At 63.6% G+C, this 52,805-nt stretch carries 47 protein-coding genes; 27 read left to right on the top strand and 20 right to left on the bottom strand.

Annotation, left to right across the window (positions count from 1 at the left end):
• Positions 1–81: 81 nt before the first annotated feature.
• From QMX96_RS17510 to QMX96_RS17525, 4 genes are all read right to left on the bottom strand, one after another.
• Positions 82–966, bottom strand: a complete 885-nt coding sequence (locus QMX96_RS17510) for an alpha/beta hydrolase (protein WP_043860083.1) — start codon at positions 964–966, stop codon at positions 82–84.
• A gap of 320 nt (positions 967–1,286) precedes the next feature.
• Entirely contained in the window at positions 1,287–1,979 is a 693-nt protein-coding gene (locus QMX96_RS17515; protein WP_058540928.1) for a 16S rRNA pseudouridine(516) synthase, read from the bottom strand.
• A gap of 32 nt (positions 1,980–2,011) precedes the next feature.
• Positions 2,012–2,233, bottom strand: coding sequence for a cysteine-rich CWC family protein (locus QMX96_RS17520; RefSeq protein ID WP_058540929.1), 222 nt, complete (start codon positions 2,231–2,233; stop codon positions 2,012–2,014).
• 25 nt (positions 2,234–2,258) lie between these two features.
• On the bottom strand, positions 2,259–3,728 hold the full coding sequence (locus QMX96_RS17525; RefSeq protein ID WP_282362108.1) for a sensor domain-containing diguanylate cyclase: 1,470 nt from the start codon (positions 3,726–3,728) through the stop codon (positions 2,259–2,261).
• A gap of 213 nt (positions 3,729–3,941) precedes the next feature.
• On the opposite strand from QMX96_RS17525, the gene QMX96_RS17530 reads away from it, so the two are divergent.
• Positions 3,942–4,355 carry a hypothetical protein gene (locus QMX96_RS17530; protein ID WP_054914782.1) on the top strand — a complete coding sequence of 138 codons (414 nt, stop codon included), beginning with the start codon at positions 3,942–3,944 and terminating at the stop codon, positions 4,353–4,355.
• A gap of 18 nt (positions 4,356–4,373) precedes the next feature.
• Here the strand turns inward: QMX96_RS17530 and QMX96_RS17535 are convergent, their stop codons facing one another.
• Positions 4,374–5,480, bottom strand: coding sequence for an enoyl-CoA hydratase/isomerase family protein (locus tag QMX96_RS17535; RefSeq protein ID WP_282362109.1), 1,107 nt, complete (start codon positions 5,478–5,480; stop codon positions 4,374–4,376).
• A gap of 129 nt (positions 5,481–5,609) precedes the next feature.
• On the opposite strand from QMX96_RS17535, the gene ung reads away from it, so the two are divergent.
• The 4 genes from ung to QMX96_RS17555 all read left to right on the top strand — a co-directional run bounded on the left by ung (position 5,610) and on the right by QMX96_RS17555 (position 12,433).
• Positions 5,610–6,308, top strand: a complete 699-nt coding sequence (gene ung, locus QMX96_RS17540) for a uracil-DNA glycosylase (RefSeq protein WP_282362110.1) — start codon at positions 5,610–5,612, stop codon at positions 6,306–6,308.
• A 122-nt stretch (positions 6,309–6,430) separates the two neighbouring features.
• Complete coding sequence (locus tag QMX96_RS17545) at positions 6,431–7,747, top strand: hypothetical protein (protein ID WP_282362111.1); 1,317 nt, start codon at positions 6,431–6,433, stop codon at positions 7,745–7,747.
• 168 nt (positions 7,748–7,915) lie between these two features.
• Positions 7,916–9,925 carry a hypothetical protein gene (locus tag QMX96_RS17550; protein ID WP_282362112.1) on the top strand — a complete coding sequence of 670 codons (2,010 nt, stop codon included), beginning with the start codon at positions 7,916–7,918 and terminating at the stop codon, positions 9,923–9,925.
• Positions 9,926–10,672: 747 nt separating this feature from the next.
• The gene (locus QMX96_RS17555; protein WP_282362114.1) at positions 10,673–12,433 is read left to right on the top strand and encodes an autotransporter outer membrane beta-barrel domain-containing protein; all 1,761 of its coding nucleotides are present in this window, start codon (positions 10,673–10,675) and stop codon (positions 12,431–12,433) included.
• A gap of 50 nt (positions 12,434–12,483) precedes the next feature.
• Here QMX96_RS17555 and QMX96_RS17560 read toward each other — a convergent pair whose 3' ends face one another.
• The 5 genes from QMX96_RS17560 to QMX96_RS17580 all read right to left on the bottom strand — a co-directional run bounded on the left by QMX96_RS17560 (position 12,484) and on the right by QMX96_RS17580 (position 17,927).
• The gene (locus tag QMX96_RS17560; RefSeq protein ID WP_282362115.1) at positions 12,484–13,527 is read right to left on the bottom strand and encodes an AbrB family transcriptional regulator; all 1,044 of its coding nucleotides are present in this window, start codon (positions 13,525–13,527) and stop codon (positions 12,484–12,486) included.
• A complete protein-coding gene (locus QMX96_RS17565; protein ID WP_043860092.1) occupies positions 13,520–15,034 on the bottom strand; it encodes a tripartite tricarboxylate transporter permease in 1,515 nt (504 codons plus the stop codon). The genes QMX96_RS17560 and QMX96_RS17565 overlap by 8 nt, the downstream gene beginning before the upstream one ends.
• A gap of 1 nt (position 15,035) precedes the next feature.
• Positions 15,036–15,494: a tripartite tricarboxylate transporter TctB family protein gene (locus QMX96_RS17570; RefSeq protein ID WP_043860093.1), complete on the bottom strand. Its 459-nt coding sequence runs from the start codon at positions 15,492–15,494 to the stop codon at positions 15,036–15,038.
• Between the two features lie 127 nt (positions 15,495–15,621).
• A complete protein-coding gene (locus QMX96_RS17575) occupies positions 15,622–16,602 on the bottom strand; it encodes a tripartite tricarboxylate transporter substrate binding protein (protein WP_043860094.1) in 981 nt (326 codons plus the stop codon).
• Positions 16,603–16,637: 35 nt separating this feature from the next.
• Positions 16,638–17,927: an OprD family porin gene (locus tag QMX96_RS17580; RefSeq protein ID WP_116052190.1), complete on the bottom strand. Its 1,290-nt coding sequence runs from the start codon at positions 17,925–17,927 to the stop codon at positions 16,638–16,640.
• A gap of 202 nt (positions 17,928–18,129) precedes the next feature.
• Between QMX96_RS17580 and QMX96_RS17585 the strand changes: the two genes are divergently transcribed.
• Positions 18,130–18,801, top strand: coding sequence for a response regulator (locus QMX96_RS17585; protein WP_043860096.1), 672 nt, complete (start codon positions 18,130–18,132; stop codon positions 18,799–18,801).
• Positions 18,794–20,176 carry a sensor histidine kinase gene (locus QMX96_RS17590; RefSeq protein WP_123752815.1) on the top strand — a complete coding sequence of 461 codons (1,383 nt, stop codon included), beginning with the start codon at positions 18,794–18,796 and terminating at the stop codon, positions 20,174–20,176. The genes QMX96_RS17585 and QMX96_RS17590 overlap by 8 nt, the downstream gene beginning before the upstream one ends.
• On the opposite strand, the gene QMX96_RS17595 is transcribed toward QMX96_RS17590, so the two are convergent.
• Positions 20,177–20,983, bottom strand: a complete 807-nt coding sequence (locus QMX96_RS17595) for an HDOD domain-containing protein (protein ID WP_054914777.1) — start codon at positions 20,981–20,983, stop codon at positions 20,177–20,179.
• A 58-nt stretch (positions 20,984–21,041) separates the two neighbouring features.
• A complete protein-coding gene (locus QMX96_RS17600) occupies positions 21,042–21,983 on the bottom strand; it encodes a folate-binding protein YgfZ (RefSeq protein WP_282362116.1) in 942 nt (313 codons plus the stop codon).
• A 134-nt stretch (positions 21,984–22,117) separates the two neighbouring features.
• On the opposite strand from QMX96_RS17600, the gene QMX96_RS17605 reads away from it, so the two are divergent.
• Together QMX96_RS17605 and QMX96_RS17610 are read left to right on the top strand one after the other, a co-directional pair.
• Complete coding sequence (locus tag QMX96_RS17605) at positions 22,118–22,375, top strand: succinate dehydrogenase assembly factor 2 (RefSeq protein WP_043862035.1); 258 nt, start codon at positions 22,118–22,120, stop codon at positions 22,373–22,375.
• Complete coding sequence (locus tag QMX96_RS17610) at positions 22,359–22,811, top strand: protein YgfX (protein WP_088515489.1); 453 nt, start codon at positions 22,359–22,361, stop codon at positions 22,809–22,811. Before QMX96_RS17605 ends, QMX96_RS17610 begins: the two co-directional genes overlap by 17 nt.
• Here QMX96_RS17610 and nadB read toward each other — a convergent pair.
• A complete protein-coding gene (gene nadB / locus QMX96_RS17615; protein ID WP_253086758.1) occupies positions 22,780–24,396 on the bottom strand; it encodes an L-aspartate oxidase in 1,617 nt (538 codons plus the stop codon). The two genes, QMX96_RS17610 and nadB, sit on opposite strands and share 32 nt — an antisense overlap.
• A 449-nt stretch (positions 24,397–24,845) precedes the next feature.
• Between nadB and rpoE the strand changes: the two genes are divergently transcribed.
• The 4 genes from rpoE to QMX96_RS17635 all read left to right on the top strand — a co-directional run bounded on the left by rpoE (position 24,846) and on the right by QMX96_RS17635 (position 28,710).
• Positions 24,846–25,427 carry an RNA polymerase sigma factor RpoE gene (rpoE, locus tag QMX96_RS17620; protein WP_010220971.1) on the top strand — a complete coding sequence of 194 codons (582 nt, stop codon included), beginning with the start codon at positions 24,846–24,848 and terminating at the stop codon, positions 25,425–25,427.
• Between the two features lie 31 nt (positions 25,428–25,458).
• Complete coding sequence (locus QMX96_RS17625) at positions 25,459–26,052, top strand: RseA family anti-sigma factor (RefSeq protein WP_043862032.1); 594 nt, start codon at positions 25,459–25,461, stop codon at positions 26,050–26,052.
• 12 nt (positions 26,053–26,064) lie between these two features.
• The gene (locus QMX96_RS17630; RefSeq protein ID WP_100633577.1) at positions 26,065–27,030 is read left to right on the top strand and encodes a MucB/RseB C-terminal domain-containing protein; all 966 of its coding nucleotides are present in this window, start codon (positions 26,065–26,067) and stop codon (positions 27,028–27,030) included.
• A 249-nt stretch (positions 27,031–27,279) separates the two neighbouring features.
• On the top strand, positions 27,280–28,710 hold the full coding sequence (locus tag QMX96_RS17635) for a DegQ family serine endoprotease (protein ID WP_043862030.1): 1,431 nt from the start codon (positions 27,280–27,282) through the stop codon (positions 28,708–28,710).
• A gap of 71 nt (positions 28,711–28,781) precedes the next feature.
• Here QMX96_RS17635 and QMX96_RS17640 read toward each other — a convergent pair whose 3' ends face one another.
• A complete protein-coding gene (locus QMX96_RS17640) occupies positions 28,782–30,065 on the bottom strand; it encodes a hypothetical protein (RefSeq protein WP_158255579.1) in 1,284 nt (427 codons plus the stop codon).
• A 178-nt stretch (positions 30,066–30,243) separates the two neighbouring features.
• Here QMX96_RS17640 and lepA point away from each other — a divergent pair, with 178 nt between their 5' ends.
• The 7 genes from lepA (at position 30,244) to pdxJ (ending at position 36,250) form a co-directional block, all read left to right on the top strand.
• Positions 30,244–32,043: a translation elongation factor 4 gene (lepA, locus tag QMX96_RS17645; RefSeq protein ID WP_043862028.1), complete on the top strand. Its 1,800-nt coding sequence runs from the start codon at positions 30,244–30,246 to the stop codon at positions 32,041–32,043.
• Positions 32,044–32,048: 5 nt separating this feature from the next.
• Positions 32,049–32,903, top strand: coding sequence for a signal peptidase I (gene lepB, locus QMX96_RS17650; RefSeq protein ID WP_043862027.1), 855 nt, complete (start codon positions 32,049–32,051; stop codon positions 32,901–32,903).
• Positions 32,904–32,999: 96 nt separating this feature from the next.
• Entirely contained in the window at positions 33,000–33,140 is a 141-nt protein-coding gene (locus QMX96_RS17655; RefSeq protein WP_156326207.1) for a hypothetical protein, read from the top strand.
• Complete coding sequence (gene rnc, locus QMX96_RS17660) at positions 33,137–33,826, top strand: ribonuclease III (protein WP_043862025.1); 690 nt, start codon at positions 33,137–33,139, stop codon at positions 33,824–33,826. The genes QMX96_RS17655 and rnc overlap by 4 nt, the downstream gene beginning before the upstream one ends.
• On the top strand, positions 33,819–34,721 hold the full coding sequence (gene era / locus QMX96_RS17665; protein ID WP_043862024.1) for a GTPase Era: 903 nt from the start codon (positions 33,819–33,821) through the stop codon (positions 34,719–34,721). The genes rnc and era overlap by 8 nt, the downstream gene beginning before the upstream one ends.
• 57 nt (positions 34,722–34,778) lie before the next feature.
• Positions 34,779–35,462 (top strand): DNA repair protein RecO, encoded by a 684-nt coding sequence (recO, locus tag QMX96_RS17670; protein ID WP_043862023.1) that lies wholly within the window; start codon positions 34,779–34,781, stop codon positions 35,460–35,462.
• 44 nt (positions 35,463–35,506) lie between these two features.
• The gene (pdxJ, locus tag QMX96_RS17675) at positions 35,507–36,250 is read left to right on the top strand and encodes a pyridoxine 5'-phosphate synthase (RefSeq protein ID WP_054914771.1); all 744 of its coding nucleotides are present in this window, start codon (positions 35,507–35,509) and stop codon (positions 36,248–36,250) included.
• An 82-nt stretch (positions 36,251–36,332) separates the two neighbouring features.
• Here pdxJ and QMX96_RS17680 read toward each other — a convergent pair whose 3' ends face one another.
• Positions 36,333–37,712 carry a heavy metal sensor histidine kinase gene (locus QMX96_RS17680; RefSeq protein WP_282362117.1) on the bottom strand — a complete coding sequence of 460 codons (1,380 nt, stop codon included), beginning with the start codon at positions 37,710–37,712 and terminating at the stop codon, positions 36,333–36,335.
• Complete coding sequence (locus QMX96_RS17685) at positions 37,709–38,383, bottom strand: heavy metal response regulator transcription factor (protein WP_043862020.1); 675 nt, start codon at positions 38,381–38,383, stop codon at positions 37,709–37,711. The genes QMX96_RS17680 and QMX96_RS17685 overlap by 4 nt, the downstream gene beginning before the upstream one ends.
• Before the next feature lie 191 nt (positions 38,384–38,574).
• Here QMX96_RS17685 and QMX96_RS17690 point away from each other — a divergent pair, with 191 nt between their 5' ends.
• The 4 genes from QMX96_RS17690 (at position 38,575) to QMX96_RS17705 (ending at position 44,510) form a co-directional block, all read left to right on the top strand.
• Positions 38,575–39,825, top strand: a complete 1,251-nt coding sequence (locus QMX96_RS17690) for a TolC family protein (protein WP_282362118.1) — start codon at positions 38,575–38,577, stop codon at positions 39,823–39,825.
• Between the two features lie 27 nt (positions 39,826–39,852).
• The gene (locus QMX96_RS17695) at positions 39,853–41,073 is read left to right on the top strand and encodes an efflux RND transporter periplasmic adaptor subunit (protein WP_282362119.1); all 1,221 of its coding nucleotides are present in this window, start codon (positions 39,853–39,855) and stop codon (positions 41,071–41,073) included.
• A gap of 19 nt (positions 41,074–41,092) precedes the next feature.
• On the top strand, positions 41,093–44,245 hold the full coding sequence (locus QMX96_RS17700) for a CusA/CzcA family heavy metal efflux RND transporter (RefSeq protein WP_196933040.1): 3,153 nt from the start codon (positions 41,093–41,095) through the stop codon (positions 44,243–44,245).
• A gap of 70 nt (positions 44,246–44,315) precedes the next feature.
• On the top strand, positions 44,316–44,510 hold the full coding sequence (locus tag QMX96_RS17705) for a co-regulatory protein PtrA N-terminal domain-containing protein (RefSeq protein ID WP_058540951.1): 195 nt from the start codon (positions 44,316–44,318) through the stop codon (positions 44,508–44,510).
• Positions 44,511–44,581: 71 nt separating this feature from the next.
• On the opposite strand, the gene cmoB is transcribed toward QMX96_RS17705, so the two are convergent.
• A complete protein-coding gene (gene cmoB / locus QMX96_RS17710; protein ID WP_229589968.1) occupies positions 44,582–45,538 on the bottom strand; it encodes a tRNA 5-methoxyuridine(34)/uridine 5-oxyacetic acid(34) synthase CmoB in 957 nt (318 codons plus the stop codon).
• Positions 45,535–46,278 (bottom strand): carboxy-S-adenosyl-L-methionine synthase CmoA, encoded by a 744-nt coding sequence (gene cmoA, locus QMX96_RS17715; RefSeq protein WP_282362120.1) that lies wholly within the window; start codon positions 46,276–46,278, stop codon positions 45,535–45,537. The genes cmoB and cmoA overlap by 4 nt, the downstream gene beginning before the upstream one ends.
• A 198-nt stretch (positions 46,279–46,476) precedes the next feature.
• Between cmoA and QMX96_RS17720 the strand changes: the two genes are divergently transcribed.
• The 3 genes from QMX96_RS17720 to QMX96_RS17730 all read left to right on the top strand — a co-directional run bounded on the left by QMX96_RS17720 (position 46,477) and on the right by QMX96_RS17730 (position 49,660).
• A complete protein-coding gene (locus tag QMX96_RS17720; RefSeq protein WP_054914767.1) occupies positions 46,477–47,652 on the top strand; it encodes an alpha-xenorhabdolysin family binary toxin subunit A in 1,176 nt (391 codons plus the stop codon).
• 10 nt (positions 47,653–47,662) lie between these two features.
• Positions 47,663–48,667, top strand: coding sequence for an alpha-xenorhabdolysin family binary toxin subunit B (locus QMX96_RS17725; protein WP_043862012.1), 1,005 nt, complete (start codon positions 47,663–47,665; stop codon positions 48,665–48,667).
• Positions 48,668–48,736: 69 nt separating this feature from the next.
• The gene (locus tag QMX96_RS17730) at positions 48,737–49,660 is read left to right on the top strand and encodes a hypothetical protein (RefSeq protein WP_282362121.1); all 924 of its coding nucleotides are present in this window, start codon (positions 48,737–48,739) and stop codon (positions 49,658–49,660) included.
• Positions 49,661–49,678: 18 nt separating this feature from the next.
• Here the strand turns inward: QMX96_RS17730 and QMX96_RS17735 are convergent, their stop codons facing one another.
• A complete protein-coding gene (locus tag QMX96_RS17735; protein WP_043862010.1) occupies positions 49,679–50,077 on the bottom strand; it encodes a protease inhibitor I42 family protein in 399 nt (132 codons plus the stop codon).
• 135 nt (positions 50,078–50,212) lie between these two features.
• Positions 50,213–52,633, bottom strand: a complete 2,421-nt coding sequence (lon, locus tag QMX96_RS17740; RefSeq protein WP_043862009.1) for an endopeptidase La — start codon at positions 52,631–52,633, stop codon at positions 50,213–50,215.
• Positions 52,634–52,805: the final 172 nt, after the last annotated feature.

The following is a 52,805-nucleotide window of genomic DNA, read 5'->3' on the forward strand; positions in this document are numbered from 1 at the left end:
TTCAACCCATTTTTCCATGGGGCGGCGCGCGCGCGGTCGCGCCGGGCTGCCGCAGCCCGGCGCTACACTGGCCGCGACCACTCAGATGGCCTGCGCATGCTGGCCGTGCACGAAGTGATACGGGGAGCGCGTTTCACGCGGTTGCGGGCCTAGAAACTCCAGCAGCACCTCGCGGGTGTCGCGGCAGGCCGCCTTGTGTTCCATGTCCAGGAAATGGCCGGCGCTGCGAATCGGCCTGAAGTGGCTGTGGCGCACGTGCCGGGAAAATTGCCGGGCGTCGTGGGCAGTGGTGTATTCGTCCCATTCACCGTTCATGAACAGCACCGGAATGTCGATGGCCTGTGCGGCCCGCAGGGCCCGCCCAAGGTCGTGATCCAGCACCTGATGGATGTGGAAGTGCATCTGCGCATACTCATGCTCGGCCAGGCTGCTGACGTGGCGATGATTGAAACGCTTGAACAGCGAGGGCAGGTGCTTGCCGATGGTGTCGTTGACCAGTTTGCCCATCTGCTGGCGGTCGCAGGTGCGCAGGTAGTGCGAGCCGCGCTCCAGGTAGTCGCGCATCGGTTCGTTGATCACCGGCGAGAACGAGCTGACCACGGCCTTGCGAATGCGCCGCGGCTTGCTGGCCAGTGCCAGCAGGGTGCAGGCACCGCCCCATGAAAACGACATCAGGTGGTCGGCGGCGAAGTGGTCGATCAGCTCAAGCAGGATCCGGCCTTCGGTTTCCTTGGTCAGCAGGTGGTCGTTGCGGTTGTGTGCCCGGGACTTGCCCGAGTAGGGCTGGTCGTACAGCACGACGTTGAACTGCGGATGCAGGTTGCGCACCGTCTGGGCGAAAGACGCTGTGGTGGCGAGCGAGCCGTTGATCAGGATGATCGTCTTCTCTGCGGCGTCCGCGCGATAGAACTCCGTGTAAACCCGGTACTGACCCTGTATATCCAGCACAGCAATTTCTGGCCTCATGTCATCGACTCCTGGCGCAAAAAGGGTATCCGTGCAAGCAAGCTTGCCCGGTCTTCATGACAGGTAGGCATACGCCTTGAAATGAAACGAGGGGCCCTGTGTCGATCCGTTGCCGGCTGGTCGACGGGTATTGTTGTTAGGTGGGCAATCTGCCGGACGCCAGCGCTTCGGGGCGCCGGTCACCTGCAGAAAGGTGCCTTGGACTGCGTTCGTGACCGATTGGTCACATGCAGACTGACGGTTGGATTCAAGCAGGCGCCCGGCCAACCCGCAAGTGCCGTTGGCGCAATCGATGATTTTTTTGCCGAGCGGTCGTGGCGTCAGATGGCCAGGATCTCATCCTGGCTCAGCGCACGGTATTGCCCCGGGGCCAGCTGCGGGTCCAGGTGCAGCGGGCCCATGCGCTCGCGGTGCAGGCGCGTGACCTTGTTGTCGAAGAAGCCGAACATGCGTTTGACCTGGTGATAGCGCCCCTCGACGATGCTCAGGCGCGCGCTGTGGCTGCCCAGCAGGGTGAGCTCGGCGGGGAGGGTGGTGAGGTTTTCGAAGGCGAAGTAGATGCCCTGGCCAAAGGTTGGCGCATAGGCGTCGGTGATCGGCTGCTCGGTCTCGACGTAGTAGGTTTTCGCCAGCCCGGTCTTGGGCTGGGTCAGGCGACGTGACCACTGGCCATCGTTGGTCAGCAGCAGCAACCCGGTGGTGTTGAAGTCCAGGCGCCCGGCGATGTGCAGGTCGTTCCGGTCGGGTTCGTCGAGCAGGTCGAGCACGGTGCGGTGCTGCGGGTCGACGGTGGCGCTGACGCAGCCCATCGGCTTGTGCAGCATCAGGTAGCGCGGTGCACGCCCGGCTTGCAGCTCCTGCTGGTCGACCTCGACGCGGCTGAACTCGCGTACCTCATGGTGCGGGTCGGTGATGGCCACGCCATCCACCCGCACCCGTCGTTGCACCAGCAGCAGGCGCACCTGCTGGCGGTTGAAACATGGCAGGTTGCTGAGAAAACGGTCGAGGCGCATGGCGGTTGGGCGTACAGAGGTGGGCGCGCAGTCTAACGGTTCGGCGCAGGCTTGGCTGCCTGCAATCGGGCATCGACCAGGGCGCATCGCGGGCACAGGCAGGCACTGTTGCGCAAATGCGCCGGCAGCGCTTCGAGCACGCGGGGATCGATCTGCACGCTGTAGCACCAGCAGGCCTGGGTGGCGCTGCGCGGGTCGGCGAGGCTGCACTGGTTGCTGGCGCCGCAGGCGGGGCACAGGCGGGTATCGTTCATGGTGGTGGCTACCGGGGGCGACGTTTTACAGTTCCGAGCAGACGCGATTGCGTCCACCCTGTTTGGCGCGGTACAGCGCATCATCGGCGCGGGCGATCAGGGTGTGCAAGGTATCGTCGGACCGATGGGCGCTCAAGCCGATGCTCACGGTCAGGTCGAGCACCTTGTCGGCATAGCCGAAGGCCAGTTGCTCGGTGCGCAGGCGAATCTTTTCGGCAACCGCCCGTGCGGCGTCGGCGTCGGTGTTCTTGAGCAGCACGAGAAACTCCTCGCCGCCCCAACGACAGATGATGTCGGTATGGCGCAGGCAGCTTTCCAGGATGCGCGCGAACTGACGCAGCACTTCGTCGCCGGCCAGATGGCCGTGGGTATCGTTGAGGACCTTGAAGTGGTCCAGGTCGAGCAGCAGTGCCACCAGCGGCATGGGCTCGCGCTCGGTGTCGAGCAGGGCCTGTGCCGCCAGCAGGTCGAAGGCGCGTCGGTTGGGCAGGCCGGTCAGGCTGTCGATTGTTGCCAGGGTCTGGATGTTGTCCTGATGGCGACGGATCATCGCATTGAGCAGCGACAGCACCACCAGGGTGATCATCGCGCAGATCACCAGGTTCATGTACAGCGACTGGCGTGCAGTGTCCAGGGCCGTGCCGTCGCGCTTGTCGACGAACAGGTACCAGTCGAGCTCGGGGATCAGGCGCACATTGAGAAAGTGGCTGTGCCCATCATGGTTGTATTCGCGGTTGCCCTCCACCGGCACGGGCATTTTCTGCTGCAGGTCGGCCAGCGCTGGCACCTCGCGCAGCGTGAGCCCGCTGTGTACGCCTTCGGGGCCGCCGGCAGACCCGGTGAGCACGATGCGACCGCTGGCATCGACGAAATACACCGTACGCTGATAGCGCAACTGGTAGTCGCTCAGGCGCCTGATCACCGCTTCGACCGTCAGCCCGACGCCAGCCGCGCCGATGAACCTGCCCTGGTAGTCGAACACCTTGTAGTTGATGAAGACGGTGGGCTTGTCCTGGTTGGCCATGTCCAGGTCGACGTTGATCTCGTAGGGCGTGTCCATCGCCTTGACGCGTGCGTACCAGCGGTCACGCTCGGTGCGCGGGTCGACATGCTTGAGTACGCCCTTGGCCTGGTAGTAGATGCCGCTGGCCTCGGAGACAAAAAACGCCGTGTAGGCATTCTGATGCGCCATCACTTCATTGAGGTAGCGGGTGATGGGCATCGGGTCCTGTTCGCCGGCCAGGGCCCAGTCACGCAGGAAGGTGTTCTGGGCCATCATCGAGGCGATCACCACCGGGCGCACCAGGTCCCGCTGGATTTCGGAGTAGACGGTATCGGAGGTCAGCGGCAGCTCGGTGTTGATGATGTTGTCGCGGATCTCGCTGCGCGAGGCAAAGTAGCTGAGCAGCGACGTGGCCAGAAAGCCGCAGCCAAGCAACAAAAGCAATGCCAGCATCAACGAGCGTTGCGAGAACAGGGCGTAACGAAGCGGCATGGCAGATCCGTGGCGGGTACCGATGCGTCTTATTCTAGAGGGGCGCGCAGAAAATAACTGGACGATTTTCAGGGGTATCGGCCTTGTCACAATTTATTTCGAAAAACGCACGGCACGTCGATTCGGTGGTCTTAGCCTATGTCGATGAACGCTTGCCGATCGACGCCGACCAGCGCCGCTGGGATGTGCAGTTCAGCGGTCCGGGAGGCCGCCATGTATCGCCGACTTTTGCTGATTGTTGTGCTGGGTGTGCTGACCACCGCCTGTGCTCCGTATTACGGTGGCCAGGGCTACTACCGCAGTGATGTGTACACCGTGGACCGCTATGAATACCGTGGTTACGACCGTGGTTATCCCTATAACAGGGGGTACTACGTGGTGCCGCAGCCTCGCTATTACGCCCCCGCGCCGCGTTACTATCGCCCGGCGCCCGTGCCTCAGTACCGACCGGTACCGGGTCATGGCTACTACAATGTGCGCCCCGCCCCAGGGCGTTACTACCAGAACCCGCGCTATGGTCAGGGGCAGCAGTGGCATCAGGGGCGGGACAATGACCATGGGCGCGATCATGGGCGTGACCGGGGCCGCAGCGACAACGGCTGGGGCGATCGCAACTCGCACCGGTGAACATCGCATTCGCTGGCTTCACACAAGGTCAGCCAGCGGATGCCGCCCCTCCCATGCCTTGCTGAAGTGCGCCTGCACCACTGCCTGGGGGACCTGAGCAACTTCCTGCCAATGCCAATGCGGCGTCTGGTCCTTGTCCACCAGGCGCGCGCGTACCCCTTCGCTGAACTCCGGATGCCGGCAGCAGTTCAGGCTCATCGCATATTCCATCTGCAGCACCTGCCCCAGCGACAGGTAGCGCGCCCGCGCGATCTGCTGCCACACCAGGTGCGCGGTCAGCGGGCAGCCTTCGGTGAGGATGCGTGCCGCCTTGGCCAGGACCTCGTCGTCGTGCATGCGCCACTGTGCGATCGCCCGCCAGGCACAGGCCGGGTCGCTGACGTCGAGCAGCGCGTCGATCTGCGCCCGGCGTGGCAGCCATCGGGCCGGCGGCAACTCGGCCAGCGCCTGCTGCTGCAACGCCTTGAGCAGGCTGTTGAGCTGCATCGCGGTCTGCTCCTGCCAGTTCAGTTGCAACAGCCCTTCAATCAGCTCGTCCTGCTGGTTTTCGCCCATGAAGCGGTCCGCCAGGCCCAGGTCCAGTGCATCGCGTGCATTGATCGGCGCGCCGGTCAGCCCAAGGAACAGGCCAAGACGCCCTGGCAGCCGGTTCAGGAACCAGCTGGCGCCCACGTCCGGGTACAGGCCGATACTGATTTCCGGCATCGCCAGGCGGCTGCTCGGGGTCACGATGCGTACCGTGCTGGCCTGCAGCAGGCCCATGCCGCCGCCCAGCACATGCCCGTGCCCCCAGCACAGCAGAGGCTTGGGGTAATGGTGCAGGTCATAGTCGAGCCGGTACTCGGCGGCGAAGAAACGCGCCGCCAGCGGCGGTACTTCACCAGGCTGTGCGCGGCACGCCTCCACAAGACTGCGCACATCGCCCCCCGCGCAGAACGCCCGGTCACCCAGCCCGCGCAGCAGCACGCAGACGATGCCGTCATCCTTGGCCCAGCTTTGCAGGTGGGTGCTCAACTGCTCGATCATCGGCAACGACAGGGCGTTGAGCGACTGGGGCGCATCCAGGCTGGCAACGCCGATGCGGGCGCCATCGACGCCGGTGAGTACTTCGAACGCTACGGCCATGGGCCACCTCACTGCGGTTATCCCGACAAGTATGGCTACTGTCAGCGATCATGCCGGTCGCCGGTCGGATCGATTGACAAGCGCTGGCAGCTTTCCTAGTGTCCGCCCCCATTGCCTACGGGAGTGCCCATGACCAACGATGACCGCATCAAACTCGAACCGAGCTGGAAAGACGCTCTGCGCGGCGAATTCGAACAGCCCTACATGCAGCAACTGCGTGAGTTCCTGCGTCAGGAGTATGCGGCCGGCAAGGAGATCTATCCCCCGGGGCCGCTGATCTTCAATGCGCTCAACTCCACACCGCTGGACCAGGTCAAAGTGGTGATTCTGGGGCAGGACCCCTACCACGGCCCGGGCCAGGCACACGGCCTGTGCTTCTCGGTGCAGCCTGGGGTGCCCGCGCCGCCGTCGCTGGTGAACATCTACAAGGAGTTGCAGCGCGACCTGAACATCCCGATCCCGAACCACGGCTACCTGCAGAGCTGGGCCGAACAGGGCGTGCTGCTGCTCAATACCACCATGACCGTGGAGCGCTCGATTGCCGCGTCGCATGCCAAAAAAGGCTGGGAGTCGTTCACCGACCGCATCATCCAGCTGGTCAGTGAGCGCCAGCCCGCCACCGTGTTCCTGTTGTGGGGCAAGCATGCCCAGAGCAAGTCTGCGCTGATCGACGGTACCAAGCATCTGGTGCTCAAGTCGGTGCATCCTTCACCGTTGTCGGCCTACCGTGGCTTCATCGGCTGCGGGCATTTCAGCCGGGCCAACAAGTTTCTGGAACAGCACGGGCTGGCGCCGGTGGAGTGGGCGCTACCGGCGCTGGGGGCGTGAAGACCTAGTATTTCTGTCAGTTTCGAGATGTGTTGCACTGAATTAGAGTCGGTCCGTGGCTTGGGTAAATGATGCCTCTCAGCATCGCCTGTCAATGGACCGACCAACTAGCAGAGGCAACGATGAACACGTCAACCATCCCATCCTCTGAGGTCCTCGTTGCGCAGACCGACGCTGGACATATCCTTGAAGTTTATGCTCCGAATGTTCGTGTGGCCTTGCCACTGCTAGAGGACGACGACGGGTATCACCTGATTCCGATCGCGAATCAGGACCGGCCGCTATCGGTGTTCATCGAGAAAGAATGGGAAGGCTATGCCGACAACTATGCAGACGGTCGGCACATGCTCTTCGAGTTGTTCCTGCAACCTCCCAACCTCGCCCCGCAGCTCGTCCTTTCGAGTGGTTACCTGCTCATGCCTAAGCCAGGCAACTGGACGCCTGTGCAGGGGAGCATCCCGCTCAGCTACCTGCAGTCAGGCCTGTACCGGATGTTCTACCTAGTGTGGCTGGATGACTCCGGTAATGCCGAGAAGTCCCATGAATTCAACATCCACGTTGACAAGACCCCGCCCAACTACGGAAGGCAAGGTAGGCAGATAGCATTGGTCGAACCCGATAAGGTGATTGATGCCGACTACCTTCAACGCCATGGGGATCAACTGAAGGGCTACGTGCAAGGCTGGCCTGACGTACGGCTGGGCGACATGATCGAGATTTACCTTGAGTCATCGCTGGCAGAGGTTGAGCCTTTTGTCCCCGTAACAAGCGTCACCGTCACGGCGGACAGCAAGCCTCTGCCGCAGATTGATTTTGCGGTGAAGGGGGATGAGGTTCGCAGTAAGGGCAATGGCGTGCGTTACCTGTTGTATCGACTGATCGATCGCTCGGGCAACCGGGGGCCGCTATCGCCATACCTGAGAGTAACTGTAGATGTGGAAACCGAACTGGCTAAGATTTTCAGCGCACCTCAAGCTCTGGATGAAACTCTTTTTGGCTGGATCATGTGTGATACGAAGCCGTGGCGAGGTATTCGTCTTAAAGTTTTCAGTTACTCGGAAAAACTGTTGGCGGGAGATCAGGTGGAACTTGATTGGACGTTGTTTCGCAGCACAACGGGAAGCGATGAGTCCAACCCCGTTCTGCCTTTGGTAAGCGAAAAGTTTGCTCGGCATACGCTATCACCGTTGGAAGCCAATCGAGGGTATGAAGTCAGTATGAATGACTTCAAAAACTGGTTGCTGATACCCCTGCTCAAGCAACTTGACAAGGAAGTGGAGGAAGGCGGGGGGGAACGCAAGGCTGCGGAATGTTCTGCAGAACTCAGTTACATCGTTTACCGCAAGGGTGCTCCTTTTGGTTCCTCTTTGAAACATGTGATAGCCATCAGCTTGCAGCGGCCCGGGGGTGTCATCTGCGACGGGGTGAATGCCACCTAGTGCGAAGAACCCTTTCACGGATGAATAAGGGGTGAGTCTTAGGCGTGAAGTGCTGCATTTTGGAGTTAGATAATAACGAGTCGTACCGGGGGAAGTTCCCTCGTCTTTCTGTGGGTGTAATGAGCTTTGTCATAAAGGTGAAAATCAATTTTTGATGAGGAAAGTATCATGACCGCAAATGAAAGTGACGCTGATCTGAAAAAATTTGAAAGCCGACTGTCTTCGGTGCAGTTAGCCGGCATCGATGAGAAGATACTTAAAATTGCTGCAGCCGCCGAGGACGAGTCGCTTGAACCCTTGACGATCGTCAATGCGAAAAATGATCCAGAACTCGATCAGGTTAATTTGGTGGCACCGCGGTTTCTCATCACTGTGGCGGGAAAGACATACCTTCGAGTGATTGTTCCTCAATGGCCTCTTGAAACGCCGGATGAAGAAGTTGTAGGTTCGGGGGTTCTGTTTTTGACCGAAGCCAGCACTAACCCAGAAGACGTGGTCTTTGTCTACGATGTGATGGAAGAAAAGGCTTCGTATGAAATCGATATTCCTATTGAAACAATCTGGAAAAGCAATGACCCGCATGGGACGTTTGTGCTGACCTATATCGTAGAAGGTGTGACAGGTAACCAGCAGAAATCCAAGGCTGTGGTCTATACGATTGATGCGATTAATCCGTTTAAGAACGTCGTGCCCGCGCCGCTGGTTCTACCTGCAGACTTGCCTGCTGGAGGCGTGATCACTGGCGATTACTTAAATCGTAACCCTTCGCTGAAACTTACGCTGCCTCCTTACACCGAAAATGATTATCGAAAATTTGACCAGTTCGCCATTGTGGTAAACGATGATCGCCAAACACTCGCCTGGATCGATTTGCCACAGGGCACTGGATTCGTTTATGAGGTTCCCTCTGCCACGGTGCGGAGTGTCCTCAGGGAAGGCGGGAACACCCTCCAGGTGATATTCCGGGACTATTCATGGAATATTTCGCAGCCTTCTGCAAAAGTCGATGTTCAGTTTCGTGAGGCGGGCGTTCCCACGGGGCTGCAAAAGCCCAGGTTGTCGAAGGTCACCAACAAGTTCCCCGATATCGTGAATTTGATCGATGCAAAGTTTGGTGTCGATGTGCGGGCCGACTACGAGAACGCTCGGGCGACTGACACCATTGAGGTGTACTTCGATGATGAGCGAGTCGGTGAATACACGACCCCAGCAACTGCATTCAAGGTCACCGCCGCTGCGTTCAACAAACAGGAGGGTTTTTACACAGCGGTGTTCAAGTATCGTGTACGGCGTGACGGGTTGTGGAGCACATTCTCACCGAGTACCGAAATTCAGGTTGACCTGCGTATCGTCGAGCCCAAGCCTGATTACCCGGACTACATCAGTGAGCAGTTACCGCTGTTGAGTCTGCAAGTGCCAGGCTCGCCACTTAATACGGTGGAGAAAAGTAACCCGCAAGCGGGCGTGATCACGGTTCCTCTACTGCCCTCGGCGGTCGCTGGTACCATTATCAACGTGCATGTCCGGTTTCTGACCCAGGATATTGACGAGTTGGAAAGCGGCAACCAACGCACGATTTCCCAAGCTGATATTAATGCAGGAAAAATCGAAATTCCTGTTTCGTGGGAAATGTTGCAAGAGCTTCTGCCGAGCGGGAAAATCGGCTCTTTCTACCGTTTGCGTGTACCGAATGGCGCTAGCTATATCGAGTCTCTTCATACCACCTTGTTTTCCAATCTTACTGATGTATCCCTTAGCCAGGGTCAGTTTGAGCCTCGCCGTGTTTATGTTAATCGCCTCGGTGTTAGGTATATTAACTGTGAGACCAGCCAGCCTTGGCTTGGCATAAATTTCTTAATTACACATCTTCCCGGCTTCAAACCAACCGACGTGTTGAGAGGTTTTTTTAGCGTTACTGGTTCGGATCCTGTCGATCCTAGTCAGACTGTGACGGTCGATTACGTTTCTGAGGTCAGAAACCCAACTGGCCAAAGCGCCCAGTTCAATGTGCCATATAACGAGTTCTTCTCAAAGGTCAAGCAGGGAACTATCACGGCCTACTGGCAACTGATCGGCCGCCTGCCTGGCGAGTCAGGCGTCACTGATCAGCCACCGTACACCATTCGATATGATCGTCAGCGCCCAGGTGGGGCCACGTGTGAAGGACCGCTGCGATAGAGTAGCAGCCCGTGTGAGCATGTCGGGTAAGGCAGGTATTGCTTACCCGGTACTTACATATGTGGCGGATACCGCTCAGTTCTGCGGATTTTTCCTACATTCACCTTATTGTCGAAGTTTTACAGTGGCGGCGTGTGGCTGGGCATGTAGCGCGGCTGCGTATCAGTCGATATTAAAAGGTAAAGATCTATGCCCTTCCACAGCCCTTACGCCATCACATTCAAGCGCGCTGCGCTTCCTTTCTTATGTACTCCGTTGGTTTTTATTGCATCGAATGTCGATGCGCTGACTCTTGACGGTACGCAAAAAACTGTAACGGCGGTGGATGCACCGGACACCTACAATTTGATTAACGGTGCACAACTGGATGCCGTGAGCGCCACCTTGCTTGGGCTCAGCGCAAACCGCTCGACCCTGAATGTAACGGGGGGCACGGTATCGTCGACCGGCGCCGTGGCCGTCCGATTGACCAGTGGCACCGGCAACTTTTCCAATACCACGATCAACAACACGGTGGGCGGGGGCTTACTGGCAGCACGGGTGACGAACCTCCAGCAGGGTTCGCAAGTAGTGGTCAGCGATAGTGATATAACCGGTAACACCTATGGCCTGCAAATGACGGGGTATAGCACGGTGCGCATCACCGATTCGCAAGTGGTTGGTACGGGTACTGATCGCAATGCAGTCAACAATTTCAGTGGCCAGCTTCAGGCCGTCGGCAGCCGATTCACGGGGGAGGCCAATGGCGTGCGCCTTGCCCGAGACACTTCGACCATGGGGCTGGTATCGAGTTTGTCGCTGGAGGGAAGTTCGGTTACCGGCAAGACCGGGGCGGGCGTACGGGTAGACGGCGGTAGCGTGGCGCAGATAGATGTGCTCAACAACTCCCAGCTCAATGGCGGCAACGGTAACGCCCTGGAGGTGGCCGCTGCCAGCCAGGCGACAATGAACGTTCGCAACTCGGCACTCTCGGGCGATGTGCTGGTGACCGACACCAGCAGTGCCACAGTATCTCTGGATCAGGCCAGCCTGACGGGTAACCTGATTGGGGATGACAGCGCTGCTGTGGTGCTGATTCTGGACCAGTCGACGATGACTGGCGACGTGCGCGTTGCTCCAGGTGGCTCGGGCGGCGTGACCCTCGGCAATAATTCACAACTCACCGGTCGCCTGGAACACGTTCAGCAGGTAAACATCAACAGCAACTCCAACTGGACCCTGAACGCCAACAACACCATTGGCGACCTGGCCATGACCGGGGGCCGCATCACCTTCGGCGACGAAAACTCGTTCTATGAACTGAATGTGCAGAGCCTGTCGGGCAATGGCGAGTTCTACATGGCGTCCAACTTCGCCAGCGGCGCCACCGATTTCCTGAACGTCACCGGCAACGCCAGCGGCACCCATGGGCTGATGGTCGGCACCAGCGGTACCGACCCCGCCAGCGTGGAGCGCCTGCAGCTGGTTCATACGGGCTCGGGCGATGCGCAGTTCAGCCTGCTCAACGATCGCCAGGAAGTAGACTTGGGTGCGTACTCCTACAAGCTGGTGAAGGACGGCCAGGATTGGTACCTGGACAGGGAAACCCGCACCATCAGCCCGATGACCCGCACGGTCATGGCCCTGTTCAACACCCCGATCACCATCGCCTACGGCGAAATGACCTCGCTGCGCAGCCGCATGGGCGAACTGCGTTACAACCAGGGCAAGAACGCCGGGGTGTGGATGCGTGCCTACGGCAACCAGCACAACATTGCCGACGCCTCGTCGGGCGTAGGGTACCAGCAGAACCAGCGCGGGCTGACCTTCGGGGCCGATGCGCAACTGGGCGAAAGCAACTGGACCCTGGGCCTGCTGGCTGGCCACAGCCGCTCGGACCTGAACCTGAGCTACGGCAGTTCGGGCAGCATCGACAGCTACTATGTGGGCGGCTACGCCACCTGGATGGACCCTGAGAGCGGCTATTACGTCGACAGCGTGCTCAAGTACAACCGCTACCAGAATGACGCCAAGGTCGGCCTGAGCGATGGCACCCGCACCAAGGGCGACTACGACACCCACGGCATGAGCGCCTCGGTCGAAGTCGGCAAGCACATCAAGCTCGACGATGGCTACTTCATCGAACCCTTCGCCCAGGTGGCCGCTGCGGCGGTGGCCGGCAAGGACTTCACCCTGGACAACGGCTTCGACGCCAATGGCGATGTCAGCCGCTCGCTGCTGGGCAAGGTCGGTACCACGCTCGGCAAGACCATCTCGCTGGGCGGCGACAGCATGATCCAGCCCTACGTGAAGGCCGCGTTTGCCCACGAGTTCGCCCAGCGCAACCAGGTGCAGGTGAACAACAACGTGTTCAACAACGACCTGTCCGGTTCGCGCGCCGAGCTGGGCGCAGGGGTTGCCTGGACCGTCGCCAAGGACTTCCAGGTGTACGGCGAGGCTGGCTACATGAACGGCAAGAACATCGAGATGCCGTACAGCTTCAGCCTCGGCGCAAGCTATCGCTTCTAAGCAGGCGAGTCATAGAAAAGAAAAGGAAGCCTCGGCTTCCTTTTCTCGTTTCAGGGGTTGGCGGATGTTCGTTCGCCCGCCCAGTGCCGGAACAACGGCTCGGCCAGAAACAGCACGAACAGCAGGCGCATCACCTGCAGCGCGGTCACCAGCGGTACCGACAGTTGCAGGGTTTCGGCGGTCAGGCTCATTTCGGCGATACCGCCGGGCATCATGCCCAGGGTCAGCGAGCGCAGGTCCAGCGCCGTCAACGCGCTCAAGGCCCAGGCCGCGAGGCCCGCCAGCAGCATGGTCAGCGCCGTGGCGACCAGGGTACGGCCCAGAAACGACGGCGCGCGACGAAAGAACGCGCGGTTGAAGTGACAGCCCAGGCCGCTGCCGATCAGCCACTGGCCGAGCTGGCTGGCGCCGTCGGGCAGGCTGGTGTGCAGGTTGGCGCCGATGCTGATGCTCGAGGCCACCAGCAGCGGGCCGAACAGCCACGGGTTGGGCTGGCGCAGGCGCTGCCAGAGCAGTGCGGCCAGCACCCCGAGCGGCGCGATCAACGCCAGCCAGTAACCATCTACCGTGCCGGCATGGCTCAACGGTACGCCGTCGCCGAGCAGGAACTTGAACGCTGCGGGCACGCACAGCACGACCGCCAGTACCCGCAGGCTCTGCCCGGCGGCGACGCGGCTGAGCACTGCGCCGTTGCGTGCACCCAGGTTGACCATCTCGCCCGAGCCGCCCGGCATGCTGGAAAAGAACGCCGTGGCCCGGTCTTCACCGGTGCGCAGCAACAGCCATACGCCGATCAGGCTGGATACGCTGGTGATCAGCGCGCCGAAGAAGATCAAGCCGAAATGGCTGGCCACCTGTTCGACCACCTGGGGGGTGAAGTGCAGGCCGATGCCGACGCCGATGATCCACTGGCCGCACTTGCGCCCGTTGGGTATTTCACCGATCTGCCAGGGCGTCAGGCAGCGCACCAGAATCACCGCCAGCAGCGAGCCGACCATCCATGGCAGCGGCCAGCCGACCAGGCTGGCGAGGTACCCGCCGGCCAGGCCGACCAGTGGAGTGGCCCACCAGGTGCGCAAGGTGGATTCAGACATCGGCCAGGGCACGACGCTGGGCGCTGCGGCGGCGCCAGATACGCAGCAGCGGCAGGGTCAGCATCAACGCGACCATCGCCCACACCCCCAGGCTGATCGGGCTGGCCCACAGAATCTCCAGTTCACCGTTGGAGATCGACAGCGCCCGGCGCAGGTTCTGCTCCATCAGCCCGCCGAGAATGAAGCCCAGCAGCAGCGGCGACAGCGGGAAGTCCAGCTTGCGCAGTATGTAGCCGAAGATGCCGATGCCGATCATCAGGAACAGGTCGAAGGTGGTGGCATGCACCGCATACACACCGATCGCGGTGATGATCGCGATCACCGGCACCAGCGCCCAGTTGGGCACCGACAGGATGCGGGTGAACAGGCGCACCATGGGGATGTTGAGGATCACCAGCATGATGTTGGCGATGAACAGCGAGGCGATCAGGCCCCAGACGATATCCGGCTGCTGTTCGAACAGCAGCGGGCCGGGGGTGATGTTGTACAGGCTCAAGGCACCGATCATCACCGCCGTGGTACCCGAGCCCGGTACGCCCAGGGTCAGCATCGGCACCAGGGCGCCGCAGCAGGAGGCGCCGATGGCGGTTTCCGGAGCGGCCAGGCCGCGCTTGTCACCCTTGCCGAAGGTGCCGCTGGCACCGGCCAGGCGTTTTTCGGTCATGTACGCCACGGCACTGGCCAGGGTCGCACCGGCCCCGGGCAGCACGCCCATGAAGAAGCCGAGCAGGCCGCAGCGGATGTTCACCACGAACACCGAAGCGGCTTCCTTGAGGTTGAACAGCATGCGTCCGGTGGCTTCCACGGCCTTGTGCCCGTGGTGGGTCTTTTCCAGCAGCAACAGGATCTCGCTGATGGAGAACAGGCCCAGCACCAGCACCACGAACTGGATGCCGTCGGTGAGGTGGATGCTGTCACCGGTGAAGCGGTACACACCGCTGTTGGCGTCGATGCCCACGGCCGAAAGGAACAGCCCGATCAGGGCGGCGATGAAGGTCTTGAGCGGCTTGTCGCCGGCCATGCCGCCCAGCGCCACGATGGCGAACACCATCAGCACGAAATACTCCGCCGGGCCGAAGGCGATCGCCCACTTGGCCAGCAGCGGGGCGAACAGCACCATGCCGCAGGTGGCGATGAATGCACCGATGAACGAGCTCCAGGCCGACAGCGACAGCGCCACCCCGGCCAGGCCCTGGCGAGCCATGGGGTAGCCGTCCAGGGTGGTCATCACGGTGGAGGCTTCACCGGGGATGTTGAGCAGGATCGAGCTGATGCGCCCGCCGTATTCGCAGCCCAGGTACACCGCGGCCAGCAGGATCAGCGCCGATTCCGGCGGCAGGCCCAGGGCGAACGCGATGGGGATCAGCAGCGCCACGCCGTTGATCGGGCCCAGGCCTGGCAGCAGGCCGACCACCGTACCGATCAGGGTGCCGCACAGTGCAGTCACCAGGTTGTAGGGGCTCAGGGCGACGCCGAAGCCCTGGCCGAGGTAGCTGAAAGTATCCATGTCAATTCTCCAGAACGTCGAGCAGGCCCAGGGGCAGGGGCACATCCATGGCGCGGTCGAACAGCAGGTACAGGGCGATGCTCATCAATCCGACGATGACCGCACTGGGCAGCCAGCGTCCGCCGTACAGGCGCGCCATGGGGATGCCGATCAGCGTGCTGCTGAGGATGAAGCCCAGGGATTCGAAGGTGGCGGCGAACACCAGCAGCAGGCCGGTGCACAGGCCGATCTTGATCAGGCTGGCGCGGTCCAGCTCTGGTTCATCGTCCTTGCGCACGATGGGCGTGGGACGGATCGCCAGGTAGAGCAGGGCGATGGCCATCAGGCCGAGCATCAGCAACGGATAGGCGCGCGGGCCGACCGGTTCGTAGGAGAAGGCGGCCTGGTAGGGCCAGGCCATGACGGCCAGTGCGGCGCAGGCGGCCAGTAGGGTCAGGGCGAAAAGGCGTTGCAGGATCATGGGGGAATCCTCGAAGGGCGAGCCTGCACCCGTAGGAGCCGGCCTTGCCGGCGAATGACGCGCCACCGACCTGGCGGGACCGCGGTGATTCGCCGGCAAGGCCGGCTCCTACAGGTGAAGCGATGGGTTACTGGATCAGTCCGAATTCCTGGGCCAGTGCCTTGTAGTCCGCTACCTGCTGCTTCACATACACGTCCAGCGCTTCACCGGTCATGGCGAACGGGAACAGCTCGCGCTGGTCACGCAACTTGTCGAACTCATCCGAGGCCAGCAGCGTGTCGAACGATGCCTTCCACCAGGCGTAGTCCTCGTCGCTCACCTTCGGCCCCAGGTAGAACCCGCGTACTACTGGCCAGACGATGTCGTAGCCCTGTTCCTTGGCGGTAGGGATGTCCTTCATCTCGGGCTCGTCCAGGCGTTCGGGGGAGAACACCGCCAGCAGGCGCATGTCGCCGCTCTGGATGTGCGGCATCGAGTCGGAGATGTCCGTGCTGCCCACCTGGATGTGCCCGCCCAGCAATGCGGTGGCAATCTCGCCGCCGCCTTCCAGTGCCACATAGCGCAGGTCGCGCGGGTTGATGCCGGCGGCCTTGGCAATCAGTGCGGTCTGCATCCAGTCCTGGCTGCCAACGGTACCGCCCGAGCCGATCACCACCTTGCCAGGGTCTTTTTTCAGTGCCGCCACCAGGTCATCGAGGGTCTTGTAGGGCGAGTCCTTTTTCACCGCGATGGCGCCGTAGCTGGTGCCTACCGCTGCCAGCCAGCGCACTGCGTTCTCGTCGAAGCGGCCGAACTTGCCCTGGGCCAGGTTCAGCAGCGAGCCGCTGGACCACGCCACCAGCGTGCCGGCGTCGGCCGGGCGCTGGGCCACCACCGCGTTGTAGGCCACCGCGCCGACTCCGCCGGGCATGTAGGTGACGCGCATCGGCTTGCTCAGGATCTTCTCGTTGAGCAGCGCGCTCTGCACCAGCTTGCAGGTCAGGTCAAAGCCGCCGCCGGGCGAGGCCGGGGCAATGCACTCGGGGCGTTTGGGTTCGGCGGCCAGCACGTTGCCGGCCAGCAGCAGGCAGCCGGTGGCCAGGGCGATCTTGCGCAGTGAAAAAGTCATCGTCAGTCTCCGTGAACATTGTTGTTATGGGCGGATTACCAAAGCGCCACGCTGTAGCTCACCAGCAGCCGCACTTCGTCGGCGTCGCGGGAGAAGTTGGAACGGAAGGTGGCGTTACGCAGGCGCACGGCGACGTTCTTCAGGGCGCCGCTCTGTACCACGTACTTGAATTCGGTATTGCGCTCCCACTCCTTGCCTTCGCCACCGCCGGCGCGGCTGACGTTGTCGCCACTGAGGTAGCGGCTCATGAAGCTCAGGCCGGGTACGCCGAGCTTGGCGAAGTCGTAGTCGTAGCGCACTTGCCAGGAGCGCTCGTCGGCCTGGGCGAAGTCGTTGATCTGCACGAAGTTGACCAGGTAGGGGTCGGCGCCATCGACGTAGGGGAAGGCGCTGTCGCCCGACAGGCGCTGGTAGCCGGTGCTCAGCTTGTGGCCGCCGAGGGCATAGCTGAACAGGCTGCCGAAGGCGGTGTTGTCGATCCTGCCGCCGCGGGCCTGGCCCTGGTCGCCGCTGAACGCCACACGCACATCGGCGCCGAAGGTGCCCGGGCCGAACGGCTGGGTCGCGAGCAGGCCGACGAAGTGCTGGCGGTACACGTCGTCGAGCTGGGCGAAGTGATAGCTGCCGGTGATGCGGTCGGTGAGCTTGTAGTCCACTCCGGCCATGTCGAAATGGTTGCCTTCGGCCGTGCCCAGGAAGCGACCGTTCTTGTTGTTGAGGGCGATGTCTTCCTTGTTGGTGTCGTTGCGGTCCTTGACCTTTTCAAGGCGGCCACCGGTGAAGGTCAGGTGCCTGATTTCCTGGGAGGTCAGCAGCCCGCCCTCGAAGGTCTGCGGCAGGATGCGCCCGTCGTTGGGGCGCAGGGTGGGCGTTTGCGGGATCAGCGTACCGACCTTCAGCTCGGTGGCCGACACCTTGACCTTGCCGGTCAGGCCGAGCTTGGAGTACTCGTCGGCGGCGCGCCCGTCGTCATGGGTCGGCAGCAGGCCGGTGCCGGTGCGGCCCTTGCCGGAGTCGAGCTTGACCCCGAGCATGCCCAGGGCGTCGACGCCGAAGCCGACGGTGCCTTCGGTGTAGCCCGATTCCAGGTTGAGCATGAAGCCCTGGGCCCATTCCTCGCGCTTGGATTGCGTGGTGCTGGGCTCATTGTGGAAATCGCGGTTGAAGTACATGGTGCGTGTTTCGAAGGTGGCGGTGCTGTCTTCGATGAACGCGGCCTGGCTCAGCGGGGCGACGCCGACAAAGGCGAGGGCACTGGCGATGGCAGAGGGACGAGGGTGCAGGCGACGGGCAGGCGCAGGCGCCTGAGGCTGGGTGGACAGCATCGTGGGGTGACTCCGTTATTGTTCTTATTCGGGTCGAACGCTTCGGTTCGATCTACGGCCTGTACAACGGGCCGTCAGGCGATGCTAGGGGCTCAACCTTTCGCTAACCTTTCAGTGGCCTTTCAATGTTTCGATGGCTTCACAGGCGCCCGCCGCGCTGTAAACTCCGCGCCATTGAACGCGACACGACCAGGAGAAATCGATGCGTGTACTGCTCGTCGAAGACCATCTGCAACTGGCTGAGAGCGTGGCCCAGGCCCTCAAGAGCACAGGCCTGACGGTGGATGTGCTGCACGATGGAGTTGCTGCCGACCTGGCCCTGGCCAGCGAGGAATATGCCGTGGCGGTGCTCGATGTGGGCCTGCCGCGCATGGACGGCTTCGAGGTGCTGGCGCGCCTGCGGGCCCGCGGCAAGACCGTGCCGGTGCTGATGCTGACCGCCCGCAGCGACGTCAAGGACCGGGTGCACGGCCTGAACCTGGGGGCTGACGACTACCTGGCCAAGCCGTTCGAACTGACCGAGCTGGAGGCGCGGGTCAAGGCCCTGCTGCGCCGCAGCGTGCTCGGTGGCGAGCGCCAGCAGACCTGCGGCCCGCTGGTCTACGACCTGGATACCCGGCGCTTCACCCTGGGGGGCGAGCTGTTGGCCCTGACCTCCCGCGAACAGGCCGTGCTCGAGGCGCTGATCGCCCGCCCTGGCAGGGTGATGAGCAAGGAGCAACTGGCGGCGCAGGTGTTCGGCCTGGACGAGGAGGCCAGCCCCGACGCCATCGAGATCTACGTGCACCGCCTGCGCAAGAAGCTCGACGGTCATGCCGTGGCGATCGTCACCTTCCGTGGGCTGGGCTATCTGCTCGAGCACCGTGATGCGTGACGCCGGCAGCCTGCGCGGGCGCCTGCTGTGGAACCTCGCCCTGCTGCTGGTGGTGCTGATGGTGGCCAGCGGGCTGAGTGCCTACTGGAACGGTCGCGAGGCCGCCGACACCGCCTATGACCGTACCCTGCTGGCCTCGGCGCGCACCATCGCCGCAGGGCTCTCGCAACGCGACGGCACCCTCAGCGCCGATGTGCCCTACGTGGCATTGGACACCTTTGCCTACGACAGCGCGGGGCGGATCTACTACCAGGTCAACGACATCCATCAACGCCTGATTTCCGGCTACGAAAACCTGCCCGCACCGCCGCCCGATACCCCGCGTACCGATGACTATCCGGCCCTGGCGCGCTTCTACGATGCGCGCTACCTGGGCCAGGACGTGCGGGTAGTCAGCCTGCTCAAGGCGGTGAGCGAGCCGAACATGAACGGCATGGCGGAGATCCGCGTGGCCGAAACCGAAGAGGCGCGCGTGAGCATGGCCCGCAGCCTGATGGCCGATACCCTGCTGCGCCTGGGCATGCTGGCGATGGGGGCGTTGCTGCTGGTGTGGTTTGCGGTCAGCGCCGCATTGCGCCCGCTGGAGCGCCTGCGCAGCGCCGTGGAAGAACGCCAGCCCGACGACCTGCGCGCCCTGCCGGTGGTTCAGGTTCAACGCGAGCTGGGGCCGCTGGTGCGTGCACTGAATCACTTCACCGAGCGCCTGCGGGGCCAGTTCGAGCGCCAGGCACAGTTCATCGCCGACGCCGCGCACGAGTTGCGCACCCCCCTGGCGGCACTCAAGGCGCGGGTGGAACTGGGCCTGCGCGCCAAGGACCCGCAGGAGTGGCGCACCACGCTCGAACTGGCGGCCCAGGGCACCGACAAGCTGACCCACCTGGCCAACCAGCTGCTGTCCCTGGCACGGGTGGAGAACGGTGCGCGCGCCATTGCCGAGGGCGGTGCACAGTTGCTCGACCTCAGCCAGCTGGCCCGCGAGCTGGGCATGGCCATGGCGCCGCTGGCGCATGCACGGGGTGTGGCATTGGCACTGGAAGCACAGGCGCCGGTGTGGATACGCGGCGAGCCGACGCTGCTCAACGAATTGCTGAGCAACCTGGTGGACAACGCCCTGGCGCACACCCCGACCAATGGCAACGTGATTCTGCGGGTGACGGCCCCTGCGGTGCTGGAGGTGGAGGACGACGGGCCGGGGATTCCCCCGCAGGAGCGCGAGCGGGTGTTCGAACGCTTCTATCGGCGCAGTGCGCAGGGCACCGGCCTGGGGCTGGCCATCGTCGGTGAGATCTGCCGCGCGCACCTGGCGCAGATCAGCCTGCACGATGGCGAGCGCGGCGGGCTCAAGGTTCGGGTCAGCTTCAACCCGGGCGACTGATCAGGCGCGAAACATGTGCTTGGCGCCGATCAACTCGCTGACCTGCAGGTGGCTGTTGGGTGGCAGCTTCAGGTGACGCATCGCCGGCAGGCGCGCCAGGGCATGTTCGTTGCCATCGCTGAGGGTGCGCGCGATCTGCACGATGTCGACATAGTCGAGCTTGTCGGTGCTGCGCTCCAGGTTCTGCGACAGGCTCGGCAGCCCGGCCAGTTGCTCGGGAAATTCCCACACGCTGAGGATCTTGTCGCCCAGTACCGGGTGGATCAGGTCGATCACATGGTTCAGGCAGACCGGGTCGGAGAGCAGTTCGTTGTGTTCTTCGGCATAGGTCAGGATCGGCAATGCGCCGATCTGGTGGACCAGCCCGGCGAGGGCGCCCTGGTCGGGCTTGAGCTGGGTGAAGCGCAGACACAGCTCATAGCTGATGCCGGCCACTTCCAGGCTCTTGGCCCATATTTCACGCATTTTCTGTTCGACCACCGGTGAGCGCGCATGGAAGATCTGCTCGATCACCAGGCCGATGGCCAGGTTGCAGCTGTAGTTGATACCCATGCGGGTGATGGCGGTCTGCAGGTCGGTGACTTCGGTGGCCGCACGCAGCAAGGGGCTGTTGACCACCTTGATCAGGCGTGCCGACAACGCGGCGTCGCGGCCGATCACCTTGCTCAGGGTGCTGACGCTGATCTCGCTGTCTTCAGCCGCTTCGCGGATGCTCAGGGCCACTTCCGGCAAGGTCGGCAGCACCAGGTCATCGTTGTCGATGGCGCTGAGCAATTGTGCTTCAACGATCTGGGCCAGCGTGTTCATCGTGGATTCTCTAGCGCATTCAGGGGCCCCACCGCCACACGCGGCGGGGCAGGTGGGCTCAGCGCTGGATTTCGCGATCGCGGTCCAGTTCGTAAGGCAGGCTCAGCAGTTCCAGGCGCGGGCCCTCGGGGCTGCCCAGATGCAGGTTGTCGTCTGCTACCGCATCGGCAGTCAGCACCGCCAGCAGCTCGCTGCCCTGCGCGCTCGTGGCGGCCAGCACCACCTCACCCACCGAGGAGGCATGGGTAGGGGAGAACACCTCGGTGCCAGGGGCCGGAGCAGTGCCCTCGGCCAGGGCCAGGCGATACAGGCGACGCTTGAGCTTGCCCAGGTACTGCATGCGCGCGACGATTTCCTGTCCGGTATAGCAACCTTTCTTGAAGCTGACGCCACCCACGGCCTGGAGGTTGATCATCTGCGGGATGAACAGCTCGCGGGTCTGGGCCATCACCTGGCCGATACCGGCGCGGATCTGCCCCAGCAGCCAGGCGTCCAGCGGGCCTTCGTCGAGGTGCTGGGCCAGTTGCTCGCGTACGGCTGCGGCCTGTTCGGCCGGTACCCACAGTTCGGTGCGGCCCGGCGATACGGCAATTGCGAACAGGGGGTCGTGCCGGCTGATGGCGCCATCTTGCGTCGGCGGCTCGATGCCCAGCGCCTGCAACGCCTTGTCGCCATGCTGCAGGCCGAAGCGCGCCCAGGCACTGCTCTCGTCGGTGAGCTTGGCCTTGGAGAACACGGCGTACTTCTTCAGGTCGGCCAGTTGCGGCTCGAGCAGTTCGTGGGTCATTGCCAGTACGAAGCCGTCGGCGTGGGGCACGATGCGAAAGCTCGACTGCATGCGCCCCTTGACCATGCAGCGCGCGCCGAGGCTGGAGGTGTGCTCGTCGAGGTAATTGATGTTGCAGGTCAGTTGACCTTGCAGAAACTTGCCGGCGTCAGAGCCGCGGACGGCGAGGACGCCCTCGTGGGACAGGGGGCAGAAAAAAGCGGAGTCGGCCATGGGTCTTCGCAGGTAATCAGGACTGGGGGTCATCATAGAGTGCTGTCGGCAAAATAGGTAGCCGACCTAGACCAACGCCTTGTGCCGTTCACAGGCTCGGCCTGTATACTGGCGGCCAATTTGAGGAGGGCTCCATGGTCGTCGAACAATCTGAACTCAACCGGCTCTTCTGGCATAGCCGCCGCGGCATGCTGGAGCTGGACGTGCTGCTGGTGCCGTTTACCCAGGAGGTGTACAGCACCTTGAACGACGTCGACCGCGCGCTCTATGTCCGGCTGCTGACCTGTGAAGACCAGGACATGTTCGGCTGGTTCATGGAACGCAGCGAGTCCGACGACCCTGAGCTGCAGCGCATGGTGCGCATGATCCTGGACCGTGTCCAGCCCAAGTGACCGCTTCGAGTGTCGCTGGCAGGGCTCGCGGGCCCTGCTGGCGGCCTACCTCGCATGCCAGTTGCTGGCGCTGATCGCGCTGTGCCTGCTGGCCATTTCGCTATACATGACCCTGCTTGGCCTGGCGCTTTGCCTGGCACACGCAGCCTGGGTCGTGCCCCGGCATATCCTGCTTACCCACCCGCGTGCCGTCACCGGCCTGCGTCGTGATCCTTCTGGCTGGCACCTGTTCAGCGCGGCCACGGGCTGGCAGCAGGTGCAACTGCGCCGCGACAGCCTCGCCTTGCCCGCCCTGGTAGTGCTGCGTTATCGCCGGCCGGGGCGGCTGTTCAGCCAGAGCCAGTGCATCGCCCCCGATGCGCTGGAACCGGTGCTGCACCGGCGCCTGCGCTTGCGGTTGAAGTTCAGTCGGCGTAGGTGGGCGGCCGTAGAATAGTGTCCAGAGCTTCGGGCAGCATGTCCGGGTAGTCCAGGGTGTAGTGCAGGCCCCGGCTTTCCTTGCGCTGCATGGCCGAGCGGATCATCAGCTCCGCTACCTGGGCAAGGTTCCTCAGCTCGATCAGGTCGCGGCTGACCTTGTAGTTGCTGTAGAACTCGTCGATTTCGTCCAGCAGCAGCCGTACCCGGTGCTGGGCGCGCTGCAGGCGCTTGCTGGTGCGCACGATGCCGACGTAGTCCCACATGAACCGGCGCAGCTCGTCCCAGTTGTGCGCAATGATCACATCTTCGTCCGAATCGGTGACCTGGCTGGCATCCCAGCAGGGCAGGGCCTGGGGCATGGCCACGCTGTCGAGCCTGGCGAGGATGTCGGCTGCCGCCGAGCGGCCGTAGACGAAACATTCGAGCAGCGAGTTGCTGGCCATGCGGTTGGCACCGTGCAGGCCGGTGAAGCTGGTTTCGCCAATGGCATAGAGCCCCGGTACGTCGGTCTGGCCGTGGTCGTCGACCATCACGCCGCCACAGGTGTAGTGCGCCGCCGGTACCACCGGGATCGGCTGGGTGGTGATGTCGATACCGAAGGTGAGGCAGCGTTCGTACACGGTCGGGAAGTGGCTTTTGACGAACTCCGCAGGCTTGTGGCTGATGTCCAGGTACACGCAGTCGACGCCCAGGCGCTTCATCTCATGGTCGATGGCGCGGGCCACGATGTCGCGCGGGGCGAGTTCGGCGCGCGGGTCGAAGCGCGGCATGAAGCGCTCGCCGCTGGGCAGCTTGAGCAGGGCGCCTTCACCGCGCAGTGCTTCTGTGATCAGGAAGCTCTTGGCCTGCGGGTGGTACAGGCAGGTGGGGTGGAACTGGTTGAACTCCAGGTTCGCCACCCGGCAGCCGGCGCGCCAGGCCATGGCGATCCCGTCGCCGCAGGCGCCGTCCGGGTTGCTGGTATAGAGGTAGACCTTGGCCGCCCCGCCGGTGGCCAGCGCGGTGAAGCGGGCGCCAAAGGTGTCGACCTCGCCGCTGGCACGGTTGAGCACATAGGCCCCCAGGCAGCGCTCGCCGGCCTGGCCCAGGCGCCGTTCGGTGATCAGGTCGACCGCCACGCGCTGTTCCAGAAGCTCGATGTTCGGGCGCTGGCGGGCCTGCTCCAGCAACGTGGTGAAAATCGCCGCGCCAGTGGCGTCGGCCGCGTGGATGATGCGCCGGTGGCTGTGGCCGCCCTCGCGGGTCAGGTGGAACTCGAAGCCGCGTTCATCGACGCCGGCCTGTTCGTCACGGGTAAACGGCACGCCCTGGTCGATCAGCCACTGGATCGCCTCGCGACTGTGCTCGACCGTATAGCGCACCGCGTCTTCATGACACAGCCCGCCGCCGGCATTGAGCGTATCCTCCACGTGGGACTGTACCGTGTCGGTGTCGTCGAGCACGGCGGCAACACCGCCCTGTGCCCAGAAGGTCGAGCCGTTGGCCAGCTCGCCTTTGCTCAGTACGGCGATGCGCAGGTGCGCCGGCAGGTTCAGGGCCAGGCTCAGGCCGGCGGCACCGCTGCCGATCACCAGAACGTCATGTTGGAATTGTTGGCTCATGTCAGGGATATCCGAGCGAGGCGACCACTAGTATAAGGACGGGGGTATCGGCACAATAGTCAGGTGTTTATGGCATTGTGAAACTATCGTGAAACGGGCTGGGTTGCCTTTATAACAGCCTCGAGGGCCTGATTTCCATGACGTGCGGTGCGACCTGATGCTTGCATGTGGGAACTTTCCTGGAACCCTGCCTATCCATAGAAGGTTGCCTGCATGCCAGGACGCGGCGGCGACGGGAGGCCTGGGGCTGATATCGGCTCTGCCTGCGTACACGAGACCAGAATATTGACGCAGCCGGCCGTGACCGTGCTGCGTTTTTCGTGCGAGCCGTTCAAGGGCCGCAGGAAACTTGCTTGGAGGGGAGAACTTTTGCGAAAAGCCCGAGTCTATGGTTGCAAGCCTGAACGATGGCCGCTGCAGCACTCCTCCAGGTCCACCGAGGAGTGTTCATGCTAACCCAGGAAGAGGATCAGCAGCTTGTCGAGCGCGTGCAGCGTGGCGACAGGCGAGCGTTTGATCTGTTGGTGCTGAAGTATCAGCACAAGATTCTCGGGTTGATCGTGCGTTTTGTGCACGACACCCATGAAGCCCAGGATGTGGCACAGGAAGCGTTCATCAAGGCTTACCGTGCGCTTGGCAATTTCCGTGGCGACAGTGCGTTTTATACCTGGCTGTACCGCATTGCGATCAACACGGCGAAAAACTATCTGGTATCCCGCGGTCGACGGCCGCCAGACAGTGATGTCAGTTCCGAGGATGCGGAATTTTACGATGGCGATCATGGCCTCAAGGATCTCGAGTCACCAGAGCGCGCGCTGTTACGAGATGAAATCGAGGGCACCGTCCACCGAACCATCCAGCAGCTGCCAGAAGATTTGCGTACGGCGTTAACTTTACGTGAATTCGATGGTCTGAGTTACGAGGACATTGCGAGCGTCATGCAGTGTCCGGTGGGTACCGTGCGCTCTCGAATTTTCCGCGCTCGGGAGGCCATAGATAAAGCCCTGCAGCCGTTGTTGCAGGAAACCTGAGACAGCGGCGACAGCCAAGAGAGGAACCGCCATGAGTCGTGAAGCTTTGCAGGAATCGCTGTCCGCGGTGATGGATAACGAAGCGGACGAACTGGAGTTGCGTCGGGTATTGAATGCCGTCGACGACAATGAAACCCGTGCCACCTGGTCGCGTTACCAGGTTGCCCGAGCAGCGATGCACAAGGAACTGCTGCTGCCAAAACTGGATATCGCCGCCGCGGTCAGTGCCGCACTGGCTGACGAAGCCACGCCGGTCAAGGTTGCCCGTGGTCCATGGCGCAGCCTGGGTCGTCTGGCTGTTGCAGCTTCGGTGACCGTTGCAGTACTGGCAGGTGTGCGCCTGTACAACCAGGACGACATCAGCGGTGCCCAACTGGCTGCCCAGCAGCCTGTGCAGCAAGGCGTGACCGTACCTCAGGTGCAAGGCCCGGCAGTACTGGCAGGCTACACCGAGAGTGCCGAACAGCCGACCGGCCCAATGGCAAATGGCGTGCTGCAAGGTCAAAGCGGCTGGCAGGACGAACGTCTGCCGGGCTACCTGCGCCAGCATGCTCAGGAAGCCGCCGTGGAAGGGACTGAAAGTGCTCTGCCTTATGCCCGTGCGGCCAGCCTGGAAAATCGCTGAGTAAGGAGGATCATGCGCGCGCCAACTCTACTACCGCTCTTGCTCGGAGGATGTCTGTCGGTGCCGGCCCTGGCCGCCAACTCCTCCACTGATGCCGCAGACTGGCTCAACCGTCTGGCCAAGGCCGAGCAGCAGCAGAGTTATCAGGGTACTTTCGTCTACGAGCGTAACGGCAGCTTTTCCACCCATGACATCTGGCATCGGGTGCAGGAGGGCAAGGTTCGTGAACGCTTGTTGCAACTCGATGGCCCAGCCCTTGAGGTTGTGCGGGTAGATGGACGTACCCAGTGCGTGAGCGGCGCCCTGGCCCGCGGAGTGGGCAATGCGGCGCAGTCTTCGCCCCGTGTACTGGACCCCTTGAAGCTGATGAACTGGTACGACCTGAGTGTGGCAGGGCGCTCCCGGGTGGCCGGTCGCGAGGTCGAGATCATCACCCTCAGGCCGCGCGATCAGCATCGTTATGCCTTCGAGCTGCACCTGGATCGACAGTCGGGTTTGCCCCTCAAGTCGTTGCTGCTCAACGACAAGGAGCAACTGCTGGAGCGCTTCCAGTTCACCCGGTTGGAGACCGACAAGGCGCCGGACGATGCCCAACTGCAGCCCAGCAGCAACTGCAAGGCGGTGGCCCAGGCCACTCAGCAGGTTGCCGAGGCCGCATCGGGATGGCGTTCCGACTGGTTGCCACCCGGCTTCGAGCTGGTCAACAGCGCGGTACGCAAGGATCCGGAGCACAAGAGCACCGTCAGCAGCCTGATGTACGATGATGGCCTGGCACGCTTCTCGGTGTTCTTGGAGCCGGTTGCAGGCAATTCGGGCATCGACGCCCGTACCCAGCTTGGCCCGACGGTCGCGGTTTCGCGCCGGCTGACCACGCCCAAGGGGGATGTGGTGGTCACTGTGGTAGGTGAGATCCCCATCGGTACTGCCGAGCGGGTCGCCTTGTCGATGCGTGCCCAAGACGCCCACGCCAGCCAATGACGAGCCACAGGTAATGCGTTGATGATCGATGGGCCGCCAAGGCGTTGACATGATTCGTAAGCCTTCGAATTTGCAAAATTCTCCAGATTTATCTATAGGTCAGTTCTTTCGGGGGCTGGCCTTTACTGCTGTTGCAGCATCAACAATGCCGATCCACCGAGCCTGGTCGCAGCCTTTCGAGGATGTTGCCGGGCTTTGTGCGTTGGCTGGTCCCTACTGCTTAACCACGCTCGTTGTGACGGGAGCCGTATGTCAATACCTCGCTTGAAATCCTATCTGTCGCTGTTCGCCGCCGTGCTCATGCTCGGGCAGGTGCTCAACGCCCAGGCCGAAGCCCTGCCTGATTTCACCACCCTGGTCGAGCAGGCCTCGCCGGCGGTGGTCAACATCAGTACCAAGCAGAAGCTGCCTGATCGCAAGTATGCTGCGGGTCAGATGCCAGACCTCGAAGGCCTGCCGCCGATGTTCCGCGAGTTCTTCGAGCGCAACATGCCGCAAGCCCCGCGCTCACCCCGTGGCGATCGTCAGCGCGAGGCCCAGTCGCTGGGTTCGGGCTTCATCATTTCGGCCGACGGCTACATCCTCACCAACAACCACGTGGTGGCCGATGCCGATGAAATCATCGTGCGCCTGTCCGACCGCAGCGAACTGCAGGCCAAGCTGGTCGGCACCGACCCGCGTACCGACGTGGCATTGCTGAAGGTCGATGGCAAGAACCTGCCCACGGTCAAGCTGGGCGACTCCGAGAAACTCAAGGTGGGCGAGTGGGTGCTGGCCATCGGTTCGCCGTTCGGCTTCGATCACTCGGTGACCAAGGGTATCGTCAGCGCCAAGGGCCGCACCCTGCCCAACGACACCTACGTGCCGTTCATCCAGACCGACGTTGCGATCAACCCGGGTAACTCCGGTGGCCCGCTGTTCAACATGAATGGCGAAGTGGTCGGCATCAACTCGCAGATCTTCACCCGCTCGGGTGGCTTCATGGGCCTGTCGTTCGCTATCCCGATCGATGTTGCACTGGATGTTTCCAACCAGCTGAAAAAGGACGGCAAGGTCAGCCGTGGCTGGCTGGGCGTGGTGATCCAGGAGGTCAACAAGGACCTGGCCGAATCCTTCGGCCTGGACAAACCGGCCGGCGCATTGGTGGCCCAGGTGCTGGAAGATGGTCCGGCAGCCAAGGGCGGCCTGCAGGTGGGCGACGTGATCCTGAGCATGAACGGTCAGCCGATCGTCATGTCGGCTGACCTGCCGCACCTGGTCGGTGGCCTGAAAGATGGCGCCAAGGCCAAGCTGGAGATCATCCGCAACGGCAAGCGCCAGAACCTGGACGTGACCATCGGTGCACTGCCCGATGAAGATCAGGACGTGACCACCGGTGCCAATGGCGGCGTCGAGCGCAGCAGCAACCGCCTGGGCGTATCGGTAGCCGACCTGACTGCAGAGCAGAAAAAGACTCTGGAGCTCAAGGGCGGCGTGGTCATCAAGGAAGTGCAGGATGGTCCGGCCGCGATGATCGGCCTGCGTCCCGGTGACGTCATCAGCCACCTGAACAACCAGGCCATCCTTTCGGCGAAGAACTTCACCGAAATCGCCAAGGAACTGCCGAAGAACCGTTCGGTGTCGATGCGCGTGCTGCGTCAGGGCCGTGCCAGTTTCATCACCTTCAAGCTGGCCGAGTAAGGCCTGACCGAGAAGGTCGCGGTAAGAAAAAGCCCGACGCCGATGCGTCGGGCTTTTTCATGGGCGCGCAGTCAATTGCGAAAGCGTGCCAGAAGACCGGAGAAACCCCATGCGTGCTGGCTGTTCAAGCCAAGCAGTGTGGCGGCGGGCGTCATTGCGACGGCGATCATCTTTCTGTCCTTGGGGTAGTCCTGGAAGGCGATACCTTGGTTGCCAAAGGCAGTATCCAGTCGGCCATGGACTGTATAGCGGGCACGGTAGATGCGCTGACCGCCCAGGCCAAACACCACCAGCTTGCCGTCCTGGTGCAGCGCTGCGGCTTCCCATTCGTCTTCGGTGTGCGTGTTGAAGGTCAGCACCGTCGGGTTGCCGTGGTTATAGGTCGCGTCCCTCACACCTTCGGCATCGAATTGCCAAGTCATGGCGTTGGTGTCTTCGGGGCGCTCGCCGGGCAGGTTCCCCGCGACGATCAGGTGGCCATCGGGGCGTTGAATCAGTGTGTTGAAGCGGATGTTGGCGTTTCGACGCGGAGCAAGCCAGCGGAGCCAGCGCGGCAACCAGCGCAGCCAGCGCGACAGCGGGGATTCATACAGCTTGAAACCGTATCGGTCGCCAAAGGACGGGTCGGGTGTGCCGTCGTTTCTGAAGCGTGCGATGAAGCCTCGGGTCTCAGGCCCGTTGCGCAAGGTTCCGGCAACGAGAAATGTACTTTCCTGCGCAATGACATTGGCGATCTGCACCGTCCCGGAAGGGTGCGTGATCTCGATGAACTGACCGCTCGGGAAACCGGCATTGCCGGCAAGATCCAGTCGATAGACGCAAGCATGGGTAGCCAGCCAATCCGACTCCAGCGTAGCACTGGCGAGCAGGTGTCCGGCCCGCAGCTGGAGTGACGTGGAGTGCAGCTTCAGATGAAGGCTGTTGTCCTGATCCAGGGCAAGGTAACCGTGGGGGGAGGCATAGCTGGTGTCCAGCGCGCCCTGCGCGTCGAAACGTGCCATCACCAGTCTGTGGGGCTTGCCGGCGCTGTTCACCCATCCCAGCATCCATATCTTCGCGTTGGCATCGACGACGATGGCTTCCGCGCCCGATTCGGCCACCGGGTCGAATGTTCCGAACACTATCCCTTTGTTGCCGAACGTCGGGTCCAGATCACCTTTATCATCGAAGCGAAGCAAGGTATAGCGGGACTGCTCGTGGTCCCCGGTCAGGCCACACACGGTGATTGTGTCATCGTGTATTGCCACATCAGTGATGAAACGATCGGTGTCCGCAATTTGCGGTAGGGAGCGCTCGCCGTTGTCACCAAAGCTCGTATCGGGGCTTCCGGGGACTGCTGGTTGAACATGTGCCATGGCCATTTCTCCGTCTGGTGCCCTATATTCGGGTCTGCGCGAGCGGCCATCTACTGACAGAAATATCAGGCACCATGAAACTGGAGGGGCGGGCGTGGCGGCTGGCCCCTTCATAAGGTACAATTCCCGGCTATTTTTCGGCGGGCGTTCGCCCCGCAGCCTTTTTGAGTGTTGACCCGTGAGTGATTTGAGTCATATCCGCAATTTCTCCATCATCGCCCACATTGACCATGGCAAGTCGACCCTGGCCGACCGTTTCATCCAGATGTGCGGTGGCCTCACCGCGCGCGAGATGGAAGCGCAGGTACTTGACTCCATGGACCTCGAGCGCGAGCGCGGGATCACCATCAAAGCCCATAGCGTTACCCTGTATTACAAGGCGAACGACGGCATCACCTACCAGCTGAACTTCATCGACACCCCCGGCCACGTCGACTTCACCTATGAAGTCAGCCGTTCGCTGGCCGCCTGCGAAGGCGCGCTGCTGGTGGTCGATGCCGGCCAGGGCGTGGAGGCCCAGTCGGTCGCCAACTGCTACACCGCCATCGAGCAGGGCCTGGAGGTCATGCCGGTACTGAACAAGATGGACCTGCCCCAGGCCGATCCGGACCGCGTCAAGGACGAGATCGAGAAGATCATCGGCATCGACGCCACCGACGCCGTGGCCTGCAGTGCCAAGAGCGGCATGGGCGTGGACGAGGTGCTCGAGCGCCTGGTGCAGACCATTCCGGCCCCTACCGGCGACATCGATGCACCGCTGCAGGCGCTGATCATCGACTCCTGGTTCGACAACTACCTGGGCGTCGTGTCCCTGGTGCGCGTGCGCCATGGCCGGGTCAAGAAGGGCGACAAGATTCTGGTCAAGTCCACCGGCAAGGTGCACCTGGTCGACAGCGTGGGCGTGTTCAACCCCAAGCACACCGCCACCGCCGACCTCAAGGCCGGCGAAGTGGGCTTCATCATCGCCAGCATCAAGGACATTCACGGTGCACCGGTCGGTGACACCCTGACCCTCAGCTCCACGCCCGACGTGGAAGTGCTGCCAGGCTTCAAACGTATCCAGCCCCAGGTATATGCCGGCCTGTTCCCGGTCAGTTCCGAAGATTTCGAAGATTTTCGTGACGCGCTGCAGAAGCTGACCCTGAACGACTCGTCGCTGCAGTACCTGCCTGAGAGCTCCGACGCACTGGGCTTCGGCTTCCGTTGCGGCTTCCTCGGCATGCTGCACATGGAGATCATCCAGGAGCGCCTGGAGCGCGAGTACGACCTGGACCTGATCACCACTGCGCCGAGCGTGATCTTCGAGGTCAAGCTCAAGACCGGTGAAACCATCTACGTCGACAACCCGTCCAAGCTGCCGGACGTGTCGTCGGTGGAAGACTTCCGCGAGCCGATCGTGGCCGCCACCATCCTCGTGCCGCAGGAGCACCTGGGCAACGTCATCACCCTGTGCATCGAGAAGCGTGGCGTACAGCGCGACATGCAGTTCCTCGGTTCCCAGGTGCAGGTGCGCTACGACCTGCCGATGAACGAAGTGGTACTGGACTTCTTCGACCGCCTCAAATCCACCAGCCGCGGCTATGCTTCGCTGGACTACCATTTCGACCGGTATCAGTCGGCCAACCTGGTCAAGCTCGATGTACTGATCAACGGCGACAAGGTCGATGCCCTGGCATTGATCGTGCACCGTGACAATGCGCACTACAAAGGCCGCGCGTTGACCGAGAAGATGAAGGAACTGATCCCGCGGCAGATGTTCGATGTGGCAATCCAGGCCGCCATTGGCGGGCAGATTGTGGCGCGTACCACTGTCAAGGCGCTCAGAAAGAACGTACTGGCCAAATGCTACGGTGGCGACGTTAGCCGTAAGCGCAAGCTGTTGGAAAAGCAGAAAGCCGGTAAGAAACGCATGAAACAGGTGGGCAACGTGGAAATTCCACAGGAAGCCTTCCTCGCCGTGCTCAGGTTGGATAGCTAGGTCCTATGTCACTAAATTTCCCGCTGTTGCTAGTCATCGCCGTTGCCGTGTGTGGACTGCTGGCCCTGATCGATCTGCTGTTCCTGGCCCCGCGCCGGCGCACGGCGATCAACACCTATCAGGGCAGCGTCAGCCAGCCCGAGATGGCGGTGGTCGAGCAGTTGAACAAGGAGCCGTTGCTGGTCGAGTACGGCAAATCGTTCTTCCCGGTGCTGTTCATCGTGCTGGTGCTGCGTTCGTTCCTGGTCGAGCCGTTCCAGATCCCTTCGGGGTCGATGAAGCCGACCCTGGAAGTGGGCGACTTCATCCTGGTGAACAAGTTCTCCTACGGCATCCGCCTGCCGGTGATCGACAAGAAGGTCATCGAGGTCGGTGACCCGCAGCGCGGCGATGTGATGGTGTTCCGCTACCCGAGCGACCCGAACGTCAACTACATCAAGCGTGTGGTCGGCCTGCCGGGCGACCAGGTGCGCTACACCAGCGACAAGCGTCTGTTCGTCAACGGCCAGCCGATTGCCGAACAACTGGTCGGCAGCGAGCCGGGCACCCTGGGCAGCGCCGAGCTGTACAAGGAGAAGCTGGGCGAGGCCGAGCACCTGATCCGCAAGGAGATGAGCCGCTATCGCATGCCGCCGGACCAGCAGTGGGTGGTGCCTGCCGGGCACTACTTCATGATGGGCGACAACCGCGACAACTCCAACGACAGTCGCTACTGGGATGACCCCAACATTCCCAAGGAGCTGCTGGGCATGGTTCCCGACAAGAACATCGTCGGCAAGGCCTTCGCCATCTGGATGAGCTGGCCAGAGCCCAAGCTCAGCCACTTCCCGAGCCTTTCGCGGGTTGGCCTGATCAAGTAACACCCTAACGGCGCTGTCCTTCGACAGCGCCGAATGCTTTTCTGGCATAGGCTGTACAAGGGCGTCCACAAGACGCGCCCCGGCCGGATGTCAGGCATGAACAAAACCGTCTTTCAGGATTTGCATTTGAACAACGCGTTAACCCCGTCGGCTTCGAGCCGGACAGAACTGTGTGAGCCCGGCGCCCTGGCGCCGCTGCTGAAAATCGACCACGAACAGCGCGTGGGTACACTGTGAGCGTTTCCTTGAGCCGCCTCGAGCGCCAGCTCGGCTACACCTTCAAGAACCAGGAGCTGATGCTGCTGGCCCTCACGCATCGCAGCTTTGCCGGCCGCAACAACGAACGGCTGGAGTTCCTCGGTGATGCGATCCTCAACTTCGTCGCCGGCGAGGCCCTGTTCGAGCGCTTCCCCCAGGCACGCGAAGGCCAGCTGTCGCGCCTGCGCGCCCGCCTGGTCAAGGGTGAAACCCTGGCCGTGCTGGCCCGCGGTTTCGATCTGGGCGAGTACCTGCGCCTGGGCTCGGGCGAGCTGAAAAGCGGCGGGTTCCGGCGCGAGTCGATCCTGGCCGATGCCCTCGAGGCGCTGATCGGTGCGATCTACCTGGACTCGGACATGCACACCGCTCGCGATCGCGTGCTGGCATGGCTGGCCGGTGAGTTCGAGAGCCTGACCCTGGTCGACACCAACAAGGACCCGAAAACCCGCCTGCAGGAGTTTCTGCAGTCGCGGGCCTGCGAACTGCCCCGCTACGAAGTGGTGGATATCCAGGGTGAACCCCATTGCCGGACGTTTTTCGTCGAATGCGAAGTGACCCTGTTGACTGAAAAAAGCCGAGGGCAGGGCGTGAGCCGGCGTATCGCCGAGCAGGTCGCGGCCGCCGCAGCACTGATCGCCCTGGGCGTGGAGAATGGCAATGACTGAACAGAACACTACCCGTTGCGGCTACGTGGCCATCGTCGGCCGCCCCAACGTGGGCAAGTCGACGCTGCTCAACCACATCCTCGGGCAGAAGCTCGCGATCACCTCGCGCAAGCCGCAGACCACCCGCCACAACATGCTCGGTATCAAGACCGAAGGTGATGTGCAGGCGGTGTACGTCGATACCCCCGGCATGCACAAGGGCAACGAGAAGGCGCTCAACCGTTACATGAACCGTACCGCCTCGGCGGCGTTGAAAGACGTCGACGTGGTGATCTTCGTGGTCGATCGCACCAAGTGGACCGACGAGGACCAACTGGTGCTCGAGCGCGTGCAGTACGTGCAGGGCCCGGTGATCCTGGCCATCAACAAGACCGACCGCATCGAGGACAAGGCCGAGCTGATGCCGCACCTGCAATGGCTGCAGGAGCAACTGCCCAACGCCGAGATCGTGCCGGTCTCGGCGCAGCACGGGCACAACCTCGATGCCCTCGAAGCACTGATTGCCAAGCACCTGCCGGAAAACGAGCACTTCTTCCCCGAAGACCAGATCACCGACCGCAGCAGCCGCTTCCTGGCTGCCGAACTGGTACGCGAGAAGATCATGCGCCAGCTCGGCGCCGAGCTGCCGTACCAGATCACCGTCGAGATCGAGGAATTCAAGCAGCAGGGCAACGTGCTGCATATCCATGCACTGATCCTGGTCGAGCGTGACGGCCAGAAGAAGATCATCATTGGCGACAAGGGCGAGCGCATCAAGCGCATCGGCACCGAGGCGCGCAAGGACATGGAGCTGCTGTTCGACGCCAAGGTCATGCTGAACCTGTGGGTCAAGGTCAAGGGTGGCTGGTCCGACGACGAGCGCGCCCTGCGTTCGCTGGGCTACGGCGACCTCTGAATGCCCTGGCCCGACACCGGCCGGTGTCGGGCCCACCTCTTCGTGAAGCGCTGAATCATGGACATGCCAGACGGCCAACCGGCCTTCGTGCTGCACAGCCGGGCGTACCGTGAAACCAGTGCGCTGGTCGACTTCCTTACCCCCCAGGGGCGCCTGCGCGCCGTGCTGCGTCGTGCGCGCGGCAAGGCCGGCAGCCTTGCGCGTCCGTTTGTGCCGCTGGAGGTGCAGTTCCATGGGCGCGGCGAGCTCAAGAATGTCGGTCGCATGGACAGCGCAGGCGTGGCGGTCTGGCTCAACGGCGACGCGCTGTTCAGCGGGCTGTACCTCAATGAGCTGCTGATTCGCCTGCTTCAGGCCGAAGACCCGCACCCGGTGATGTTCGAGCAGTACGCTGCCACCTTGCAGGCACTGGGTGCGGGGCGCCCGCTGGAGCCGTTGCTGCGTGCCTTCGAATGGCGCCTGCTGGACGAGCTGGGCTATGGCTTTGCGCTTGAGCACGACATCAATGGCGATCCTCTGGTGGCCGATGGCCTGTACCGCCTGCAGGTGGACGCGGGCCTGGAGCGGGTGTACCTGGTGCAGCCAGGCTTGTTCAGTGGCGCGCACCTGCTGGCCATGGCCGAGGCCGAGTGGTCGATGCCGGGCGCGCTGGGCGCGGCCAAGCGCCTGATGCGCCAGGCGCTGGCGGTGCACCTGGGCGGGCGCCCGCTGGTCAGCCGGGAACTGTTTCGCAAGCCTTGATCACGACGTATGCTGTGAGGCTCAATTTTCAGGAGAGTCTCTTCGTGACCACCAGCAACCGCATCCTCCTTGGCGTGAACATCGACCACGTGGCGACCCTGCGCCAGGCCCGTGGCACGCGATATCCGGACCCGGTCAAGGCCGCGCTGGACGCCGAAGAGGCGGGTGCCGACGGCATCACCGTGCACTTGCGCGAAGACCGCCGGCATATCCAGGACCGTGACGTGCTGGTACTGAGCGAGGTGCTGCAGACGCGCATGAACTTCGAGATGGGCGTCACCGAAGAGATGATGCAGTTTGCCGAGCGCATTCGCCCGGCGCACATCTGCCTGGTGCCCGAGACACGCCAGGAACTGACCACCGAAGGTGGCCTGGACGTGGCGGGGCAGGAGGCGCGGATCAAGGCGGCGGTGGAGCGCCTGTCGCGCCTGGGGTCGGAGGTGTCGTTGTTCATCGATGCCGACGAGCGCCAGATCGAGGCCTCGCGCCGCGTCGGCGCGCCGGCGATCGAACTGCACACCGGGCGTTACGCCGATGCGCAGACCCCGGCCGAGGTGGCCGAAGAGCTCCAGCGCGTGGCCGATGGCGTGGCCTTCGGCCTGGCCCAGGGGCTGATCGTGAATGCCGGGCATGGCCTGCACTACCACAACGTCGAGCCGGTGGCGGCGATCAAGGGCATCAACGAACTGAACATCGGCCATGCACTGGTGGCCCATGCGTTGTTCGTGGGCTTCAAGGGTGCGGTCAGCGAGATGAAACAGCTGATTCTGGCAGCCAGCAACCGCTGAATGCGTCGTGACCTTCGCCGGCAAGGCCGGCTCCTACAGGCGCTGCGATTCCTGTAGGAGCCGGCCTCGCCGGCGAAGCCGCCTAGCCAAATATCAGACTGAACCGCGTAGGCCCCTGCGCCGCGCTGGTCACCTCCACCTGCCCACCATGCACCTGCATGATCGACTGCACGATGGCCAGCCCCAGCCCCGTGCCGCCCTCCACCCGCGAGCGCCCGCAGCCCACCCGGTAGAACCGCTCGAACAGGTGCGGCCAGTGCACCGCCTCGATCCCCGGCCCCTCGTTGCGCACCCAGCATTGCACGCCCCGTACGCTCTGCTCGATGCCGATTTCCACCAGGCGGCCCTCGGGGCTGTGGCGAATTGCATTGCTCAACAGGTTCGACAGCGCCCGCTGCAGCATCAGCCGGTCGCCCTGCACCGTGCCCCAGCCGCTGACCTTCAGGGTGATCGCCTTGCATTCGGCGCTCAGCGCGAACAGCTCCACCACCCGTTGCGCCTCGTCGGCCAGCGCCACCGGCTTCAACGCCAGTTGCTGACGCGGCGCGTCCACCTGGGCCAGGAACAGCATGTCGGTGATGATCCGGTTCAGGCGCGTCAGCTCCTCGATGCTGTCCTCCAGCGCCACCCGGTAATCCTGCGCCGAGCGCACCCGTGACAAGGTCACCTGGGCCCTGCCCATCAGGTTGCTGATCGGCGTGCGCAGTTCGTGCGCCAGGTCATCGGAAAACTGCGACAGACGCTGCACACCGCCATCCAGCCGGTCGAGCATCACGTTGATGCCGCGTGCCAGGGCACTCAGTTCCTGGGGCAGCTTGTCCTCGGGCAGGCGGTGGCTCAGCTCCTGCGCCGACACCTGGGCGGCAATCCGCCGAAACCTGCGCAGCGGCAGCAGACCACGCTGCACCAGCTTCCAGGCGGCAATGCCGATCAGCAGCAACAGCAGTGGCAACGCCAGCAACGTCGACCGCAGGTAGGCCTGCAGCAGGCCGAGGTCGTCGGCCCGGTTCAGCGTCAGCAGTACCCGCACCGGGGTGCCGTCACGCAGGGTCATCAGGCGCGCGGCGGTCATCAGGCGGGCCTCGGCGCTGTCCTGCCATTCGCTGTAGCCCAGCGCTGTCCCGGCCGCGATACGCCGCAGCGGCTCGGCCTCCACTGCAGGCCCCAGGCTCAACAGGGCCGGGTGGCGTCCGGTCTGGGCGATGATGTTCAGGCTCAGGTCGTCGTGGCCCATCACCAGGTCGAGCAGGGGGTGGGCGCGCGAGCCCAGGTCGCTGGCCCTCAGGTCCACCCCCAGGCTGTGCTCGATCTGCTCCATCTTGCGTGCCAGCACCTTGCGGGCGCGGTTGTCCAGTTCGTGGTCCAGCGCCAGTACCGCCAGGCTCGCCAGCAGCAGCACCAGCGCAGCGCCCATCAGGCTGACGCTCAGGCCCAGGCGCAACGACAGTCGTGCCGGTTTCATTCGCGCGCTTCCAGCACATAGCCCACGCCGCGCAGGGTGTGGATCAGCTTGTCTTCGAAGGGGTCGTCGATCTTGGCCCGCAGGCGCCGGATCGACACCTCCACCACGTTGGTGTCGCAATCGAAGTTCATGTCCCACACCAGCGAGATGATCTGCGTGCGCGACAGCACCTCGCCGCTCTGGCGCATCAGCAGGTGCAGCAGGGCGAACTCCTTGGCCGTCAGGTCGATACGCTGGTTGCGCCGGTAGGCGCGGTGGCGGCTGGGGTCCAGCTCAAGGTCGGCGACCCTGAGCGTGGCCGGCGCCAGGTTCTGCTCGCTGCGCCGCAACAGGCTGCGAATGCGTGCCAGCAGTTCGGGAAATTCGAACGGCTTGAGCAGGTAGTCGTCGGCGCCCAGGTCCAGGCCCTTGACCCGATCCGAGAGCCGGCCGTGGGCGGTCAGCATCATTATGCGGGTCGAGGACTCCGCCCGCAGGCGTTGCAGCACGCTCCAGCCGTCGAGCTGCGGCAGGTTGACGTCGAGGATGACCAGGTCGTAGGCGTGCTGGCGGGCCAGGTGCAGGCCGTCAATGCCGGTGGCGGCGCAGTCGACGATGTAGCCGTTCTCGCTCAGGCCCTGCTGCAGGTACTCGGCGGTACGGACTTCGTCTTCGATGATCAATAGGCGCATGGGGTACTCGCGGCGTGCAAAACGGCAATTCTCAACCCTTGAGTCACTTCAGGGTCAAGGCGTGTCGCGCATGGTAAGCCAAGCCGGTCCTGAGCGGCGCTGGATAACAGATTTGTAATCCTGGGGTCATGTTGACGATAAAGCCCGCTCCCTAAAGTGCCCGCTTCGAAATGGGCGCGGGGGATTCACGCATGACGTGCAGGCACAGGCTTCATCCACAGCGCGTGGCGCGGCTGGCGGCGCTGGCCGGGGTGCTGCTGGGGCTTTCGACAGCGCTGCAGGCGAGCGTGCTGACGCTTGATGCCGCCTTGCGCACCGCGCAGGACAACAACCCCGAGCTTGCCGCGGCGCGCTGGGGCACCGAGATCGCCCTGGGCGAACGCAACCAGGCCGGCCTGCTGCCCAACCCGGAGTTGAGCTGGGAGCAGGAAGATACCCGCCGCGGCTCGCAGACCACCACCGTCAGCCTCAGCCAGCGCCTGGAACTGGGCGGCAAGCGCGGTGCGCGGGTGGAGGTGGCCCAGCACGAGCAGGCCCTGGCGGCGCTGGAACTGGAACGCCAGGGCAATGCCTTGCGCGCCGAGGTGCTGGCTGCGTTTCATGCCGCCGTGCAGGCCCAGGAACGGCTGCAACTGGCCGAGCAGTCGCTGCGCCTGACCGAGCGTGGCCTGCAGGTGGTGCAGGGGCGGGTGCGGGCCGGCAGCGCTTCCCCCATCGAAACCACCCGCGCGCAGGTGCAGGTGTCCGAGATGCGCCTGGAACGAGGCCGTGCGCAGCAGACCGTGGCCGTGGCCTATCAGCAACTGGCCAGCGTGACGGGGGCGCCGCAGGCGGGGTTCGAGCGGGTGGCAGGCATGCCGTCCGACGCCCTGACCCCAGCCGAGGGCGACACGCTGCTTGCCCGCCTCGAGCGCACGGCCGAGCTGCGCCTGGCCCGCCTGCAGATCGAGCAGCGCGAGGCTGACCTGGGGCTGGCTCGCAGCCAGCGCATCCCCGACCTCACCGTCAGCCTGGGCAGCCAGTACAGCGAGGCCGACCGCGAGCGCATCAATGTGGTCGGGGTGTCGATACCGCTGCCCTTGTTCGATCGCAACCAGGGCAATGTGCTGGCGGCGGCGCGGCGTGCCGATCAGGCCCGCGACCTGCGCAACGGCGCCGAATTGCGGGTGCGCAGCGAAGTGGTGCAGGCGCTGGCGCAGTGGCAGGTGGCTGCGGGCGAGGTACAGGCCTTCGACCGCTCGATACTGCCGGCGGCGCAGCAGGCGGTGGACGCCGCCACGCGGGGTTTCGAGCGCGGCAAGTTCAGCTTTCTCGAGGTGCTCGACGCCCAGCGCACGCTGGTGGCGGCGCGCACCCAATACCTGGCGGCGCAGGCCCAGGGCAGCGATGCGCGAGTCCGCCTGGAACGACTTTTCGGCGACCTGGCCACCGCCAGCCGCTGACCCCCGACGATTTGCCGAGGAATGTGCATGAACAGCAAAACCATCACGCTGGTGGCCGTCACCCTGACCCTGGGCGTTGGCCTGGGGGTTGTGTTGGGTCACCAGATGAATGCGCCGCAGGCCTCCCACGCGGCGCATGCCGAGGCGGGCCATGGCGATGAGGAAAAGGGCCATGGCGACGACGCCCATGGCGAGGAAGGCCATGGCGAAGAACAGCAGGAGGGCCACCTGACCCTGAGCGACGAGCAGATCCAGGTGGCCGGTATCGAGCTGGCCACCGTGGCCCCGCGCACCTTGAGCCGCAGCCTCGGCCTGCCGGGCGAGATCCGCTTCGACGAGGACCGTACCGCGCACCTGGTGCCGCGTGCGGCCGGGGTGGTGGAATCGGTGGCCGTGGTGCTCGGCCAGCAGGTCAAGGCCGGGCAACTGCTGGCGGTGATCGCCAGCCCGCAGATCTCCGAGCAGCGCAGCGAGCTGGCGGCCAGCCAGCGGCGACTGGAACTGGCGCGCGGCACCTTCGCCCGCGAGAAAGACCTGTGGCAGGAGGGCATCTCTGCCGAACAGGACTACCTGCAGGCGCGCCAGGCCCTGCAGGAAGCCGAGATCGCCGCCACCAATGCCCGGCAGAAGATCAGCGCGCTGAGTGGCAGCGTGGTGCTGGCCGGCGGCAACCGCTATGAGCTGCGTGCACCGTTTGACGGGCAGGTGGTGGAAAAGCACCTGGTGCCGGGCGAAGTGGTCAGCGAGAGCAGTGCGGCCTTCACCTTGTCCGACCTGTCGCGGGTGTGGGCAACCTTTGGCGTGGCCCCGCGTGACCTGGCCAGGCTGCGCGTCGGCATGCCGGTGACGGTGCTGGCCAGTGAACTGGGCGAGCAGGCCAGCGGCACGGTCACCCATGTGGGCAGCCTGCTCGGCGAGCAGACCCGCACCGCCACCGTGCGGGTCACCCTGGACAACCCTCGCGGCGCCTGGCGCCCCGGCCTGTTCGTGGCGGTGCGGGTGCCTACCGAACGCCTGGACGAGGCGCTGGCGGTACCGGAGGCCGCGCTGCAGACCCTCGAAGAGCAGCCCACCGTGTTCGTGCGCAGTGCAGAGGGCTTCACCGCCCAGGTGGTGACCCCGGGTGTGGTGGCCGACGGCTTCGTGCAGATCAAGGCGGGCCTGCAGGCCGGCCAGCAGGTGGCGGCACAGGGCAGCTTCATCCTCAAGTCGGAGCTGGGCAAAGCCAGCGCCGAGCATTCCCACTGAGCCCCCACGAGTACTCCTCATGTTCGAACGGATCATTCAATTTGCCATCGAGCAGCGCCTGATCGTGATGCTCGCGGTGCTGCTGATGGCCGGGCTGGGGCTGGCCAGCTACCAGAAGCTGCCGATCGATGCGGTGCCCGACATCACCAACGTGCAGGTGCAGATCAACACCTCGGCGGCGGGCTTTTCACCGCTGGAAACCGAGCAGCGCATCACTTTCGCCATCGAGACCGCCATGGCCGGCCTGCCGGGCCTGGAGCAGACCCGTTCGCTGTCGCGCTCGGGGCTGTCGCAGGTGACGGTGATCTTCGACGAGGGCACCGACCTGTTCTTCGCCCGGCAACTGGTCAACGAGCGCCTGCAACAGGCGCGCGGGCAGTTGCCCGACGGCGTCGAGGCGGCCATGGGGCCGATCTCCACCGGCCTGGGCGAGATCTTCCTGTGGACCGTGGAAGCCGCGCCGGATGCGCGCAAGGCCGACGGCAGCGAGTACACGCCCACCGACCTGCGCGAGATCCAGGACTGGATCATCAAGCCGCAGTTGCGCAACGTGCGCGGTGTGGCCGAGATCAACAGCATCGGCGGCTACGCCAAGGAGTACCAGATTGCCCCCGACCTCAGGCGCCTGGCCGCCTACAAGCTGACCCTGGGCGACCTGCTGACGGCCCTGGAGCGCAACAACGCCAACGTCGGTGCCGGCTACATCGAGCGCCGTGGCGAGCAACTGCTGATTCGCGCGCCGGGGCAACTGGCAGGTATCGACGACATTGCCAACATCGTGCTGGCCACTGTCGACGGCACCTCGATTCGCGTGCGCGATGTCGCCCAGGTGGGCATCGGCCGCGAACTGCGCAGCGGCGCGGCTACCGAAAATGGCCGTGAGGTGGTGCTGGGCACCGTGTTCATGCTGGTCGGCGAGAACAGCCGCACCGTGTCGCGGGCAGTGGCCGACAAGCTGGCGCAGATCAACCGCACGCTGCCGGCAGGTGTCAGCGCGGTCACGGTGTACGACCGCACCGACCTGGTCGACAAGGCCATCGCCACGGTGAAGAAGAACCTGGTGGAAGGTGCGATCCTGGTGATCGCGGTGCTGTTCCTGTTTCTGGGCAACATCCGCGCCGCGCTGATCACCGCCATGGTGATTCCGCTGTCGATGCTGTTCACCTTCACCGGCATGTTCGGCAACAAGGTCAGTGCCAACCTGATGAGCCTGGGTGCGCTGGACTTCGGCATCATCGTCGATGGCGCGGTGGTGATCGTGGAGAACGCGATCCGCCGCCTGGCCCACGCCCAGCAGCACCATGGCCGCCTGCTGACCCGCTCCGAGCGCCTGCACGAAGTGTTCAATGCCGCCCGCGAGGCGCGCCGCCCGCTGATCTTCGGCCAGTTGATCATCATGGTGGTGTACCTGCCGATCTTTGCCCTGAGCGGGGTGGAGGGCAAGATGTTCCACCCCATGGCCTTCACCGTGGTGATCGCCCTGCTGGGAGCGATGCTGCTCTCGGTGACCTTCGTGCCGGCGGCCATCGCGCTGTTCGTCACCGGCAAGGTCAAGGAAGAGGAAAACCTGCTGATGCGCAGCGCCAAGGCCGGCTATGCGCCGCTATTGCGCTGGGTGATGGGGCACCGTGGGCTGGCGTTTTCCATGGCCGGGGCGTCGGTGCTGCTGTGCGCGGTGCTGGCCGGGCGCATGGGCAGCGAGTTCGTGCCCAGCCTCAGCGAAGGCGATTTCGCCCTGCAGGCGCTGCGGGTGCCGGGCACCAGCCTGAGCCAGTCGGTGCAATTGCAGCAGCGCCTGGAGGAGAGTGTGGTCAGCCAGGTGCCGGAGGTGCAGCGCGTGTTTGCGCGCACCGGCACCGCCGAGATCGCCGCCGACCCGATGCCGCCGAACATCTCCGACAGTTACGTGATGCTCAAGCCGCAGGCGCAGTGGCCCGACCCCGGCAAGTCGCGCGAGCAACTGATCGCCGATATCCAGCGCGCGGCGGCGCGGGTGCCGGGTAGCAACTACGAGCTGTCGCAGCCGATTCAACTGCGCTTCAACGAGCTGATTTCCGGGGTGCGCAGCGATGTGGCGGTCAAGGTCTTCGGCGACGACATGACGGTGCTCAACCGCACGGCAGCACAGATTGCCGCAACCTTGCAGGCGGTGCCGGGGGCATCGGAGGTCAAGGTAGAGCAGACCTCGGGCCTGCCGGTGCTGACCATCGAGGTCGACCGCGACAAGGCTGCACGCTACGGGCTCAACGTCGGCGATGTGCAGGACACCATCGCCGTGGCCGTGGGCGGCCGCCAGGCCGGCACGCTGTACGAGGGCGACCGGCGTTTCGACATGGTGGTGCGCCTCTCGGACGACGTGCGTACCGACATCGAAGGCTTGTCGCAGCTGCTGATTCCGGTACCGGCCAGTGCGGGCAGCGACGGCGGTATCGGCTTCATCAGCCTGGCCGAGGTGGCCAGCCTGGCGCTGGTGCAGGGGCCCAACCAGGTGAGCCGCGAAGACGGCAAGCGCCTGGTGGTGGTCAGCGCCAACGTGCGTGGCCGCGACATCGGTTCGTTCGTGGCCGAGGCCGGCGAGCGCATCGATACGCAGGTGGAGGTGCCGCCTGGCTACTGGACGCGTTGGGGCGGTCAGTTCGAGCAGCTGCAATCGGCGGCCAAGCGCCTGCAGGTGGTGGTGCCGGTGGCATTGCTGCTGGTGTTCGGGTTGCTGTTCATGATGTTCAACAGCGTCAGGGACGGCCTGCTGGTGTTCACCGGCATCCCGTTCGCGCTGACCGGCGGGGTGGTGGCGCTGTGGCTGCGCGACATTCCATTGTCGATTTCGGCGGGGGTGGGCTTCATCGCCCTGTCGGGGGTGGCGGTGCTCAACGGGCTGGTGATGATCGCCTTCATCCGCAGCCTGCGCGAGCAGGGCCGGCCGCTGCGCGTGGCCATCGACGAAGGTGCGCTGACGCGTCTGCGGCCGGTGCTGATGACCGCGTTGGTGGCGTCGCTGGGGTTCATTCCGATGGCCCTGGCCACTGGCACCGGTGCCGAGGTGCAGCGCCCGCTGGCCACCGTGGTGATCGGCGGCATCCTCTCGTCCACCGCGTTGACCCTGCTGGTGCTGCCGGCGCTGTACCACTGGGCGCACCGCAAGGAGGAGGAGCACAATCTTGCAGCACTGTAATGTGCGGCTCACCTTGGCGTTAGCTTGGGCTGCTTATGATCGGTTCGAATCCAATCATGAGGGAAGGTCGATGAACCTGAGCAAGTACGCACTGATCGCCGCGTTGCTGCTGGGCAGCAGCGCGGCAATGGCCGAAGGCGGCGCCGAGCGCACCAAGGCGTTCTGGGCCGAGTTTCGCAAGAGCCAGGAGCGGGTGCATGGGGAGGGCAGGAAGGAGGTAGCGCAGAAGAAGGAGCAGGTGCAGCAGCAGGTGGTGAAGGACTGACGCACGCCGTGTTCGCAAGGGCCTCTGCGCCGGCAAGGCCGGCTCCTGCAGGCGAAGAGGCCCCCTTCTGATTACTTGCGCGCCACCAGCACCGCCCGCCTGGGTGCCGGCAGGCCTTCGACGGTTCGGGTCGGGTCGGTAGGGTCGAGGAAGTCGCTCAGCGACTGGTAGCGCATCCAGTCGGTGCTGCGTTGTTCCTCGACGCTGGTCACGCTCACATCCACGCAGCGCACATCGCTGAAGCCGGCGCGACGCAACCAGCGCTCCAGTGCCGGCACCGAGGGCAGGAACCATACATTGCGCATCTGCGCATAGCGGTCTTCAGGCACCAGCACCTGATGCTCGTCACCCTCGACCACCAGGGTTTCCAACACCAGTTCGCCCCCCTTGACCAGGCAGTCCTTGAGCGCCAGCAAATGCTCGATCGGCGAGCGGCGGTGGTAGAACACCCCCATCGAGAACACCGTGTCGAAACCTTCCAGGTTGGCCGGCAGGTCTTCCAGGGCGAACGGCAAGTGCCAGGCGGGAAGGTCCGGCAGGTAACGCTGCACGGCCTGGAACTGGCAGAAGAACAACCAGTTGGGGTCTACGCCGATCACGCTGTCGGCGCCGGCGCCGAGCATGCGCCATTGGTAGTAGCCGTTGCCACAGCCCACATCCAGCACGCGTTTGCCGCGCAGGTCCAGGTGCGGCGCGACCCGTGACCACTTCCAGTCCGAACGCCATTCGGTGTCCACGTGCACGCCGAACAGGTCGAACGGGCCCTTGCGCCAGGGCGACAGGCCCATCAGTGCGGTGCGCACCTGTACGCGGGTGGCGTCGTCGCAGTCGCTGTCCAGGCGCAGGCCGTGCAGCAGGTCGACCTGGCTGGGCTCCAGGGCCGGCAGCGCATCCAGCGCGCTTTGCCAGCGCTCCAAATCGCCATGGCCCTTTTCCAGCTTGGCATCGAGTTGCGCCTGCAGGCCTTGAGCCCAGTGCGCCAATGGGGTGCCCGCCATGCGGCGGACCAGGGGAGTCAGATCGATCATGGCAGGGCAATCAGCGAGGCGAAGTTCAGGCACTGGAACCACGGCACCACCTGCGAGAAACCGGCTGCCAGCAGGCGCTGACGGTGTTCCTCGAGGCTGTCGGGTTTCATCACGTTTTCGATGGCACTGCGCTTCTGGGCAATTTCCAGTTCGCTGTAGCCGTTGGCGCGTTTGAAGGCCACGTGCAGATCGGTGAGCAGGGCCTGCTGCTGCGGGTCGGCAAAGCGCAGCTTCTCCGACAGGATCAGTGCGCCGCCAGGCATCAGGCACTGGCGAATGCGGCCAAGCAGGGCCAGGCGTGCCTGCGGCTCGATGAACTGCAGGGTGAAGTTCAGCGCCACCACCGACGCCGGCTGCAGGTCCAGCGCGGTGATGTCGGCCTCGATCACCTGCACCGGCAGCAACTCCTGGTGCATCGCGTCCTGGTGGCTGAGGTATTCGCGGCAGCGCTCGACCATGGCCGGGGAGTTGTCTACCGCCAGCACCTTGCAGCCCTCGCTGCGTACATGTCGGCGCATCGCCTGGGTCACCGCACCGAGCGAGCTGCCCAGGTCGTACAGCAGGGTATCGGGCTGGGCGAACTGGGCAGCCAGCACGCCGATGTTCTCGACGATCGTCGGGTAGCCGGGCACCGAGCGCTTGATCATGTCGGGGAAAACTCGCACGACATCTTCGTTGAAGGTGAAATCGGGGACCTGCGCCAGCGGGGTGGCGAACAGGCGATCGGGCTCTTTGCTCACGGGCAATCCAGGCGTTCGGCGGTAAAGGGCCGGCATTTTAGCCAATGTTGCAACAGGATGCATGGCCGACTGACCGGCGCGGCTGGCCGCTGCATTCCAATGCCGGCTTCGAGGAAAGCCTGCCGGCTATTTGTCTTGCAGGCGGGTCCTTAGAGTGAAGTGGCTTGACCCTATTGGCTCACTCACAAGGAATGTGAAATGAAACTCGAACCTGGCGCGCGCTCGTACGATACCGGTGAACTGGAAAAGGAAGCGGCCCTGCTGCCCAGAAACCTGATCGAAGGCATGAACCAGCGTGATGGCGAAAACGAGGGAGGGCTGACGCTTTCCCGCGAACATATCGTCACGCTCAATCAGTATGTGAAGTATGTCACCGGCCTGCCGACCGAAACCGCGTCGCTGGTGCCCTGGCTTGGCTACACCGACATCAAGGAACCGGTACTGTCGGTCAGTGCCATGCGCACGACCTTTCTCAACCTGCACAAGCATGCCCGCGCCTGGGGCACGCTGTCCGACGAGTGCAAGAAGCTGTCCGCCGAGCTGGGGGTGTGTGCCCGTGGCATCAACACCACCGGCGAGGGGGTGATGCAGGAATGCGAGAAGACCAAGGCCCTTGGCGGGCGGCGTGATACGTGGGAGTCCGTGCAGTTCGCAGCGCCGGTTGCGTTGAGCTTCGGCGACCGGGAGATCGTCTCGTCGCTGGTGGACTACATGGAGGTGCTCAAGGATGAAGTCGAGCATTTTCACGCGCGCGTAAGCAGTGTGCGCAGCCACACCGAAACCTTTCGCGACACCGCGCGTTTCGAGCTGATGAACGAGGTCGCCCTCAAGACCGACGCCATCGAGCGTCACCAGGCCAGCGGTGCCACCCAGGCCCTGCGCGATGAGCTGGCGGCGCTGGACAAGGAAATCGACAACCTCAACAAGCAGTACGACGAGTACGTCAAGGCGGCCCTGTCCGGGCTGGCGGCCGGCCCGCTGGGGGCGGTCATCTCAGGCTCGATCTACGGCTCCAAGGCCGAAAAGGTGCGCAAGACCCGCAACCGGGTGCAGAAGGAACGCAAGGCTGTGGGGGCGCGCCTGACGGCGGCGGTCAACCTGGAGGGACGCCTGCAGGTACTCACGACCCATATGGATGAACTGGCCACCCGCCTGCAGGAGGTGGTGACCGCTTCTTCGCACCTGCAGACGGCCTGGCAGACCATCGGCACCTACATCGAAGCGTCCATCGAAAAGCTCGAAAAGATGAACGACAGCCGGCAGCTGGGCATTTTCATCATCCATTTCAGAAACTTTCTCTCGCAGTGGGCGTTTATCGAAGCCTGCTCCATCACCATGAGCCGGGTCTTCGACGACACGCTGTGGGCCCAATAAGGAGCTACCCATGAGCAACATTCTTCAATTTCCGCTGGGCTGGGATGATCCGCAGTTCGACAGGGTCCTGCGTGCCGGTGCCGCCTACCTGAAGGCCGCCCAGGACAGCCGCTATGCCTTCCTGCCCCTGTTGCACGAGCGTGTGGAGCGCAATGCACGCTGTCTTGACGACAACCTCCAGCAACTGATGCGCCATGCCGATCGCATCATCGTCGCGATCAAGAGCAATGACCTGGGCGGCCTCGAAAAGGACATCGACCCGAACGATGATCCCGAGGACATTGCGCAGTATCTGGAGGTGGCACAGGACGCCATCGGCGAGATTGCCGTCAAGCTCAACGATCAGTTGGGGCAGTTGCGCACGGCCACGGCTCAGATCACGGCCATCCCGGTCTATGACTCCAGTGCCGACAAGGCCCGCTATCAGGGTGAGCTCGACAGGCTGGCGGCCAATCGCAAGGCCTGCGAAGACGAACTGGCCGTGCGGCGCGAGGCCCTGGCCAGTCTTGACGAGGCGATCAAGGTACTTGAGGCGGCCAAGGTGGAATCCACCTTCGGCGGCCTGTTGCCGACCACCGAGCAGCTCAAGGCGGCGGCGGATGTCATCGCCACGGGCGGACTGTCGGTCGAGGCAGTGCAAGGCGCGCTGAAGAAAATCGGCGAAATCATCGGTGCGGCAATGGAAGGCATGCGCTATGCAACGATGCTCGAGCAGCGCCGAGGGATGCAGAAGCAGCACGATGAACTGCAACTGCAACTGACCGCAATGGCACGGGACAAGACGCGCCTCCAGGCCCAGTGTCAGCACCTTGAGGCTTATGCCGAGCTGATCACGTCACGCGAGCAATGGCTGGCCGGCATCAGGCGCATCGCCGTGCAACTGAAACCGGTGTGGGATCGGCTCATCGCCTGCAGCATCGACGATGTGCAGGCGTTGAGAGCGGTCAGCGAGCTGGTCGAGGCGTTGAAAGCCTACAAGAAAAAGATCAAGGCCGAGTATGTTGCCGGCCTTTGAGTGAAGGGCGCAAGGCGCTGCAGGCTGTGCTGGCCAGCAGCGCCTTGCGGCTTCTGGATTGCTCTGGTGATGACCACAATGAACAACATTATTCAAAGACTGAGGCATCCACTGCCTCAGGATGAGCTGGATACCCAGATAGCCCTGATTCCGCTGCAATTGGTGCAGGATTCGGAGGAGGAGGGGCGGATCGACCTGACGTTCACCCGCGAACACGTTGCCGTGCTGGATGCCTACATGGACCATGTGATGGCGATACCGACCCGGCGGGAGGCCTTTCTGCAGTGGTTGGGATACTACCGTCACCCGGACCCCGAGCTCGACTTCTACCCGATGCAGGTGTTGTTCCATCGCATCAACCTCCACGCCGACTCATGGGGGCGGTTGAAGCAGAAAAGCATTCAGTTGCCCATCGCGCTGATCAACTGCGCCAGCTCCATCAGCCTGTCAGGGGAGCGTGCGCTGCTGGCCTGTGAACGTACCAAGGCGTTGGGCGGGCGCAGGGAGGCTTGGCAACGCGTGCAGTTCGAGGTGCCCGTGCAACTGGATGCACCAGACCGAACCCTTGTGCTGGAGATGGCACGGTGGGTGGCCAACCTCAAGAACTCGGCGGGCGTCTTCCAGTTCCAGGTCGGCGAAGTACGCAAGGAGACCGACAGGTTTCGTGATGACGCCCGGTTCGAATTGAGGCCGGCACTGGGGCGCAAGATCGAGCGCCTGGTGGCATCCGGCACAAAGGAAGGGAACCTGGGGCTACTGGCGCAGCGCATGCGAAATCTGGTGGTACGCCTGGAAGACGTCACCACTGCTGCGTCGCACCTGCAGACCGCCTGGCAGTTCATCGAGACCTATCTGGACGCCTCGATCGGCAAGTTGCACAGCATGCAGGACAGTCAGCAACTGGCCAGATTCGTCATTCACTTCAAGAACTTCCTGGCGCAGTGGTCATTCATCGAAGAGTGCGCCAGGCGTCTTCAGAAACGCCTTGAGTAAATGCTCCGGGGCGCAGCCTCAGCGTACCTGGATGTCGCAGTCGAAGCTCATCGCCGGCTTGACCTCCGGTGCCCAGGGTTGCTGATACACCAGCAGCAGGTGGCCGCTGCCGCTGGCGCTGGCCTTGAAGCGCCACAGCGATCGGCCGGCACTGCCCACCAGGCCGGTGTCTTCGGGGTTGCTGTAGACCTCGGGGCCCAGCGCCGCAAGTACGCCGTTGGCCGGATTCTGCAGCAGCCAGCGATAACCGGTACTGGGGTTGCTGGGCAACGCCAGGGTGATGGCCTGGCCGACATCGAGCGTGACCGGGCACTGGCTCTGTTTTTCCACCAGCAGCGGCTGTGGAGGTGTGGGCTGGCTGGCACAGCTGGCCAGGAGTATCAGGCTCGAACTCAGTAACACACGGGATGCGGTCATCATGACTCCTGGCTCGGGGAGGGTCCGGGCAGCCGATAATAGGGAAAGTGTGCTGCCTTGGGAAGATTCTCACGCTTCGCTGCCGGGTGCCCGCGCGGGCTGCCTGCAGCCCGCGCTGTTTCTGTTACCGCTGTTTCAGAACAGCACCTTGGCCACGTCGCTGAAGCGCCTGGCGAAATGCACCTGCAGGCCGGCCTTCAGGTAGCCGGGCAGTTCTTCGAAGTCGCCGCGGTTGGCCTCCGGCAGGATCAGCTCGTGGATCTTCTGCCGGCGCGCCGCAATCACCTTCTCGCGTACCCCGCCAATCGGCAATACCTGCCCGGTCAGGGTCAGCTCGCCGGTCATGGCCACGCCTTTCTTCGGTGCCTGGTCGCGTGCCAGGGACAGCAGGGCGCTGGCCATGGTCACCCCGGCACTCGGGCCGTCCTTGGGCGTGGCCCCTTCGGGCACGTGCAGGTGAATGAACGACTCGTTGAAGTAGCCCACCTCACCACCGTACTGCTTGAGGTTGGCGCTGACGTAGCTGTAGGCGATCTCGGCGGATTCCTTCATCACCTCGCCCAGCTGGCCGGTGAGCTTGAAGCCACGGTTGAGGGTGTGGATGCGGGTCGCCTCGATCGGCAGCGTGGCGCCGCCCATGCTGGTCCAGGCCAGGCCGGTGATCACGCCCTTGCCCGACAGCACCTGCTCGCTGCGAAACACCGGCATGCCGAGTGAAGCTTCGAGGTCCTTGGGGCCGATCTTTATCACTGCATCGGGTGTGTCGATCAACTGCACCACGGCCTTGCGCACCAGCTTGCCCAGTTGCTTTTCCAGCTGGCGCACCCCGGCTTCACGGGCATAGCCTTCGATAACCGTGCGCAATGCGCTGTCGCTGATACCCAGGCTGGCCTTGGCCACGCCGGCCTTGGCCAGTTGCTTGGGCCACAGGTGACGCTTGGCGATGGCGACCTTTTCCTCGGTGATGTAACCGGACAGGCGGATCACCTCCATGCGGTCGAGCAGCGGCCCGGGGATGGCATCGAGGGTGTTGGCGGTGCACACGAACAGCACCTTGGACAGGTCCAGGCGCAGGTCCAGGTAATGGTCGAGGAAGTCGACGTTCTGTTCCGGGTCCAGGGTTTCGAGCAGGGCCGAGGCGGGGTCGCCCTGGTAGCTCTGGCCCATCTTGTCGATCTCGTCGAGCATGATCACCGGGTTCATCACCTCGACGTCCTTGAGCGCCTGCACCAGCTTGCCCGGCTGGGCACCGATGTAGGTGCGCCGGTGGCCCTTGATCTCGGCCTCATCGCGCATGCCGCCGACGCTGAAGCGGTAGAACGGCCGCCCCAGGGACTCGGCGATGGACTTGCCGATGCTGGTCTTGCCCACGCCCGGCGGGCCCACCAGCAGCACGATCGAACCGCTGATCTCGCCCTTGTAGGCGCCCACGGCAAGGAACTCGATGATGCGATCCTTGATGTCATCCAGGCCGGCGTGGTGCTGGTCGAGCACCTTGCGTGCATGCCTGAGGTCGAGCTTGTCCTTGCCGTACACGCCCCAGGGCAGAGCGGTGGCCCATTCCAGGTAGTTGCGGGTGACGGCGTACTCGGGCGAGCCGGTCTCCAGGATCGACAGCTTGCCCATTTCTTCGTCGATGCGCTTTTGCGCCGCAGCGGGCAGGGTCTTGCCTGCCAGGCGCTGTTGGAACTGCTCCAGGTCGGCGCTGCGATCGTCCTTGGTCAGGCCCAGCTCCTGCTGGATGACCTTGAGCTGTTCCTTGAGGAAGAACTCGCGCTGGTGCTCGCCGATCTGGCGGTTCACCTCGGCAGAGATCTCGTTCTGCAGGCGTGCCACCTCGACTTCCTTGCGCAGCATCGGCAGCACCTTTTCCATGCGCTTGAGCATGGGCACGCAGTCGAGTACTTCCTGCAGCTGGTTGCCGGTGGCGGAGGTCAGGGCGGCGGCAAAGTCGGTGAGCGGCGAAGGGTCGTTGGGGCTGAAGCGGTTGAGGTAGTTCTTCAGCTCTTCGCTGTACAGCGGATTGAGCGGCAGCAGCTCCTTGATCGCGTTGATCAGGGCCATGCCGTAGGCCTTGACCTCGTCGGTCGGCTGGCTGGGCTGGTGCGGGTATTCGACTTCCACCAGGTAGGGCGGGCGGTGGTGCTTGAGCCAGGTGCGGATCCGCACACGGGTCAGGCCCTGGGCGACGAACTGCAGCTTGCCGTTCTCGCGGCTGGCGTGGTGCACCTTGACCAGGGTGCCGTACAGCGGCAGGGCCGAGGTATCGAAGTGGCGATGGTCTTCGGGCGGGGTGTCCATGAAGAACAGCGCCAGGTTGTGATGCGGGGTCTTGGCCACCAGGTCCAGGGTCTCGGCCCAGGGTTCTTCGTTGACGATCACCGGCAGTACCTGCGCGGGGAAGAACGGGCGGTTGTGGATCGGGATCACGTAGACCTTGTCCGGCAGTTGCTGGCCGGGGATGGCGAGGGTGCGACCGGTGTGGTCGGAGGCGTCGAGATGCTCGACTTCAGCGTCTTGGTCGGGATGTTCGGGGAGATCCTGCTGGTCGCTCATGGGGCACCTGCGTGAATGACTATGGTGCTTAGATGGGGCGGGAGGGGGGAGGTTTCAATGGGCGGACAGGTATGTGCAGTACCGGGCGGCCCCTTCAGCGACAAGGCCGGCGACGGGCTGCCCCGCCGGCCACGTTGAGCGGGCGCACCCGGCCCCAGGTTGTAAGCGCTCC

It is taken from the genome of Pseudomonas sp. PS01300, from assembly GCF_029960155.1.
Taxonomy (GTDB): Bacteria; Pseudomonadota; Gammaproteobacteria; order Pseudomonadales; family Pseudomonadaceae; genus Aquipseudomonas; species Aquipseudomonas palmensis.

Excerpts from the sequence above, each read along its gene's own strand:
- QMX96_RS17595 (WP_054914777.1), bottom strand. The coding sequence starts at position 20,983 with ATGAACACGCTGGCCCAGATCGTTGAAGCACAATTGCTCAGCGCCATC.
- QMX96_RS17655 (WP_156326207.1), top strand. The coding sequence starts at position 33,000 with ATGAACAAAACCGTCTTTCAGGATTTGCATTTGAACAACGCGTTAACC.
- nadB (WP_253086758.1), bottom strand. The coding sequence starts at position 24,396 with ATGAGCCAACAATTCCAACATGACGTTCTGGTGATCGGCAGCGGTGCC.
- rpoE (WP_010220971.1), top strand. The coding sequence starts at position 24,846 with ATGCTAACCCAGGAAGAGGATCAGCAGCTTGTCGAGCGCGTGCAGCGT.
- lon (WP_043862009.1), bottom strand. The coding sequence starts at position 52,633 with ATGAGCGACCAGCAGGATCTCCCCGAACATCCCGACCAAGACGCTGAA.
- QMX96_RS17730 (WP_282362121.1), top strand. The coding sequence starts at position 48,737 with ATGACCACAATGAACAACATTATTCAAAGACTGAGGCATCCACTGCCT.
- QMX96_RS17605 (WP_043862035.1), top strand. The coding sequence starts at position 22,118 with ATGGTCGTCGAACAATCTGAACTCAACCGGCTCTTCTGGCATAGCCGC.
- QMX96_RS17600 (WP_282362116.1), bottom strand. The coding sequence starts at position 21,983 with ATGGCCGACTCCGCTTTTTTCTGCCCCCTGTCCCACGAGGGCGTCCTC.
- QMX96_RS17525 (WP_282362108.1), bottom strand. The coding sequence starts at position 3,728 with ATGCCGCTTCGTTACGCCCTGTTCTCGCAACGCTCGTTGATGCTGGCA.
- QMX96_RS17700 (WP_196933040.1), top strand. The coding sequence starts at position 41,093 with ATGTTCGAACGGATCATTCAATTTGCCATCGAGCAGCGCCTGATCGTG.
- cmoB (WP_229589968.1), bottom strand. The coding sequence starts at position 45,538 with ATGATCGATCTGACTCCCCTGGTCCGCCGCATGGCGGGCACCCCATTG.
- QMX96_RS17625 (WP_043862032.1), top strand. The coding sequence starts at position 25,459 with ATGAGTCGTGAAGCTTTGCAGGAATCGCTGTCCGCGGTGATGGATAAC.
- QMX96_RS17690 (WP_282362118.1), top strand. The coding sequence starts at position 38,575 with ATGACGTGCAGGCACAGGCTTCATCCACAGCGCGTGGCGCGGCTGGCG.
- QMX96_RS17535 (WP_282362109.1), bottom strand. The coding sequence starts at position 5,480 with ATGGCCGTAGCGTTCGAAGTACTCACCGGCGTCGATGGCGCCCGCATC.
- QMX96_RS17685 (WP_043862020.1), bottom strand. The coding sequence starts at position 38,383 with ATGCGCCTATTGATCATCGAAGACGAAGTCCGTACCGCCGAGTACCTG.
- QMX96_RS17640 (WP_158255579.1), bottom strand. The coding sequence starts at position 30,065 with ATGGCACATGTTCAACCAGCAGTCCCCGGAAGCCCCGATACGAGCTTT.
- QMX96_RS17705 (WP_058540951.1), top strand. The coding sequence starts at position 44,316 with ATGAACCTGAGCAAGTACGCACTGATCGCCGCGTTGCTGCTGGGCAGC.
- QMX96_RS17545 (WP_282362111.1), top strand. The coding sequence starts at position 6,431 with ATGAACACGTCAACCATCCCATCCTCTGAGGTCCTCGTTGCGCAGACC.
- QMX96_RS17590 (WP_123752815.1), top strand. The coding sequence starts at position 18,794 with ATGCGTGACGCCGGCAGCCTGCGCGGGCGCCTGCTGTGGAACCTCGCC.
- QMX96_RS17725 (WP_043862012.1), top strand. The coding sequence starts at position 47,663 with ATGAGCAACATTCTTCAATTTCCGCTGGGCTGGGATGATCCGCAGTTC.
- recO (WP_043862023.1), top strand. The coding sequence starts at position 34,779 with ATGGACATGCCAGACGGCCAACCGGCCTTCGTGCTGCACAGCCGGGCG.
- QMX96_RS17550 (WP_282362112.1), top strand. The coding sequence starts at position 7,916 with ATGACCGCAAATGAAAGTGACGCTGATCTGAAAAAATTTGAAAGCCGA.
- QMX96_RS17580 (WP_116052190.1), bottom strand. The coding sequence starts at position 17,927 with ATGCTGTCCACCCAGCCTCAGGCGCCTGCGCCTGCCCGTCGCCTGCAC.
- ung (WP_282362110.1), top strand. The coding sequence starts at position 5,610 with ATGACCAACGATGACCGCATCAAACTCGAACCGAGCTGGAAAGACGCT.
- QMX96_RS17720 (WP_054914767.1), top strand. The coding sequence starts at position 46,477 with ATGAAACTCGAACCTGGCGCGCGCTCGTACGATACCGGTGAACTGGAA.
- QMX96_RS17635 (WP_043862030.1), top strand. The coding sequence starts at position 27,280 with ATGTCAATACCTCGCTTGAAATCCTATCTGTCGCTGTTCGCCGCCGTG.
- QMX96_RS17735 (WP_043862010.1), bottom strand. The coding sequence starts at position 50,077 with ATGACCGCATCCCGTGTGTTACTGAGTTCGAGCCTGATACTCCTGGCC.
- era (WP_043862024.1), top strand. The coding sequence starts at position 33,819 with ATGACTGAACAGAACACTACCCGTTGCGGCTACGTGGCCATCGTCGGC.
- QMX96_RS17520 (WP_058540929.1), bottom strand. The coding sequence starts at position 2,233 with ATGAACGATACCCGCCTGTGCCCCGCCTGCGGCGCCAGCAACCAGTGC.
- QMX96_RS17510 (WP_043860083.1), bottom strand. The coding sequence starts at position 966 with ATGAGGCCAGAAATTGCTGTGCTGGATATACAGGGTCAGTACCGGGTT.
- QMX96_RS17585 (WP_043860096.1), top strand. The coding sequence starts at position 18,130 with ATGCGTGTACTGCTCGTCGAAGACCATCTGCAACTGGCTGAGAGCGTG.
- QMX96_RS17560 (WP_282362115.1), bottom strand. The coding sequence starts at position 13,527 with ATGTCTGAATCCACCTTGCGCACCTGGTGGGCCACTCCACTGGTCGGC.
- QMX96_RS17570 (WP_043860093.1), bottom strand. The coding sequence starts at position 15,494 with ATGATCCTGCAACGCCTTTTCGCCCTGACCCTACTGGCCGCCTGCGCC.
- QMX96_RS17515 (WP_058540928.1), bottom strand. The coding sequence starts at position 1,979 with ATGCGCCTCGACCGTTTTCTCAGCAACCTGCCATGTTTCAACCGCCAG.
- QMX96_RS17695 (WP_282362119.1), top strand. The coding sequence starts at position 39,853 with ATGAACAGCAAAACCATCACGCTGGTGGCCGTCACCCTGACCCTGGGC.
- QMX96_RS17630 (WP_100633577.1), top strand. The coding sequence starts at position 26,065 with ATGCGCGCGCCAACTCTACTACCGCTCTTGCTCGGAGGATGTCTGTCG.
- lepB (WP_043862027.1), top strand. The coding sequence starts at position 32,049 with ATGTCACTAAATTTCCCGCTGTTGCTAGTCATCGCCGTTGCCGTGTGT.
- QMX96_RS17575 (WP_043860094.1), bottom strand. The coding sequence starts at position 16,602 with ATGACTTTTTCACTGCGCAAGATCGCCCTGGCCACCGGCTGCCTGCTG.
- QMX96_RS17565 (WP_043860092.1), bottom strand. The coding sequence starts at position 15,034 with ATGGATACTTTCAGCTACCTCGGCCAGGGCTTCGGCGTCGCCCTGAGC.
- QMX96_RS17680 (WP_282362117.1), bottom strand. The coding sequence starts at position 37,712 with ATGAAACCGGCACGACTGTCGTTGCGCCTGGGCCTGAGCGTCAGCCTG.
- QMX96_RS17530 (WP_054914782.1), top strand. The coding sequence starts at position 3,942 with ATGTATCGCCGACTTTTGCTGATTGTTGTGCTGGGTGTGCTGACCACC.